The sequence below is a fragment of the Pedobacter sp. 05T44 genome, from assembly GCF_056395985.1.
In genome coordinates this window covers 115,344-173,014 of the sequence record NZ_JBFTKO010000010.1, presented here as the reverse complement: position 1 = coordinate 173,014, position 57,671 = coordinate 115,344, and the positions used below count along the sequence as shown (strand labels likewise).

Below are 57,671 nucleotides of genomic sequence, written 5' to 3'. Positions count from 1 at the left end.
GTTCATAACTGGAGGTCAGACCTATAGTTTCAAATGATTCTGCAATATCAGCCCCGCCTGTTTGTGTACCACCATTAAAAAAACCTCTTCCTGCAGCATTAATACGTGCCACATTTACTGTTCCTGGATTACCACTTTTAAATACGGCTATATTTCCATTACTATGCTGTTCAACTGTTAGCACGGGATTAATATTTCCATCATTAAAATTAACAAGTCGTGCAGCTCTTCCGTTGCTGAAATTAGGAGTCCATGCAAACAGCGCATTTCCGCTACCATCGGCAGTGGTTTCAACTCCATCACCAGAATTGGATGCATTAGCTGTAACACCATTGCCATTTCCATCGGCAATAGCAATAAGTGCTGGTCCATTACCTGCAGGATTAGATGCGTGGAATAAACCTGCAAAACCTCCTGTGCCAGAAGAAAGTCCATATATCCCTGCGGTGCCAAAGTTAGAAAATATAGAATTTACTTCGCCCTTAACAGCAGGTGAGGTACCGGTTGTACGATCTACTTTAAAATTACCTGCAATACCGTTTCCGGCAGTAGTAACTGTAATAACATCACTTGTATTGTCTTCATTAAAGATGTTGAACCTGCCTGCTCTACCAGTTGCAAATGTAGGAACCCAGGCATAAAGTGCATTACCAGTACCGTTAACACTTGTTTCTACGCCGTTGCCTAGTTTTTCTGCATTGGCAGTTATAGCATTGCCATTTCCATCGGCTAATGAAACTAAAGCCGGACCATTTCCAGCTGGGTTTGAGGCATGAAATAAGCCTGCAAAGCCGCCTGTTCCCGAGGAAATTCCAAATAGCCCTGCAGCTCCGAAGTTTCCGAAAATTGTTTTCACTTCACCTCTTACAGCTGCCGATACACTATTTGTATTATTTACCAGAAAAGATGATGCATTACCTTGTGTATTGTCAGGGATATTTCCGTTACTGTTGGTTTCAACTTCTAGGGTATTCCCTGCAGTATTTGTTTGATTAACATTTTCAAATCTTCCACCCCGACCAGTACTGTTGTTTAGTCCAACTTGTCCAAAAACACCAATGCCATTACCTGATGTATTTGTTGCTATGAAACCTCTAACACCATAGCCACCTCCATCATTCCGCCCTACCACTGCGCCAGCTATATCGCTGGTTGTGCGGCCTACCACAGCTTCGCCAGCACCGTTATTATCCCCAAATATACCTGCGGATATTTGTTCCGATGTAACGCCGTGTACAGCAAAGCCTGATCCTGTGCTACTAAAAACGCCTTTTCCAGATCCTGAACTGGATACATTAATTGCAGTTCCATTACCTAATGTTGAGACATTTAATGCGTTGTTAATATTTGCGTTGTTAAATATTGCAATATTTGCGGGAATACCATTATTACTGGTGGCAGTGAGGCCTGTTCCTGTATTGCTATTAGCATATACACCTGTTCCATTACCGGATGCATTCCCATATACACCAAGGCCGCTAGGTGTTACCCCGTATACACCCCAACCGCTACCAGCTTGCGATCCCCATACGCCGATACCCAAACCGCCAGTGCCATTATTAATACCCCGTATAGCACTTGAAAAACCTCCGGGAGAAGTATTGGAGACAATGCCTCTTATTGAGGCTATACTAGAAGTTGTAGTAGCATTTGAACCTTCTATTGAAGTTCCATCTCCGTTATTATTAATAGAAAATAGGGTGCCCGGATTATTTTCATTTGCATTAAATGGCAATACAAAGCCTCCGCCACCTATAGCACTTGGAGCCCAAGATACACCGTTGAATCTTAATACATCATTTAACACCGGTGCAATCGGATCAATAGGTTTGGTTTGCAATTTTGCTACAACCGGACCTGGATAGGTTCCCGATAAATCGCCACTAGCAGCTACACCATTTATGTCGCCTGCCACTCCCTGAGGACCTTGTGGCCCAACAGGGCCAATTGGGCCTACTGCACCGGGATTACCCATAGCGCCTGCCGGTCCTGGATCCCCTTGATCTCCCTTGTCGCCTTTTAGGCCTTGGGCCCCAGCTGGGCCTACTGCACCGGCGTCTCCTTTGTCTCCCTTCATGCCTTGAGGTCCAATTGGCCCAGCAGGGCCAACAGCACCTGCTGGTCCGGGATCTCCCTGATCTCCTTTAATGCCCTGTGGGCCCGCAATACCTGCAGCTCCTGCTGGCCCAATTGGACCTGCGGGGCCCGTATCTCCTTTGTCACCTTTTGAACCGGCTATGCCCTGAACACCCTGAGTGCCCTGAGGACCGGCCGGCCCGGCGGGGCCAGGGTTCCCTGAAGCTGCGTATAGAGCATAGGGAACACTCATTAACTGAGTACTGCCTAATGCATTGTATGAGCCACCACCAATGGCGAGTTCAACCTTAGCGAACTGGTTGGCATTTTGCCATGGTATAGCAGTAAAGGCACCTGTACCAGGTGTTCCTTTACCTATTTGTAAAGTAAATAACCCTAATTGATTCGTATTTGCAGAATGTTCTTCCATATACTGAACCGGGCCATTCGCAGAACCTCCAAGGATGGAAATTTTGACCTTTACTGCCTGATTTGACAGGACGGTACCATTGGTATTCCTGGCAACTGCCTGGTAGTTTATCCCTTTAAAACCATCCTGAGCGCTGGCCCATTGTAGTCCTGCAAAAAGAATAAATACTAGAGTGAAAAATGTACTTCTCATAGTTTATGATTTTAAATGCGTTCTATTTTATTTGTTTGTTGATCACTTTTTAAGGTTTCAAGACATTGATTAATTTGCTGATAGTTTGGAGGCCCCGGGGGTAAAGCATAATGTAAATCGCATAGAATTTCTCAGCACATAGCGATCCTCGGTAGGGAATATATAGCTGATATCTATTCTTAAGGGATTGACATTAAGACCTATTCCGGCTGCCAGATGCTGTCTGTTGCCCTTTTCAGGATCTTCATAGAAATAGCCCGTTCTTATAAAAAAACGATTGTAGTAAGAAAACTCTAATCCACCTGCAATGGTGAACTCTGATAGTTCTTCTTTAAATCCTCCGGGTGCATCAAATAATGAAGTAAACAAAGCACTTGTGACACTTCTGTTGGGGTCTTTACCTTTTTCTATTTCAGTAGTAAAATTACCATCATTATCTTTTTTGTATCTTGGTGGGGTAGGCACCATTAATTTATTTATATCAAGCAAAATGGTAAGTCTACTTTCGGGAGCTGCATAAAAATTATAACCAGCGCCCACCCTTAGGTTCATAGGTAAAAAGCTGGTCTGGCTATCAGAATATTTAAGCTTAGTACCAATATTACTTAAATTTACACCCCAGCTAAAACTTCTTGAATAACGGCCATTTTGTAGTTCCCGATTCGAGTAAATAGATACATCGGCAGCAAAAGCATCTGTTGGAGTGAGCTCTAAATTATTGTACGTTCCTTTACCAATATCACTTCTAAAATATCGGGCGGTTAACGCCATCCCAAAGGTCTCACCGAATTTGCGTGCATAGCTGGCATCTATACTAAATTCGCTAGCCTTATATTGTTCTATGAGGCCTCCTGTTTCGTCTCTAAAAGCAATTGAGCCTAAATCCAGATATTTAACAGATAACCCCAACGCTTCTCTATCGTTTAATTGCCTGAATGCGGTAAAGTATCCCAGATGAGAATCTTTGCTGAGCTGTTTCATCCATGGGGTATACGATGCGCTAAAGCTCATTTTTTCGCCGAAGGTGATCTTTGCCGGATTAATGTATAAAGAATTGGCATCCACATCTAGTCCGGTGCCTGCCTCAGCTACTCCTGAGTTTCTGGCATCTGCACTTAGTAATAAGAAAGCAGCTCCGCTTTGGACTACTCTGTTGTCTTGCTGCGCAAAACTGTTCTGGCACCAACATACCAGACAAGCCAAAAGGCCTGTAGCAAGGTAAATGTTTGTTTTCATAAGTTTATTGTATAACCAGTTTCTCGGAATAGGTTCTTCTGCTAGCTTTGAGAACTACATAATATAAGCCCGAAGGATAACCACCTAAGGGTAAAATATAGTTTGCTTTGCCCGCCAGCATTTTTAATGAGATGTTTCTTACGGTTTGGCCTGCATTATTTACCAGTTGTATGTTCACCATATCGTCCATTACCAAATCAAATTCAAGTTTGGTTTGGCTGTTTGCCGGGTTCGGGTAAACAATAAAACCTGTTATAAGAGGAGCTTGTGGTTCGGGTGTGCTGCCATTAACTTCTGGTTGCTGGAAACCTTGTGTTACTAATAGGGGAGAGTTTTCTATGGCTGTTACCAGAACCTCACCTATGGTGTATTGGAAAATGGTATTGTTGATCTCTGCCGAGCCTCCTGCGCTGGCTATAACGGATCGTTGGAGTTCTGCTTGTTGCGCATTTGCGACAGCAGTAAAACTGAATATGCCAAATATTGGCAAATATCTTTTTTTCATCGAGAGAGGGATTAATTATAGATATAGCCAAAATTACAGATAAGTAATATTGGGTGATGATAGGAGTATGCAGGGTGTAAAAACTGTTATGTGAAATGCAGTTTTTAATTAGTAAACTGCGCGCTTTAGAATAAGAATATGTGTCGAATGTGCATCCTTCTGATGCAATACAAGAAGGGGTTATTAATCGTATTTTAACGCATCAACAGGATTTGCTCTGGCAACCTTAAAAGTTTGAAGGCTCACAGTTAATACAGCAATAAATATGGATAAAACAAAAGCAGTTATAAATGGCCACATATTCAGACCGATTTTATAATCATATTTTTGAAGCCAGCTTGTTGTTATAATATATGCAGCAGGAATTGCTATCATGTTTGATAGAATAACGAGTTTGATAAAATCCTTGTTTAGTAAAATAAGTATATCCTTTAGGTTGGCCCCAATTACTTTCCGGATACTGATTTCTTTGCTCCTCTGCTCGGCAATATACAGTGCCAGACCTAACAGGCCGAGACAAGATATAAATATCGCAAAGCCACCAAATACATTTGAAAATATACTCAGTAATTTTTCACTTTTTAATTTATCAGCAATCCTTTCACTCACAAAGTCTATTTGAAATGGATAATCTGGGTTTAGTTTTAGGCTTAGTTCTTTAATTTTTTGTGTAGATGTGGTTATGCTTTGTGATGGATTTAAACGCATAATGATAGTGCCTGGACTGGTCTCGCTATAAAAGAAAAGCAACGGACTTACTTTGGTTCCAAGCGATGAATAGTTGTAATCTTTCATTACGCCAATAACTGTGAATGTTTCGTTCCAATCGTCATTTTTTATTTTTGCACCAATCGGATCTTTAAGATTCATTGTTTTTACAGCAGTTTCATTTAAAATTACTTTGGTCGTATCATTGCCAAATTCTCTGCTGAAGTCTCTTCCCTGTAATATCTTTGCGTCAATTGTTTTGGTGAAATCGTAACCTGAAAATCTAAGTTGCATGGCTACTTGTTCGTTTTTTAGCTGGCCGGGCCATTTTATCTTTTCTGTGCTTACATAGTTGTTGGTGAGCCCGTTTGTAGTCTCTGTTGCAGAAACTATAGCTCCCGATTTAATTAATTCTGATTTGAAAAGCTGAAGTTTCCCAGAGTCTCTCAAAACACCCAGACGTCCAATCTGAACCAGGTTGTCCTTGTTGAAACCAAGAGGTCGGTTGTTCATATAGCTGATTTGATTTCGTACCACTATAGCACAAATGATCATGCATATTGAAAAACCGAATTGGATTACTACCAGTATTTTACGAATAGGCAACGAAGTTTTGCCTGCTCCTTTTATGCCTTTTAATATCTTAAGGGGTATAAGCGACGATAAATATAGAGCGGGGTAGCTGCCTGCGAGCAGCCCTGTAATTAATGTTAAGCCAATAAGTATAGCCCATACTTCATATGAACCATAATCTATTGTCAAATCAATTGCTAATAGATTGTTAAAGTAGGGAAGCACAGTTTCTAATAAAATAAAAGCGATAAGCAGCGCCATGAAAGACAAGAGGAGCGACTCTAATATGAACTGCCATGCAATAGATTGCCTGCTGGATCCAAGGGTTTTTCTGATCCCGATTTCCTTTGCACGTTTTTCTGATCGTGCGGTAGACAGATTCATGTAGTTAATGCAGGCAATAAATAGCACACAAACTGCAAGCAAAAGAAATAATTTTATTTGATCTATGCGGCCGCCTGAAAGTTCACCATTTTCAAACTGATCGTATAGATGGTTTTTTTTTAATGGAAAAAGAAAGAATTCTATATAGCTGTCATTTGTGTTTTGCTTAAAGATTTTTCTAACCTGTTGGTCTGCCGAGGCAAATTGTTGTGCATCTTTAAGCATTACTATAGTGTTCAAAGCGCCATCAGTCCAGCCCATTTTTTTATACCACGGGCTTTCATTTTCTAAAAATGCCCAGGGTATTAATACATCAAAGCGATAGGTTTGGTTTTGAGCATGATTGGCAATTACGGCCGTAACCATTAAGTCACTTCGGTTATCGTATCTTATCACTTTGCCAATAGGATCTTCCTCTCCAAATAAGATTTTAGCAGTTTGTTCAGTTATAATAGCTGAATTAGGAGTTGATAAGGCGCTTGAAGAGTCTCCCTTAATAAAATTGTAGTCAAATATTTTTAAGAAGGATGGATCTGCGAAAATCAGGTTTTTGTTGAATGCGTTGTGTTTATATCTAAATGGGCTTTCATCTCTTTCGGCCATTCTGCTTACCTGTTCTACACCAGGGACGGTTTGCATAATGGTTGCAGCAAGCTGATTTGGGGTACAATAAGCACGATTAGTGATAATGCGGTCGCTCATGATATCATTATCATAAACAGAGTAGATACGACCGATATTTTTGAATTGCTTATCGTAACTCCATTCGTAATTTACGTAGAGCAGTAATACTAAGCAACAGGTTAGGCCAATAGCTAATCCTCCGATATTAATCAGAGAAAACCCCTTGTTTTTCCAAAGGTTTCGAAGCGCGATTTTTAATGCTAAAAGGTACATGCCATTAATATTATTCAGCTTTAATTGCCTCAATAGGGCTCATCTTAGCAGCTCTAAATGCCTGAAAAAAGACAGTTGCAAGAGAGATGAGAAAGGCTAAAAAACCGGAGACTATAAAAAACCAAAGTTTTAAATCAATTCGATATGCAAATGAGTCTAACCAATTTTTGCCTAGAAAATATCCGATAGGCAAGGCAATTAGAATAGAAATGAGTACAGGTTTAGTGAAATCTTTAGACAGAATATAGACTACATTGAATTCTGAAGCCCCTAAAATTTTTCTGATGCCAATTTCTTTAAATCGTTTTTCGGCAGTGAAGGTGGCTAGTCCAAACAGGCCTAAGCAGGAAATTACTATTGCCAACATTGCAAAGTATCTTGATAATACTGCTACCCGGGTTTCTGCTACATACTGAGCTTGAAAATCCTGATCCAGAAATTTATAATCAAATGTATATTCAGGGTTGTATTGGGTATTGAATTTTTGAAGTTCTTCTATTACCGGCTTTATACTTCCTGCTTTTATCTTTACCATTACCCTGTTGGTGTGTGTAGGTTTATATCTGATAAACATGGGGCCAACTTTTCGATGCAGAGATTCAAAATGGAAATCCTTTGCAACACCAATGATCTGCATATCGTTACCCCACAGCTTAAAAATTTTACCCACAGGATCTTTTAAGCGCATTACCTTAATACCAGCTTCATTAATGATGACTTTAGAAGTATCAGAACCAAATCGTTCAGAAAAACTTCTCCCTGCGGCCATTTTTATTCCAAGGGTTTCTATCAAGCCTGCGTTGACATCTGCACGTTGAAATTTAACGACTTCTTTAGGATCTCTTCCTTCCCATCCAAAGTCGCCAAGGGTATAGCTTAAATCACCAAGTAGTTCCCGATCTATACTTGATGCATTTACAACACCATCTATTTTCTTTACTTCATTTATCACAAAATTTATATTGTTTTTAAGCTTGCCGTTTGTTTCAAAATACAATACGTTATCTTTTTTAAAGCCAGGATTAGATTTCTGTACATATTCAATTTGTTTATAGATGATAAGAACGGCTACAATCAGGATCACTGAAAAAGCAAATTGAAAAACTACAAGTCCTTGCCTTGTTAGCAATGCTGCTGCTGAAAGCTGAAGCTTTCCTTTTAGAGCTGCAGAAGGCTTAAGGCCTGAAAGATACAAAGCAGGATAACTACCGGAAAGTAAACCTGTAAAGATGGTTACACCAAGTATGGATAATATGAGTGTGGTGTTGAATTGTAAAGTTAAGTGTTTGCCAGTGATCTGGTTAAACTGCGGCAACATAAGCTCTACTGCCAATAGCGAAACAAATACGGCCATAATGGTTAGCAGTATCGATTCTGAAAGGTATTGCACGATTAATGATCCTCTTGGTGCCCCCATTACCTTTTTAACCCCAACTTCTTTTGATCTTCTGGATGCTTTTGCAGTAGAAAGGTTCATGAAATTGATACAGGCAATGATTAGAATAAAGACCGCAATAAGCGAAAATAGCCTTACATAGGCTATTCTTCCGCCGGCAACTTTGCCATTTTCAAATTGATTATGCAAATAGCTTTGGGCAAATGGCCTGATGAATAGGGTATAGTTTTTTACACCTTTTGTTTTTAAATAATTCTTGATTTTGGTATTGAATAGCTTGGGATCTGCATCTTTTTTAAGAACTACAAATGTGCTTGGGCCATAGTTTGTCCACTTGCGGTAACCGGAATTTCCTTCAGGGCCTAACAACACATCGTAAGAGACTAAAAAATCAAATTGCTCTGAGGAATTTGTGCCGATATCCTTAAAGACCCCTGAGATCAATGCATGGTTTTCGGCTTGCATTTCAGTATTGCTCCAAACCATTTCTTTACCAACTACATCTGTGCTATTAAACAGTTTCATAGCCATGCTTTCTGAAATAGCAACAGTTTTTTTACCAGAGAGTATTTCGTTTTTGTTGCCAGTAATCAGTGGGTAAGAAAATACTTTAAAGAAATCCGGTCCTGCAAATTTGCCTGCTGCTTTTATAGCAGGTTGATGATTTGCCGATACTTTACTCTGACCTAGCCAAAAACCCGGCGAGGTCGCAACTGCAGTTTCAACTTCGGGTATTTCTTTTGCCATTGTTTCGGCCAGAATTCCAGGTGTGCCCTCTACCGTTTGGACTCCATCTGTGAGGTGCTCATTCTGGATCACCTGATAGAGTCTTTCATTATGAAAGCGATCGATCTGTATTTCGTCGTTTACCCATAGGTAAATTAGTAAAGTACAGGAAAGCCCTGCACTCAGACCAATCAGATTGATGAAGAAAGAGCTTTTGTATCTCTTAAAGTTTCTGTAGATCAGCAGCAGGTGGTGTTTAAACATGGCCTTGTTATTTCGTGGGTTAATTCAATTGATATGCCAATACGAGGAAACCGATTTTAAGTGGGCCAGGACTGCTTAATTACCTTTTACTGTTCGGTTATGAACAGTTTATGTTCATATTTGAACAAAATAATTTGCGTAGTAAAATACACCTGAGTTACCACCACTTAAGAGGGAAAACAATTTTATCAACCGAGCCAACAATCATATCTGGTTTAAAAGCATAACGGCCAAGCTGGTTCTGATCAGAAATTCCTGATAAAACCAGGATGGTTTTATAACCCATTTGTATACCTCCCTGTATATCAGTTTCCATAGTATCTCCTATAACCGTTGTTTCTGCAGTTTCCAGGCCAAGGAATTTTCGCGCCGAACGCATCATAACCGGACTAGGTTTGCCTATTACAAATGCCTTTATTCCGGTTGCTTCTTCAATCATGGCTGTTGTGGCTGCAATGCCCAAATTGTTCCAACCTGGTTTTTTAGGGGAAGGATCTCTGTTTGTAGTAATAAATTTTGCTCCGGCCAGAATCATGTCAACTGCCTTCTGAACCATTTCCAGGGTAAAGTTTCTTCCTTCACCTAATACAACAAATTCCGGATCTGTATCAACCAGGGTAATTCCATTTTCATGTAAACTGGTTAATAAGCCACCTTCTCCCAGAACGTAAGCAGTCCCATTAGGACTTTGATCGCCAAGGAATTTACCTGTGGCCATGGCACTGGTGTATACGTGTTTCGCATCTACAGTGATCCCTAGCCGCTTTAGCTTTCTCACAGCATCAAGGCTTGTTCGCTGGCTGTTGTTGGTCATAAAAGCAAAGGGTATATCATTGTCAAGAAGATGCTTTATGAATTTATCGGCTCCAAAAATCATTTCTTCTCCACTGTAGATGACGCCATCCATGTCAATTAAAAGTCCTTGTTTCATAGGTGTTTTTTATTTATAAGAAAAATTGAAATCGTTACTGCTTCAATTCTCTTACTCAAAATTAATAATAATTATCAGTCATAATGCTGTTCAATATTAATTTTTAGGAACTAAAAAGAACAATATATAGGTTGTCGTGTTGTTATAATATACACCAATTGAATAATAGATGACAGAAAGACACACATATCAAACGGGAATTATTGGCAATTGCGCTTACCTGGCGCATATAAATAAAAACACTAATGTTGATTGGCTTTGCTGGCCAAGATTTGACAGCTCTTTCGTTTTTGGCGGATTATTGGATGAAAATAAAGGAGGAGAGTTCTCCATTCGGCCAAATGGCGAATTTACTTCGAGTCAGTTTTATCTGGAAAACACAAATGTACTTTGTACAGAAATAACCAATGCCGAAGGCAGGTATAGAATAACTGATTTTGCACCCAGATTTTATCAGCATGAGCGTTACTACAAGCCTTTAATGCTGATTAGGAAGATAGAACCTATTGAAGGAAACCCCAGGGTTAGGGTAAAATGCAAACCGGTTTATAATTATGGTTCGATAAAACAAAAAGGGCATCGTGGAAGTAATCATATAGAGTTTAACGGAGCTGACGAAGATATGCAGCTAAGTACCAATATCTCTTTGAGTTACATTGAAGACGAGAAATTTTTTGCATTAAATGAACCTAAATACTTAATCTTAACCTATGGACACGAACTGGATGCCCCTATAGTAAGCACCGCAGAACGATTTTTAAGAGAAACCATTAAATACTGGAGAACATGGATTAAGCACTCAACAATTGCAGGATTTTATCAGCACATGGTAATCCGCTCTGCACTTGTTTTGAAGATTCACCAGTATGAGGATACTGGGGCAATAATTGCAGCCAGTACAACAAGTTTACCGGAATCGCCTGGTAGCAAAAGGAACTGGGATTATCGATATTGCTGGATGAGGGATACTTATTACGTAATTACCTCATTAAACCATATTGGCCATTTCGAGGAAATGGAGAAGTACTTTAATTATATAACAGATATATCTTTTAGAGATGATGTGAGGTATCAGCCATTGTTTGGTATCGCCGGCGAAAGGATACTTACTGAGCGGATTTTGAGAAACATTAAGGGATACAAAGGCAATAAGCCGGTAAGAGTAGGTAATCAGGCTTATGAGCACATACAGAATGATATTTACGGGCAGGTATTGGTCTCTATGCTTCCGCTGTATACAGATCATAGGTTTATTTTTAGAGAACGACAGGATTCTACCCAATGGCTGGATTATCTGTTAGCTAAAATCGAACGCACTATTGATGAAAAGGATGCGGGTTTATGGGAGTTCAGGAATATAGCGAATATGCATTGTTACACCAATCTTTTTCAATGGGCGGGCGCTAATGCGGCTTTAAAAATGGCCAAAACCATAGGCAATAAGGAATATGAAGATAGAGCAACAGTACTGATCGAGAAAGCAGCACAGCATATAGAGGATTGTTATGATCCTGTTCGTAAGGTATATACGCATGCGGTTAATAGCCCGCATTTAGACGCAAGTACGCTGCAGCTTATTTTGATGAACTACCTTGATCCTCAATCTGAAAGAGCTAAAGATCACCTGATCGCATTAGAAAAGGAACTGAAAGCCGAGCGCGGTTTGTTCTACAGATACTTGCATACCGACGATTTTGGGAAACCCAAAAGTACTTTTCTGATTTGTGCCTTTTGGTACATAGAGGCACTGGCGTGTGTGGGCAGGGTAGATGATGCAATAAAAGAATTTGAATCAATTATCAATTATGCCAACCATTTACTGCTTTTTAGTGAAGATGTTGATGAAAATGATGGAAGTCAGTGGGGTAATTTTCCCCAGGCTTACAGTCATGTTGGGTTGATGAATGCGGCCCATCGTATTGCAATAAAGCTAGACAGGCCGATATTCTTATAATGTTTTATTTAGTAAGAGAACGAAGCATTTCTCTTACTTCTTTATAATCTCTAAGATAATAGCGGGCAGCAGATATATTGCTGCCCACTTTTATAGTATAGGCTTCTGGCGGTAATGCCTTAAATATATCTTCATCTGTATGATCATCGCCCAGGGCAATTATAAAATCGGGATTTTGATTGTATAACCAGTTTTGCGCAGCTTTACCTTTGTTTACTTCTATGTTTTTGAACTCTATAACCTTATTGCCCGGCATCATTTGCAAGCCTTTATCGGCAATGAACAGACGTAAATGATTTATGATCTCGTTGGCACGCAGTTCGCCCAATCCTTTTTCTACTTTTCTGTAATGCCATACTAAAGAATAACTCTTCTCTTCTATAAATGAACCCGGAGTTCTGTCTGTGTAGGTATCTAAAACTGCCTTAACCTCTTGTTTCCACTTATCTGTTAATAATGGAAGTGCTTTCCACTCTTCGTTAAGCTGCTTTTGCCAGGCACCATGTTCCGCAATCATATCCAGATTTAAATGTCCGAACCATTGTTGTAGGGTTTGATACCTGCGACCACTGATGAGTACTACCCGATTTGCCGGATCAGAACTCAGTTTATTTAATATATCATATAGTTCCTGATCTGGGGAAGCTTTGTCTATATCGCCATGAAAACCAACCAGAGTGCCATCGTAATCTAAAAATATGTATCGATCTTTTGATTTTTTATAATCTAATGCTATTTGATCTTTTACTGATTGTACTGCGTGTTTTGTTAATAGAGATTCTTGCAATTGTTTTACTTCTTTTAGTTTATCCATAAAATTTTTAACCCACAGGTGGATGTTGAATTTTTTAACGATATGTCTCATACTAGACATACGCGCATTTTGTTCTTCAATAGGCATATCTATTGCCCGTACAATTGCCCGCATAATGTCGCCAATGTTATTAGGGTTAACTATTAAAGCATCATTTAATTCTTTAGATGCTCCAGCCATTTCGCTTAAAACTAAAACACCATCGTTATTTGTACGGGAGGCCACATATTCTTTACTCACCAGATTCATTCCATCGCGCATGGGCGTTACCAGGCAGATGTCGGCCGTGCTATATAGAGCTGAAAGAAATTCAACAGAAAATGATCTGTAGAAATAATGAATGGGTACCCAGTCTATTGTCCTGAACCTTGCATTAATGTTACCGACCAGTTGATCAATATGATCCCTAAGCTCTTTATATTTAGGAACGGTATCTCTTGATGGCACTACAATCATATACAGTGCTATCTTTTCTTTGTATTCCGGATGGAGCTGAAGTAATAGTTCTAAAGCTTGTAAACGTTGAATGATACCTTTGCTGTAATCTAACCTGTCGATAGTTAGAATTATTTTAAGACCCTCCTGACTTGCTTTAAATGAAGCTGAGTGCTTAGCTACTTTTGCATGCATAGTTAGTTCTTCAAATTTATCAGCGTCAATTCCCATTGGAAAGGCTTCTACCACAACTTGCCGGTCTTTGTGAATGATCACATTATCTGATAACTTGCTAGTTGATAGCCTTGATGCAGCACTTAGAAAATGCCTTACATCGTCAAAGGTATGGAAGCCCAGAAGATCCGCTCCAAGCATACCTGAAATAAGTTCTTCTCTCCACGGGATCAATCTGAAAATTTCGTAAGATGGAAAAGGTATGTGCTGAAAGAAACCGATGGTAACCAAAGGTTTTTCTCTTCTGATTAGGCAAGGTAAAAGAAGTAGCTGATAATCGTGTATCCAAATGGTATCGCCATCATTAACTGCTTCTATTGCTGCATCTTTAAACTTTTCATTTACAGATTTGTATGAATCCCAATAGTCTTGCTCAAAGTTTGCATATGTGGTAAGGTAGTGAAAAACAGGCCAGAGTATCTCGTTCGAAAACCCTTCATAGTATAAATTAATCTCGTCTGTGGTTAAAAAGACAGGAATAAGATTAAGCGTGGCAAGTAGTTTTTTAACCTCTCCTTGCCGCTCTTTTGGAACATCTATGCCGGGCCAGCCGATCCAGACATTATTTCCTTGTTTATAAACGGAACCCAGGCCTGTTGCCAGTCCGCCTTCACTAGATCGAAGTATGTATTCACCGTTTTGTTCTGTAATCTTAACTGGTAAACGGTTTGATAGGATGATTGTTTTGTTATTAGTTAGCATATTATACTAAAACAACCAAGATAAAGCCTGTTTGTTTTAATAAATTAACTAAAGATCCTTAAGAAATGGTTTTCAAGGTGATTTCTCATCCCGTTTCTAAATAGTTCAGGTGAGCCATTTTCGAGGATGTCGATCAGTCCTTTATGAGATACGAATTTTTGAATTTGAGCAGGTTTTTTCAATAAACCACTATTGTGTACATAATCAAAAATTGGCAGCAGCATTTTTTGAAACCGTTTTAGTGTTTCATTACCTGCTATTTCATAGAGCTTTCCATGAAATATAATCTCATGATCAATATGGAATATGTGGTCTTTTGCGGTATCAGGCTCAGTTTTTACAATCTCTTTTAACTCTTCTATATCTTTTGGGGTAATGCGTTGAAAAAGCAGATCTGCCATTCCTATTTCCAGCACAAGTCTTAATTCAAATATCTCTCTAAGGGTATCCTGATCAAGGATATGAGGATTCATGCTCTTGCTCATGATACCGAAAATGTCGGGACTGGTAATCACAGAGCCCTTTTTTTTCTTCGTATCTATAAGTCCCATCATCCGTAATCTTAAAAGCGCTTCGCGGACAACGGTACGACTTACTCCCAGACTTCTGGATAGGTCTAATTCTGTAGGTATAATATCACCAACTCTTAATTTCCTTTCTACAAGGAGCTTAACAAGATTGGCTTCAACTTTATCAACCAGCGAACTGGTATCTAATTGAATGAGGGATTCAGTAGGGTTAGGCGTCATATTATGTTATACATATGTTTTTGTTGGTAGAAAGGGCTTAAAATAATGATTTAGCTCCTATTCCTATACAATGTTAATAAAAATAATATTAATATTTCTTGCAATATAGAAATATAAGTCACACCTTAGTCTTATTATGTTATACATAATGCTAAAACCTAACCAAAAGAACAATGAAAAGACTTTACCAAAAGTACGTTAGTCAAGTCCTGCTAACGTTAATTTTAAGCATAGCCATGCTTACTGTATCAGGCCAAAACTCTAAAATATCTGGACGGGTAGTAGATGCCAAAGGGCAGGGCATACCTATGGCTAGTGTTTTGATTAAAGGAACCAAAATTGGAACCGCCACAAATGAAACTGGTAATTATGCCATTGCTGCAAAAAGCGGAGATGTGCTGGTAATTAGCTATACCGGATTCATTACCCAACAAATTACCGTTGGAAATCAAAGTACAATAAACATTACGCTTGCAGAAGATACACAGGGACTGGATGAAGTAGTGGTTGTTGGATATGGTACCCAGAACCGAAGGAATGTAACTAATTCTATAGCGAAGCTTGATAAAGAAGTACTTGCAAGTACCCCACGTTCTAATATTGGTAGTGCACTGCAAGGTACTGTTTCTGGTTTGCAGGTAGTTAATAGTACAGGTCAGCCAGGTGCGTCTCCTTTAATTCTTCTCCGTGGCGGTGCTTCAATTAATAGTCCGGGCGCGCCATTGGTTATTGTTGATGGAGTTATAAGAGCATATAATGATATTGCATCAGAAAATATTGAATCTGTTGAATTACTTAAGGATGCATCTGCCACTGCAATTTATGGTGCGCGTGCTAACAATGGGGTGATTCTAATTACCACTAAAACTGGAAAAACAGGATCTGCTCGGATCTCTTATAAATTTACTGGTGGGTATAACCAAAACAGAGAGGGTTATAAATATATGGATGCTAAGGATTACATCTATTATACCCGCTTAGGTTATTTAAATGCGGGAAGAAGTCTCGACCAGGTAAATGCCTCCAGAGGTCTGGGACTCTCTACAAATCCTGCAGATCTTGCAACGTTTGATATTAAGAAATATGTAGCAGGCACAACAACTTTACCTGCTGGATGGGGTGTTCTCGACGACCCTTATGGAGGTCAGATTATGTATAAAGATCATGCTGGCGAGGTTGAGGACGTGTTATTTAGAAATACTTATACTAAAGATCACTACCTAAATGTTACAGGTGGAAATGATAAAGGGAAATACTTTGCTGCTTTTGATGCTTACAATGAAAATGGAGTAATTGTTGGTTCAAATTATAAGAGATACACCGGTGATGTGAACGGTTCTTATAAAGTTAAACCTAATATCGAGGTAAGTAGTGGTGTAAGTTTGTCTACTTCTTCTCAAATTGGTGCTATTGGAGGTGATGTTAATACACTATATCGTAATATGGCAATTTGGCCTACATTTAATCCATGGCTGGATGAAGCTAAAACCAATCCAAATCCAGGAAATGGAGTTACGGATGGTAACCCACTATATTGGTTAAATCGTCTAGATCGCTCAAATGAGGTAAACAGGGTAGTGGTTAATGGAGCTGTTAAATGGGATATTATTCCTGGCTTATACTTTAAGGCTACCGGAAATGCTTACCTATATGAAAAACTAGACCAATCTTTTCAAAAATCTACACAAACCTATGCCAATGTTTTTTCAGGAACTATAGGGAATAGTACAAGAAACTCTATATATACTTTTGCCAGAGATTTTCAGACTCAATACAATGGTATTTTGAATTACACCAAAACCTTAGGAGGCAAGCATAATTTTAATGTAATGGCAGGTGGTGAGTATTATAATGTGAATTCATATGCAATGCAGGTTTTCGGACAGAATGCACCTACAGATGATATTCCTACTGCTAATGCTTCTACAACCTTTGCTGCTGGAAGTGCAAACAACTATTCTACTAAATCTCAATATAAAATACTTTCAGCTTTAGGAAGATTTGCTTATGATTTTGATAATAAATATTTGTTTACAGCTGTATTCAGATTGGATGGTGTTTCTAGTTTAGCTGAAGATAACAGAAATGGTTTTTTTCCTGGTATGTCTGCTGGATGGAATGTGCATAAAGAGGATTTTTTTATTAATTCAGGGATAAGCAATTATATTTCTTCTTTAAAACCACGCATCAGTTATGGAGAAAATGGTAACGTTGCCGGATTGGGACGTTATGAGGTTCAGGGTGTTTATGCATTGCAAACTAATTATAATGGGTCTGCAGGTTTCTTAAATACAGGTGTAATTAATGGCAACTTGCGATGGGAAAAAAGTAAAACAACAGATGTCGGTTTAGATTTAGGTTTATTTAAGGACAGAGTTAGTTTAACTTTTGATTACTACGATAGAAGAACAAGTGATTTATTAACAAATCTTGATTTACCAAGCTATGTCGGTTTTGGTTCGTTAAGAACAAATCTTGGTACCTATCAGAATAAAGGATATGAATTTGCTATCAATGCAAACATCTTTGATAAAGGCGATTGGAAAATTAATGCCGGTGTAAATGCTTCATTTGTTAAGAATAAGATTTTACAATTACCATTTAACGGTAATGACAAAAATAGACAGGGTGGACTACAGATTTTTGATCCAAAATCCGGACAGGTTGTTTGGGTAGGTGGGTTACAGGAAGGACAGGCATTGGGAGATATTTATGGCTATAAACAGGTATCTGTTTTTAAGGATGATGCTGAAGTTGCTGCAATTGCCGGTAATCGTACTGATGCAATTGCGGGTATTACAGGGCCAAATCTTGCCGCAGGTAAAAACGGACGCATTACTGCAGGTGATGTTAATTGGCAAGATGTAAATGGAGATAACATTATAGATTCCAGAGATCAGGTTTATTTAGGTAATATTTTCCCTATATGGACTGGCGGTTTTAATACAAGCATTTCTTATAAAGGCTTATCCATGTATAACAGATGGGATTTTGCAGTTGGTCATACCATTTACAATGATTTGGTCGCCAGAACATTGGGTAACTACCAAGGAACCTTTAACTACATTGAATTGCAAAAACAAGCATGGTCGCCAACAAATACAGTTACAGATGTGCCAAAAGTTTATTATGCTGACCAGGTTGGAGGATCAAAACAGAATTATACAAGAGCAAATAATGGCAATGGAGTATTGAATAGTAACAACTCACGATTTTATGAGAAGGGTGATTATCTGGCTTTAAGAGAGGTGACACTTGCTTATACACTACCTAATAATTTGGTAAAGAAATCTAAGGTTCTTTCAAATATGAAAGTTTATATAACCGGTAGTAACTTGTTTTATATTACCAAGTTTTCTGGTCCCTCTCCCGAACCTCCGGTTAATACTGATGGTGTGGTTACTGGTATTTACACAGGTACTTATCCAACGGCAAGGTCATTCATTATGGGTGTACAAGTTGGTTTCTAATATTTAAGAATTAGCGATATGAAAAAGAACATAAAAAATATTCTAATCTGTTTAGGGATTAGTGCAATAGCCCTTAGCTCTTGTAAAAAAGATTTAAATTTAAGTCCGGTGAGCAACTTAAGTGATGCGAGCTATTGGAAAACTCCGGATCAGGTGGATGCTTTTGTGAGTGGAATTCACACCCGTTTTCGCGATCATAATACCAGTTTTGAATTTCTGGGAGAGGTACGTGCGGACATATATGGAACAGATCCAGGTACTACTGCCACATTTACGGGTGAAGCAACTCAAGGCATGGAGCGCATGTGGCTGCATACTTTAGATGCCGATAATTCAGGAGTTAGTAATTTCGGAGGATTTTACAATAACATTAATCAGATTAATCTTTTGATTAATAAATTGAATACTACCAATATAGTGTCAGAAACATCAAAAAAGAATTATTTAGGTATTGCCTATGGTATGCGCGCATTTTACTATTTTCAGCTATACAGGAGTTGGGGTAAAGCTGTAATTGCAACAGATCCTACCGTTGATATTGATATTTCAAATTTAGCGAAACCTGCGTCGACTGAAGCAGAGGTAATGAGCTTAATTAAATCGGACATTGATCTTTCCAATGAAAATTTTGGTACCGATTATTCTTTCTCTGCTAAGAATAAAAAAGGATTCTGGTCAAAATCTGCCACTCAAATGTTAAATGCAGAAGTGCATTTGTGGACAAGTTACAGAGGGGGAGGCACTGCTGATGCTACAATAGCAAAAACTGCGTTGACCAGTATTCAGTCTGGCGCTCCTGCATTATCATTATTAAATAATTTTGCAGATGTGTTTTCATCAACCGGGAAAGACAATAACGAGGTGATTTTTGTTTCAAGAAATAAACTGAATGAAGCTACCCTACCTTTTATTGGAAACTTTGTTCCGCAAACTAGCTTAATCATTAATTTCTATGATTCTTTAGCTGTAAGAAAATTTGATGTGGTTACAGATAACTATGGTGGGTTATTAAGAATCCCTACTAAAATAGCTACCTACAGAAAATTTAATGAGAATGACTTACGCAAAAACTTAACAATACAGGCAGCTTATTCTCAACCAGCAGCGGGTACATTTAAAATAGCCGGAGCATTCCTGAAAAAGTACCAAGGAGAACAAAATGCGGGAAGCAGGGCTTTTACCAATGACTTCCCAATTTATCGTTATGCAGATCTGTTATTACTTTTAGCGGAGGCTAAGGTTGCATTAGGTGAAAGCCCTGCTACAGAGATAAATCTTGTTAGAGCAAGAGCCTTTGGCAGCAACTACAATGAGGCTACTCTGGGTTATCCTCATCAAGCTATAGATGCTGACCCTAAGGAAGCGATACTTCAGGAACGTTTGTTAGAGTTTATTGGAGAAGGAAAAAGATGGTATGATCTCAGACGTATGGGCAATAACTATGTATTTGCTAAAACTGGTTTGGCCTCTTCAGAAACCTACAAGTTGTTGTGGCCAATAGACAGAACCTCTTTGACAAACAATAGGGCGTTAACACAAACAGACGGATATCCTTTATTTTAATTCACAACATTCGCGGGTAGAGTAAATTACTGCTGCCCGCGAATGATTTAAAAACACACTCAACACTTATATGATTTTCGAGAAATTACAAGGCTTAATTGCCGCTCCTTTTACTCCAATGGACAATAACGGAGCCATCAACTTAACTATTATTCCTGATTACTATAGATTTTTAAAACACAATAAAATTACAGGCGCTTTCATCTGTGGATCAACCGGAGAGGGTGTTTCTATGTCTACGGACGAGAAAAAACAAATAGCAAAAGTCTGGGCCGATTGCACCAATGACGATCCTGACTTTAAAGTGATGTTATTTTTAGGTGGTACAAGCATTACAGATTGTAAAGAACTTGCTTTGTATGCTAAACAGATTGGGCTTTACGCTATTTCATTTACTGCTCCTTTCTATTTTAAACCTGCTAATGTTGATATGCTGGCTAAAGCTTGTGCAGAAATTGCTGCTGTAGTACCAGATATGCCTTTCTATTACTACCACATACCCGTGCTAACAGGAGTAGGCCTTGCCATGTATGATTTATTGCAGGCCGTTGATGGTAAAATTGAAAACTTTGCCGGAGTAAAATATACACACGAAGACTTTATGGATTTCTTATCTTGTATGAACTTTAAAGATGGAAAGTACGACATGCTCTGGGGTCGCGATGAGAATATGCTTTCGGCATTAGTGCTGGGCACAAAAGGTGCAGTAGGCAGTACATTTAACTATGCAGCTCCTTTATACTATGATATGATCGATGCTTTTGAGAACAACAACTTGAAAAAAGCTAATTCACTGCAGCAGCAATCCATAGATATGATCAGATTGTTAGGCAAATACGGTGGTATAGCTACAGGAAAAGCTTATATGAAAGTGGTTGGAATAGATTGTGGTGAGTTTAGGTTGCCCGTTAAAAACATGGATAGCAATCAGTTTGAACATTTTAAATCTGATGTAGCAGCACTTGATTTTAATACTTTTAAATCAAACGCGCCTCATTAGTTTTTATTAATAGGCTTATGAACAAATATTTATTTTCTTTATCAATCCCTTTTATGCTAATGATTACTGATGTTTCTGCCCAGGAAACTGTAATAGAGCGAGTACAATGGTATACAGCTGCAAAACTGCAAAATGCAGATGGCAGTACTTCATTGGGCTTTGCGGGTGCTGTGAATGCTGTTTTTAATGATGTCCTTCTGATTGCTGGAGGCGCTAATTTTCCCGATAAAATGCCTTGGGAAGGAGGGAAAAAATATTATTCAGATAAGATTCAGATGCTGCTTAAGCAAAACGGACACTTTGTATGGAGTACAAAAACATCAAAGCTACCGGAACCTGTAGCTTATTGCGGGAATACTTCAACTGATTTGGGAGTGGTTTACGCCGGGGGCGAAGGTCAAAACGGTTTATCTGACAAAGCATTTATCATTACCTGGGACACTCCGGAATTAAATATCATTGTAAAAAAATTACCCGATTTGCCAATTGCAGTTACTAATACCGGGCTTACCCATATTGGTAATGTGGTTTATCTGGTGGGCGGTGATAAAGAAAAAAGTTCATCTGATGCCTTTTATAAGCTTGATCTAAATGTTAAAGATCCAATATGGCAAAAATTACTAAGCCTACCGGTGCCACTGGCAAACGCCTTGATTGTAGCGCAGGCAGACAAGATCTTTGTAATAGGCGGCCGTACTAAAACACCTTCAGGAATTAGTGATTTACATCATACAACTTACGCTTATGATTCTGCTGTGGGTATATGGCAAAAGTTGGCTGATATTTCTGATGGCAAACAAACAATTAATTTTTCTGCCGGAGCAGGGATTGCCGTAGCGAATGATCTCATTTTAGTTACATGCGGAGATAATGGAGAGGTTTTTCATAAAATAGAAAACTACATATCTCAAATTGCTACATCCCAGTCCCAGAAAGAGAAAGATAAACTCACTTTAGAAAAGAATAAGTTAAGCATTCATCATAAGGGTTTTTATAAAACACAGCTGGTATATAATACCACTAAAAATACCTGGGTTAAGTTGGGTCAGCTGCCTTTTCCGGCACATGTTACCACAACTGCCACCAAATGGGGCGATGATATTGTTTTATCTAACGGAGAAATAAAACCCGGTGTCAGAACACCATCAGTAATGATAGGTAAAATAGAAACAGATCAGGGTTCAAAAAAACAATAATATGCTAAAGAAAAACACAAATAATTATGCCTGGGTGCTTGTTGGATTACTGTGGGTAGTGGCATTATTAAATTATATGGACAGACAAATGCTATCGACCATGAAGCCAGCAATGCAAATTGATATTGAAGAGCTCCAATCGGCTACCAACTTTGGTTATCTGATGGCAATCTTTCTGTGGATATACGGTTTTATGAGCCCTGTTTCAGGAATTATAGCTGATAAATTCAATAGAAAATGGCTAATTGTAGGTAGTCTATTTGTTTGGTCGGGAGTTACATTTTTAATGGGCTATGCCGAAACTTTTAATCAGATCTACTGGTTAAGGGCGATAATGGGCGTTAGTGAGGCACTTTACATTCCTGCAGGGCTATCTTTAATCGCCGATTTCCATTCACCTAAAACACGATCTTTGGCTATAGGTATTCACATGACAGGACTGTACATGGGCCAGGCCTTAGGTGGTTTTGGAGCAACCATTGCCGACAAGTTCTCATGGCAATCTACCTTTCATTGGTTCGGAATAGCGGGTATTGTTTACTCGTTTATCTTAATCCTCTTTTTAAGAGAGAAAAAGGTAAATGATGATGAAATGGTATCCGATAAAATTATAATTAGCACTAAACCCTCGCTTTTTAAAGGATTGTGGTTGCTGTTTACAAATATTTCCTTTTGGATTATTCTGTTTTATTTTGCAGTTCCAAGTTTACCCGGTTGGGCGGCAAAGAATTGGTTGCCTACATTATTTGCGCAGAATTTAAATATTCCAATGGCCACTGCCGGGCCACTGTCAACCATTACAATAGCGGCTTCTTCCTTTCTAGGGGTAATATTTGGGGGTATTTTGTCTGATAAATGGGTGCAGAAAAACATTAAAGGGCGTATTTATACCAGTGCAATTGGTTTGGCATTAACCATTCCATCCTTATTATTACTGGGCTTTGGCCACTCACTCTTTCATGTTGTGGGAGCGGCTATTTGCTTTGGTTTAGGCTTTGGAATGTTTGATGCCAACAATATGCCCATTCTTTGTCAATTTGTTTCGGCCCGATATAGGGCAACAGCATACGGATTGATGAATATGACGGGCGTATTCTTCGGCGCTTTTATTACCGATTTGTTAGGCAAATCTTCTGATGCCGGCAGCCTTGGTAAAGATTTCGCAATGCTTGCAGGGATTGTGGTCATTGCATTGGTTGTTCAGCTTTATTTTTTGCGTCCACAACATAATGATTTTGTTGATGCGTAGTAGTTTGATAGTTAAATAGATTGATATAAGATAATGACACAGAGAAATATAATGAAAGCTATTCTGGTAATGATTATTGTATTAGGCATTACCTCATGTAGCAAAAAAATATATACAGAAACAGGTGCAAACGCTATAAAAATTAGCACTGTTTCTACAGAGAACCCAATATTTAAAAGAATAGAGGCAAATGCTTACCTGCGTATTGAGGTAAACATACCGGCAGGAAATCATGAAATTGCCTATAACGCCATTTCCGGATCTGTCAATAAAGAAGTAATAAAAGATATAGCTAAGCTAGAAATATATCAGAGTAATGAAAAACCTGACTTTAACAGCGCTAAATCAATTGGAAGCACTGTTCCTTCAGGCAATAAATTTACAATTCCTTTTGATGTGAAATTAAAACCAGGTATTCATTATTTCTGGCTTAGTGTTGGCTTAAAGAACGACGCCAATATAGATCACAAATTAGACCTGAATGCAGGCTTCTTTACAGATTTATCTGGCTTAGCTTATAAGATTAATCAAAATAAACATACACCTAACCCTTTTGGTATTGCATTGCGTAAGCCTAAAGATGAAAATGTGCATACCTATCGTATCCCGGGAATTGTAACTACCAACAAAGGTACCCTGATTTCGGTTTACGATATCCGCTATGATCACAGTGGTGATCTTCCGGCAAACATAGATGTAGGTATGAGCCGAAGTACTGACGGCGGTAAAACATGGGATGCTATGAAAACCATTATGAACATGGGTCGTGCAGATGAAAACAGCGGTGTAGGCGATCCTTCTGTTTTGTTTGATCCGGTTACCAAAACCATATGGGTTTCGGCTTTATGGAGTAAAGGAAATCGTTCTATTGCAGGTTCTGGTCCAGGCCTTACACCCGAAGAAACAGGACAATTTGTGGTAACCAGCAGTACTGATGATGGACTTACCTGGAGCAAACCTTATAGCATAACTTCACAGGTAAAGAATCCGGAATGGAGATTATTTTTCCCTGGACCAGGAAATGGTATTGCTATGTCAGATGGCAAGATTGTTTTTCCTGCACAATATTGGGATGCTCAAAAAATGCCGCATTCTACATTAATATATAGTGATGATCATGGTAAATCATGGAACAGCGGTATCGGTGCAAAATCCAATACCACCGAAAGCCAATTGGTAGAAACTACTCCAGGAACCATTATGCTAAATATGAGAGATAACAGAGGAAGCTTTAGAAGCGTCGCTACTACTACCGATATGGGTAAAAGCTGGACAGCACACTCAACCTCTTATAATACACTTGCAGACCCTGTTTGCATGGGAAGTTTTATTAAAGCAAAAGTTAAGGTTAAAGGGGTATTGAAAGACGTGTTGTTCTTTAGTAATCCAAATGTTTCCAAAGCACCAAGAAGGAATATCACCATTAAAGCTAGCTTGGACATGGGCGAAACATGGATGCCTGCCAATCAATTATTAATAGATGAACGCGATTCTTTTGGCTATTCTGCGCTTACTAAAATCGACGACAATACCATTGGTATTTTGTACGAAGGCATCAGCAGTTTACTATTTGTAAGGGTTCCGGTAAGTGATATCATTAAGTAATTATGTTCAGGAAAAGGTCAATGTCGCTATTTGTACTGCTATGGTCACTTGGATTAACCTCGTACAGTCAGGAGGTACGGGTAGCCTGTATTGGTAATTCAGTAACTTTTGGCGCCGGTCTCAAAAATCCTGCAAAAGAATCTTACCCTTCGGTATTACAGGATTTACTTGGGCAAAAATATGGGGTTAAAAACTTTGGCCTAAGCGGAGCTACACTTTTAAAAAAGGGACACAGGCCTTATTATAAAACAAAACAGTTTCAGGATGCTGTCTTGTTTAAGCCTGATATTGCAATTGTACACCTTGGTTTAAACGATACTGATCCCAGAGATTGGCCTGAATTTAAAGGCGATTTCAAATCAGACTATTCATGGCTATTGGATACACTTAAAAAACAAAATCCCAATGTAAAGCTATTTATATGCAAACTTACACCCATATTTAACGGCCATCCAAGGTTTAAATCTGGTACACGCGATTGGTATTGGCAAATTCAGGAACAAATTATTGAAATAGCTAAGGCTAACAATACTGGCTTAATTGACCTAACATCGGCTTTATATAACAGACCCGATTTGTTTGCCGATAATCTGCATCCCGATAAGGAAGGAGCAGCCATCATCGCAAAAACTGTTTACGGAAACCTTACCGGCAATTATGGCGGACTTGAACTTCCGGAGATCTTTACGAATCATATGGTGCTTCAGCGCAATAAACCAATAAGTATATATGGTACAGCAAATAGCAGTGAACAGATAAAAGTTTTGTTTAATCATAAACAGCTTACCGCAGTTGCTGATAATTATGGCAAATGGAGGGTTCAGTTTACCGAAATGTCACATGGCGGACCATATGAGTTAAGTGTGCAATCAGGCAATAAAACCATTTCTTTAACAGACATTCTTATTGGCGATGTTTGGCTATGTTCAGGGCAGTCGAATATGTCATTTACCTTAAGCGCGGCTAAAACAGGGAAAGTAGAACTAGCTCAAATTAAAGCAAATAAGGTAAGGTTATTTAAGTTCAATCAGTACGTGGAAACAAATGATGCCCCATGGAATGCCAAAACGCTGAAGCAAGTTAATGCACTTAAATACTTTTCAGGAAGCTGGACGCCAACCACTTCAGAAACAGCTGCAGACTTTTCTGCAGTAGGATACTATTTCGGTAAAAAAGTAGCAGAAGAATCAGGCGTGCCCATTGGTTTAATACAACTTGCCGTTGGTGGTTCAACTATAGAATCCTGGATCGACAGGTACACTATGGAACACGATGAGCAACTTGTTGATGTGCTTACAGACTGGCGAAAATCTGATTTTATACAGGAGTGGGCCAGAGGTCGTGCCGATGTTAATCTTAAAGAAGCATCAAATCCTAAACAGCGTCATCCATACGAACCTGTATATAACTACGAAGCAGGTATAGCCAAGTTAACTCAATTCCCTATAAAGGGTGTAATATGGTATCAGGGAGAAAGCAATGCCCAAAATGTAGATTTATATAAACATACATTTCCTGTATTAGTGCATAGCTGGCGCAAAAAGTGGGGCTACGATTTTCCCTTTTATTACGTGCAACTTTCAAGTATAGATCGCCCGTCATGGCCTTATTTCAGAGATGCTCAGCGTAAGTTATTAAAGGACATACCTAATAGTGGTATGGCTGTAAGTTCCGATGTTGGCGATTCTTTAGATGTTCATCCAAATATGAAAATGGAAGTTGGGCAACGACTAGCACTTTTAGCCCTTAAAAACACTTATCACAAGCCTATAACTGCTAATGGCCCTGGCATATCAAACCATAAACAAGAAAAGAACAATATCATACTTTCATTTACAGAAGCTAAAAAACTCTCTACGCGAAACGGAGAACCCTTAATCGGTTTTCAATTCACAAACCTAAAAGGATATCGCATTACTGCAAAAGCCACTATAATTAATAATAAGGTGATTTTAAAGATTCCACACGGTGAAACCATAAAAGAAGTGCTATATGCATGGGAGCCCTTCACCCGGGCCAACCTGGTTAATGAGGCAGGTTTGCCGGCTTCAACTTTTTCAATTCCATTAAATTAAAATATTTCAAAATGAGTTATACTGTACAAGATTTACAGAACCTTAAAACATTCTATCATAATCAGTTATTAAACGATACGGTTCCCTTCTGGTTTCCCAGATCTATAGATACCGAATACGGTGGTTATCTGTTAATGCGCGATCAGGATGGTAGCTTGATTGATGATGATAAAGCCGTTTGGATACAGGGTAGGGCAGCCTGGTTACTTTCAACCTTATACAATACAGTAGAACAAAAACAGGAATGGTTAGATGGGGCTAAATCAGGGATAGATTTTTTAAATAATCATTGTTTTGATACCGATGGGCAAATGTTTTTTCATGTAACGCGCGATGGGCAGCCTATTCGTAAACGCCGTTATTATTTTTCCGAAACCTTTGCGGTAATTGCCAATGCAGCCTATGCTAAAGCTAGCGGCGATGAAGCTGCTGCGGCCAAAGCCAGGTATTTATTTGGTAAATGCATTGAGTATTCAACTACACCAGGTTTATTGCCTGCAAAGTTTGCCGGCACAAGACCAACAAAAGGAATTGGTGTTCCAATGATTATGATGAACACTGCGCAGCAATTACGCGAAACTATTGGAGATCCGCGCTGTAATGAGTGGATCGATATATGGATCAAAGAAATTGAAACCTTTTTTGTTAAAGATGATATTCAGTGCGTTATGGAACAGGTAGCGCCTGACGGTAGCATAGTTGATCATATTGATGGAAGAACCTTAAATCCAGGTCACGCAATTGAAGGCGCATGGTTCATACTACACGAGGCTAAATACAGAAATAACGATCCGCATTTAATAAAGCTAGGTTGTAAAATGCTCGATTATATGTGGGAACGTGGATGGGATAAGGAGCACGGGGGCATTTTATATTTCAGGGATGTATACAACAAACCTGTTCAGGAATACTGGCAGGACATGAAATTTTGGTGGCCTCATAATGAAGTGATCATTGCTACATTGCTGGCATATACCATAACCGGCGATGAGAAATATGCAAAATGGCATAAAATGGTTAACGATTATGCCTATCAGCATTTCCATGATCCTAAAAATGGCGAATGGTTTGGGTATTTACACCGCGATGGTAGCTTAGCCCAAACAGCTAAAGGAAACTTATTTAAAGGCCCATTTCATTTACCCAGACAGGAATGGTATTGTCTATCTTTATTAAACGAACACTTAAAATCATAAACCAATATGATTAAAACATTGCTAATATTTTTGCTGGCTTTAAACATCAATGCAGTTGCACAAACAGCTGAAAAACCTTTAAATGAGAAGCCAGCATTAATTCCAATGCCTCAGCAAATTGAATGGAAAAAGGAGTGGATTGCACTTAAAAATTATAAAGGAATAGTTGTTGAAAGTGCTTCTTTACAAAAAGAAGCAGAGCTATTACAGCGGCAACTGAAGGAACTTGGCCTGATAATTCCAATTAAAAAAAGTGCTGCCCCAAATAAACCCAGTATTGTTTTGGAATTGGGAAAGGTTAGCACACTAGATTCTAGCTCAGAAGAAGCATATAAACTCAACATCACTGCCAGTGCAATAACAATCACCGGCGCAGGTAAGGCAGGTTTATTTTATGGCCTGCAAACATTAAAGCAGCTAATTGATAGTGGCAAAAATGTAAAGGCATGCAACATTACAGACTGGCCTTCTTTTTCGTGGCGGGGCTATATGATTGATGCAGGCAGGAATTATCAACCTATGGATTTGCTTAAGCAGCAAATTGATGTTATTGCAGCATATAAGCTCAATATATTTCATTTTCATTTTACAGAAGATATTGCATGGAGGTTAGAAAGCAAGCTATATCCACAGCTAACTGCTCCCGAAACCATGCTTCGCAATAAAGGCAAGTTCTATACTCAAAAAGACCTTAAGGAATTGATTAGTTACTGCAAAGCGCGTCATATTACAGTAGTTCCCGAAATAGATATGCCGGGGCACAGCGCGGCATTTAAAAGAGCCATGAAAACAGATATGCAAAGCGATAGCGGGCTGGTTATTGTAAAGAACATCTTAAAGGAATTTTGCGATACTTTTGATGTTCCCTACCTGCACATCGGAGCAGATGAAGTAAAGATCACCAATAAAAATTTTCTGCCAGAAGTGATTTCCTTAGTTGAAAAACAGGGAAAAAAGGTAATAGGCTGGGAGCCGGGGGGTGAGTTTACAGAAAGCACCATCAGGCAGTTATGGATAGAAGACGCTACAAAGGTTAGCGCCAATCCTAAGGTAAAATATATAGACTCGCGCCATTTATACATTAATCACATGGATCCTCTGGAAAGTGTGGTGTCTATATTTAAGGGGAAAATTGCCAATCTGGACAAAGGGAATGATGCAGCTTTGGGTGGCACCCTTTGCGTATGGCCAGACCGACGGGTAAACAAACCCGAAGATGTATTTATGCAAACATCCGTATATCCTGCGGTGCTGGCTTTTGCCGAAAGGAGTTGGCGTGGGGGCGGACAGCCAGATTGGTTAACCTATGTAGGTTTAGATGGTTCCAAAGAAGTTAATGTATTCAAAGAATTTGAGCATCGTTTAATAAAGCATAAAAATCGCTACTTCTCAAAAATGCCGTTTCCATATCAACCACAGGCACATTTGAAATGGAAATTCTACGGGCCTTTCAGTAATCAGGGTGATCTTACCAAACAATTCTATCCTGAAGAGACAAATGATATTGATACCAGCAAAGCAGCATTAACTGCTTTTGGTGGTACTTTTATTCTAAGGCACTGGTGGGGTCCTCTAGTGAAAGGACTTCTAGAGAAGCCCGAAGAAAACACTACCTGGTATGCTACCACTAAAATTTGGAGTGATAAAGATCAATTACAGAACTTCTGGATTGGTTTTAACAACATCTCCAGGTCTTACGCGTCAGACTCACCCAATGAGGGAACCTGGGACAACAGAAAAAGCCAGGTATTGGTAAATGGTAAACTCATTCCACCACCACAATGGAAGCAGGCAGGAGCAAAAGGCAATCTGGAATTGCCTCTTATCGATGAAGGATATGAATACCGCGAACCAACAAAAGTTCATTTAAAAAAAGGCTGGAATACCATCCTAGTTAAATTACCTGTAGGCTCTTTTAAAGGGAAAGATTGGCAAAATCCGGAAAAATGGATGTTTACAGTTGTACCTTGGCTTTAAATTTGATAGTCTCAGCAGTATTACATAAAAGGTGATTCTCTGTATGATTAAAAACTACAAACTTCTATTATATCTATCCCTGATTTTTTTTAGTTCTTGTTCTTCTGTTTATATGCCAAATGTGCCCAATACACCAATGTTAAGCCAAAAAGGAGAGTTTAGCGGTGGCGGTCACATCTCTTTTCGAGGCAATGCAAGTTTAAATGGTGCGTATGCAGTTTCAGATCATTTTGGTGTACTATTTAGCGGGGCATATATGAACAGTGAAAAGCACAGCAAAGATTTTAAACACAAATTAGTAGAAGTTGGTGGTGGATATTTTAACACCTTTGGCCCCGAAAATAACAGGATTCTAGAAATATATGCCGGTTATGGTGGTGGAAAAACAAACAGAGCTTTCAGAACATTTGATGATAATGACATATTAACAAATACTGATCTCGAAGAAATCACCTACAACAAAACATTTATACAGGTAAATTACAGTTCTAAGAAAAGCAATAATCTGCGCTTATTCGGTACCGATTTTCCTATAAATTACGGAACAGCATTACGTATCAGCAGTGTACAAATGAAAACATTTATGCGCAATTCAATAGGCCAGGTCAGAGAAGGCAATACTTTTTTAGAGCCAATTTTCTTTACCAGAATGCGTTTGAGTGATGCCGTACAATTGCAGTATACATCAAGCGGTAACTTTGGACTCAACAGCCGTAAGTTTATGAGCGCCGGTAATTCGATATTTACCATTGGCGCTGTTATAAATGTTGGCGGTAAAAAGTCCAAAGAATAGCTATTGCTCTTTTTTCTTTAACGTCGAAAGATATTCAAGCAAATCAGAGAATTCTTGTTTTGTCATGCTTTCATGCAGTCCATCGGGCATCATTGAACCTGGAACCTCTTTTATGGAACTCACATTAGCTGATTTTAATTTCTGACTAGCTCCACCAGGGTACTTCAATTGAATATCAGATTCGGTTCTGCTAGATACAATACCAACAAGACTAGAACCATCTTTCATGTCCAGTTGAGAAGTTTCATAACCAAAACTCACACCTGCAGATGGCCTTACAATAGCATCAAAAAGACCCTCTTTTGGTAGCTTAGCGCCAATTTCAGACAAGTTTGGCCCAAAATCTAATCCTTGTCCATTCGCTTTGTGACATATGAAACACGCTTTGTTAAAAACAGCTTTTCCCTTTAATGCATTTCCTTTAAAAGCAATGATCTCATTAAAACTAACCATTGTTCCTTTTTTTGCTTCATCAGCATTAGAACCCGGTAAATAGGTTTTTGCTTCGTCATACAATCCTTTAACACCAGATCCACTTACACCTTTTACCGCAAACGGAATTAAATCTGCAGGCAATGCCTTTGTTTTTAGCATTTCCAAGACTTTAGTTTCTCCAATCCGGCTTTTGCCCAACATTTCAACAGCTTTTTGGCGCATCGATTTATCATTAGATGTGCTTGCTACCGCACCAGAAAGTATAGCTATAGATTCTTTATTCCCAACAGCACCAAGTGCTTCAAAAATAGGTGTGATTTTATTAACGTCTTTATTTCTAATTACATCTTTAATACGCTCAGTATCTTTAAATTCAATTAAAAGTCTTGCCGCATCAACACCAACAGAATTATTTCCATTGGCAATTACCATCTCTAATAATTTAGCACCTTCCGTTTTAATTTGATATCTCGCTATCAAATTAACATATTCTGAGGTTCCCGATTTTGAATCGAGTAATTTCTTTAAGGCATTTAATGATGAAGGGGAATTTGCTACCTCTTTAGCATCCATTAAGCTAAGTATAATGGAAGACGTTGGCAGATTGGTGTTTTTATCAAGCATCGACAGTAAAGTCTTAGTTTTTTCAGGTGCAGCAATAAAGTCAAACGCACGGAAATACCTGAGTCTTTTATCTAAAGGGGTACTTTGATCGGAAGCTAATTTTTCAAGAAAGGGTAGGGCTAATGCCGTTCTCGATCGCCAGATGATATCTTTTCCTCCTGCGCTCGATAATGGATCTTTTGTTTCTTTTAAATATGCTGCTAAATAAGTATCCCATTGCTTATCTGCACCAATACCTAAGGCTTCCAGATACCACCTATCCGTTCCGTTGTGTTTCGTTGCCAGCTTAGCCCATAGTTCAGCTGCTTCGGCTGCCTTGTTATGTCTAAGGGTTATCGCACACTCCCTTAAAACCTCCGCATTGGTTTCATTGACCAATTGCCTTACATAATCAATTGGATTTAATTTCGTTTGTCTAACGGCTCTTAAAGCAGTAATACGGATGTCTGGGTTTTTATCATTAATGGCCTCGTCTAAATATTTCTTTGAATCAGATGATTTAGATAAAATCCATAATGCCCTGGCCCTCATCCGCTGATTGGCTGTTGAGTGCCATAATTTATTTAGTGCCGGGATGGCTTTTCTATCCATTGCAACCAAGGCCAGATAAGCATGTCTGCGGACTGCTAAATTCGGATTCTGTAACGCCTCAATGGCGCCTTTAGGCGTGTCGAAATTAAATTTAGGAACAACATACTTTGATGCCAGGGCCGAAGGAGCAACCCTATAAATGCGTCCGCGTTCAAGGTCACCAACTCTGTGGCCGCCAACTCCAGGATCATACCAGTCGGCAACTATTAATGAGCCATCAGGAGCGATACAAACATCTGCGGGCCTAAACCACTGATCTTTGTCATTACTTAATATATTAATGATCTCTGCTGAATAACCAGCTCCGTTTTTCTTTACGGGATATGATCTTACAACATTATGTCCGGGTTCCGAATGAATCATTTGGTTATGAAACTGAGTTGGTAATAATGAACCTTCGTAAATTAGTATTCCAGTAGGAGATCCTGAGCCTGTTTGCAAAAGGTTTGGAACCACACCTGGGTCATTTAAGTGCCAGTGACGTAGCGGAATAGAGTCTTCCATATTAATACGTTCTGAAGGCCAATATGCGCCCGTCATTTCATCCTTAAAACCAAAATTACCATGCTCCATTACATAGTTTATCCGAACACCTTTATTGCCATCATCGTCATTATCACTTTGCCACACCGTGCCGTAACTATCAACTGCAACCTCAAAAGGATTTCTAAAATTGTGTCCAATAACCTCCACGTTAGATCCATCCGGGTCGCATCTAAATACCATGCCTTCTTTATATTTTTTAGGACCAATTTCGTCACCATCCTGGTCAAGCACTGTCTTGTTGTTTTTATCCTTTAGCGTTTGCCCCATATTTCCAAAATTGAAATATAGCTTTCCATCCGGACCAAAAGTAAAAGTATGGATGCCATGATCATGCTGCTCGCCGCCAATTCCCTGAAACAGGATTTCTTTGCGATCTGCCTTATCATCACCATCATCATCATAAAAAACCCACACATAAGGGCTTTGCGAAACAATAACCCTGTTCCCCAGTACACATATACCTAATGGTGCATTAATTTCAGCACCCTGATAAAAAGTTTTGCTTGTTTCCAGATGCCCGTCGCCATCCTTATCCTCTAATATTAAGATCCTGTCGCCTTCTGGTTTGGGCTTATTATTGTTGATCTCAAACCTGTAATTATAGGCTTCAGTAACCCAAACCCGACCTTTTTCATCTACATCAATATTAGTTGGGTTTATTAATGTAGGCTCAGTTGCCATGGTTTGAACATGCAAGCCTGGAAATGTACGCAGTCCGGCCAGACTATTGCCGGGCAGGTGTTTTGCTGATTCTGTTAAAGGAGAATCAATTTGCACCTTTAATCCTGATCTCTGCTCACTAACAGCAGGAGTACATGTTTTTAAAAGCAATACAGGTTGAAATAGAACAAAAATAATCTTGGTAGCGAACAGTGAGGTTCTGGTAAAATTAATGGCCATTCTTTTACGGTTTAAAGCGATTTATTTTTCAAATATGAATTAACTTATTTAGATAGATCGCAGCATATTTGGTAAGCGAATTTATAAAAAAGATCTAATAAAGCAATCGATTGCTTTAATTTTATTTAGATAGCAGAATAGTGAAGATTTTAATAATAGAGGTAGGTAAGAAATGAATACTAAAGAAAAAAAGGCTGTATCATATTATGATACAGCCTTTTTTTCTTTGCAACGTCATCTCGATGCTAGGAGAGATCTCTTGGTTATTCCAATTTGCTTTGCAGCTATTTGATCAAGAGATCTCTCTCTTCGTTCGAGATGAAGATCGCTTTAAAAATTATCGCTTTAAATAGGCTTCACGGTTATCGATTTTAAAAGAGGTCTGTCTTTTACATCTTCACGAGCAGCCTTAACCACTATATAAACATCATGGAATTTACCATCTGTTACAGGGCTTATAGATACACCTGTCGAAGCAGAGCCTTGTTTTCCAATTACTTCACCATCTTTACCGCCCAATCTGATCTCAACACTGTAATCAGCATCTGCGTTAGCCAATCCAAAATTAAACGCGGCAACATTAGTCAAGTCGATACCTTTTAACTTAACCCAGCCAGTTTTTTCAGGGAATATCAACGATTGAACTCCATCAGCATCTTTGCGTCCGAAATCTGATATATCCTTAATATCATTAGCATATATAACATTGCTTCTTAAATTAATCACTTTAGTATTCGCTAAAGGTTTCAAACCGGCAGCACCTAAATCAGAGTAAGTCGCTTTAAGATTTAAAACAGATTTATCTTTATTGGTTTCTGTCGGAGGAACGATCTTACCTGTTGCAGGTAAAGAAGGACCAGTTGTCGACTTAGCGCTTAAAGTCAAAATCCATTCTGCAATTTCCTTAACATCAGAAGCCTTCATGGTAGGGTGGGCAGGCATTGGAACTTCGCCCCAAACACCTTTACTACCATTAATTACTTTAGAAGTAAGGTAATCTGCCGCTTTGGTTTTTGTCTGATATTTAGAAGACACCGCAGTAAATGCCGGGCCAATTGATTTTGTAGAGATTTTATGGCAGGTACTGCAATCTGCTTTTAGCATTATTGCCTTACCAAGAAGCGACTGTGCAGCCTGCTGATGGCCTAATTTAGCTCCAGCCATATCCAATCCTTCAGTATAAGTATTTGATACATAGATTCTGCTTTTATTTACAGCCGCGCCTTTGTCCGAAACCGATACCTGATAATTGATTGGTTTACCCGGGAAATAAAAGCTCTTGTTTCCGGTTAAAGTGATATCAACTTTAGGTTCTTCGTTCCCTGCATATACTATTACAGTGTTACTTTTTGAAGACGCTTTATCTTTATCAATTACCTGAACGCTAATTGCATATTCACCTGCTTTTGCAAATGTATATTGTAGTTCTGGAGAGGTAGTAGTTTTTTTAATACCCTTTCCTAAGTTCCAAACATAAGTTAGCGCATCACCATCAGGATCCGTTGCATCTACCTTTGCTACAAGCTTATATGGTAATAAACCGCTCGTTTTCTCAATTTCAAGATTCTTTACAATAGGAGGTCTGTTACCTGCCATATAATCAATTCTTACAATACCAGCGTCAGGATTTTTTGTAAACCATCCTTTACCATATTCAAGAATATATAATTTATTATCAGGGCCAAGTTCCATATCAATAGGAGCAGCTAAAGAAATTTCACCTAACATTGGCTCCATGCTTAAATAATCTCCTTCTGGCGACATAGTAACAGCTTTTACCCATCCACGGATCCATTCATAGATAATCAATTTACCATCATAATAAGAAGGATATGGCGAGGCACCTGGTCTTGAATAATAAACCGGACCAGCCATTGCTGTACGGCCACCGGCACCAACCTGAGGGAACTCTTTAGATTCTCCGTAAGGATACCATATAAAAGCCGGTTGAGCAGGAGGAAGGGTAGATAAACCAGTATTATTTGGTGAATTATTTAAACCAGCTTTAGGGTCAAATGCTTCTCCGTTTTTACCGTCTGTATAATCATAAGCTTTATAAGGATAGTTATTACCTATAAATAAAGGCCATCCAAAGAACCCTGCTTTACGAGCCTGGTTTACCTCATCATAGCCTCTAGGCCCTCTTAAAGCGTCATCATTAGAGGCATCAGGTCCAACCTCGCCCCAATATAAAAAGCCTGTTTTCTGATCTACCGATATTCTATAAGGATTTCTGTTTCCCATTACGAAGATCTCAGGTTTGGTTTTTTCCTGACCTTTAGGGAACAAGTTACCATCAGGGATATCGTAAGTACCATCCTCTTTAATTTTAATTCTAAGTACTTTACCTCTTAAATCATTGGTGTTACCTGCAGATCTTCTGGCATCATACTGCTGAAAACCCTGACGGTTGTCTAGCGGCGCATAACCGTTGTTTACGTATTTAGATTTTGGCGCATCAAAAGGAGTGGAGTTATCACCTGTTGATACATATAGTAAGCCACCAGGTCCAAAAGCAATGGATCCGCCAGTATGGCAGCAGATTTCGCGTTGCGAGTAAAACTCAAGGATAATCTTTTCAGAAGCGGTGCTTATTTTATCGTTTACCAGTTTAAAGCGCGATAACCTGTTCACCGAAGGCTTTACCGGACTATAAAAAGCATACACGTATTGGTTCTTTGCAAAGTTAGGGTCAAGTGCTATACCTAATAATCCTTCTTCAGCATTAACATCAGGTGTATTTAATGTTTTAGAATATACCTCAAGTTTACCGGCTTCTTTAAGTGTTTTTGTGCTGTTCTTAAATAGCATGATTTCACCACGGCGCTGCGACACTAAAATATCATAGTTAGGCAATACTGCCAATTCAGTAGGCTCAGTAAGTTGCCCCTTAAGCAGGCTTACTTTAACAAACCTGTTCTGGTCGGGGGTATCAATTCTAAATTTTGATTTGAACTTACTCTGCTTAAGGTCATTTAGCAGCAAAGTATCTGGTTTTTTTGTTCTGGTTAATGGCGGCAGTAAACTGATCGCAATACCAGAAATTAACAATGCAAAAGAAGTTTTCATTAAAAGTTATAATTATCGTGTGTTGTTTCGAGGACTAAATATAAATGAATATTTCATAAAACAAATATATTTTACGCAATCGATTTCCAAACTTTTTTGAAAACACATTTTACAGGCTTGTTCAGCCCAAATCTATTCAGAATGTGACAACTCCTTGTTCACACGTTAGTGTTAGAATTACACATGGTTGTTAGTGTTACTAATACACCTATTAAAGAACTCCATTATTTTTCTGACAAAACACGGAAGAAAATTGTTTTGCTGATCTCCCATAAAAAATGACGTTTTTCTAAAAACTGTACTTTTTTTACAACTTCTAATAAATGTTGATAAATAGTTTTAGCAAAACTTTAAGGGCTTATTTATTGATTTTAAGGGGTTATTGTTTATTGTAACAAAATCATTATTTTGCAATCCTTTTAAACAAACACGAAATTATATACATTTAATTTTTTTTTAACCAAAAAACACAACATGAAGCTTAATTATTTAAGGTTTGGAACAACCGCTTTTCTCTGGTTGTTAGGAACTGCACTTGTGTCTGGTCAGCAACTAGCGGATCAGTCAGAAATTGATCTGAAAGATCTTTCTTCATTTAAGACTCCGGGAAAGACCTGGACGCTTGCTGGTGGTGTTACCGCCAATTTAAATGAAGTAAACGTATTAAACGTTGCAAAAGGTACTGGGATTCTGGTAAACATACCTACCAAGAAAGACCACGGATCAGACCTTTTAACTATTGGTGAACATGGCGACATTGTTCTTGAACTGGATTATTTGCTTGCAAAAGGAGCAAATTCAGGGATTTATCTTCAGGGAGTTTATGAAATTCAATTAGAAGATTCATGGGGTATCCTAAAACCAACATCATCTAACAACGGTGGAATTTACCAACGTTGGGACGATTCGAAACCAGAAGGTCAGCAAGGATATCAGGGATATGCACCACGCCAAAATGTAAGTAAAGCACCTGGCTTGTGGCAACATATTAAAATTGCATTCCAGGCTCCTCGTTTTGATGCATCTGGAAACAAAACAGCTAATGCAAGAATTTTAAGAATTGAGTTGAATGGAGTACTTATACACGATAATATAGAATTATTTGGTGCAACAAGAGGCGCAAATGATAAAGAAAAAGCTTTAGGCGCTTTGCGTTTGCAAGGAGATCATGGTGCTGTAGCTTTTAAAAACATCAAAACTTCAAAATTGCCTACAGAAACGCAAAATGGGAGACAAAGAGGTGACGATACAGACCCTATCTATATAGATGTGGCTACTACACCAAATATTCGCAGTTTTGTTGATGTTCCTAATGGTGGTCCTAAAGTAGTTCATGCTATTTCTGTAGGTAGCCCGACTCAGGTTCACTTTAGCTACGACTTAGACAACGGTGCGTTGTTTCAGGCTTGGCACGGTGAGTTTGTTGATGCAACACCTATGTGGCATGACAGAGGTAACGGTACATCAAGACCTCGTGGAAGTGTAACTGCCTTCACTAAAAAACCGGTTCCTACTTTAGCTAAACTTACCGATGCTCAGGGAGCATGGTTGGCCGATACTACGGGTACAGGATTTAAAACCAAAGGTTATACATTAGATGCTCAGGAACGTCCTACATTTAACTATAACATCTATGGTACTAAAGTTACTGACGCCATCAAAGCAATTGAAAAAGGCCAGGGATTAAGCAGAGAGATCGTTCTTGAAACACCGGTTGATAACATTTATGCATTAATAGCAGATGCATCAAGTGTTGAGGAAGTTTCTAAAGGACTTTACCTTGTAGACGGACAGTCTTTTTATTTAAAATTTGACGATACCAAAGACAAACCTGTTATCAGGGATGTAGACGGCAGAAAACAACTTGTTGTTCTGGTTCGTGGTAAGTTAAATTATTCTATTTTATTCTAAAAAGGGGTTATATAATGAAATACACTTTTAAGACGCTGGCAATGCTGGCTTTAAGCTTTAGTTTTGCAACGGTGTTTGCCCAGGAAACACCAAAAGAAGAAGATTTCTTCAAAATAAATAAGGTAAAAGTACCCGAAGGACCAATTTTAGAGGTTGGTGGATTGGTTACTTTGCCAAACGGAGATCTTGGTATCTCAACCAGAAGAGGAGAGGTTTACATCGTAGAAAATCCTACAAGCAAAAACCCTTACTTCCGCAGGTTTGCATCTGGTTTACACGAAATATTAGGTCTTGCTTATAAAGATGGTGCACTTTATTGCGCGCAAAGAGGTGAGTTAACCAAATTGATCGATAAAGATCAGGATGGTAAGGCTGATGTTTATGAAACTGTTTATGCATGGCCATTAAGCGGTCACTACCATGAGTACAGCTTCGGACCAAAAATTGCTAAAGACGGTACTTTCTTTGTTACCGGTAACGTAGCTTTTGGTGATGAAATGTGGTACCGTGGCGAAAGCCGTGTACCTATGCGCGGTTGGACAATGAACATTACTGAAGATGGAAAAATGCAACCATGGGCAACTGGTCAGCGTTCTCCTGCAGGTCCAAACGTAATAGACGGACAACTTTACTATACAGATAACCAAGGTGACTGGTTCGGTTCTGGTGCAATCTGGAAAGTAGAAAAAGGTGATTTCTTAGGTCACCCGGCCGGATTAAGATGGACTGGAAGAGCTGATTCTCCAGTTAAGCTTACTGAAGAATACTTCAGATCTAAAATCGACGAAAGAAGAGATAAAGATGCACAAGGAAGAGCTATCAAACCTGAAAACAGAGTGAACGAAAACTTCAAAATGTTATGGGAAATGAAAAAAGACTTCCCTGAATTAAGATTACCATCTGTATGGTTGCCTTATGGTATCCTTGGTATCTCTACTTCAGAGCCTGTTAAAATTCCTCAGGGAGCTTTTGGTCCTTTCGAAGGTCAGATTTTAGTAGGTGATCAGGGTATGAGTATCATTTCAAGAGTATTCTTCGAAACGGTAAACGGTGTAGAGCAAGGTGCTTCATTTATGTTCAGAAGTGGTTTCCGTTCAGGAGTATTAAGAATGGCATGGGGTACTGATAATTCATTATTTGTTGGAGAAACTAACCGTGGTTGGGGATCTGCAGGTGATGCAAACGAAGGTCTTGAGCGTTTAGTTTACAACGAAAAAATGCCTTTCGAAATGAAAGCTGTTAGAGCAATGCCTGATGGTTTTGAAATCGAATTTACTAAACCAGTTGATTTAAAATCTGCAGAAGATATCGCTTCTTACGATGTACAAAGCTATTTATATAAATACCATCCGGTTTATGGCTCACCTCCAATTAATAACGAAAAGTTAAAAATTAAAGGTGTTAAAGTATCTGCTGACGGTTTAAAAGCAAGACTTATTGTTGATAATCTTCGTCAGTATTATATCCATACCATTACTGTCGAAGGTGTTCGTTCACAAGAGAACTCTTATCATTTAATTCACCCGATTGCTTACTATACTTTAAATAGCATTCCAAACGGAGAGAAATTATCTATGAATGGTGTAAGTACCAGAAACTCTGCAAACGACCCTGTGGCTAATGCTGTTCCTGGAAAAGCAACTGGTAAAAAACCAGTGGCTGGTGCTAAAACAACTGCTGCACAGAAAGCAGTAGAAGGTGGTGCAAAAACTACTTCGGCTCCAACTTATGCTCAGGTTAAAGGTTTATTAACAAGCTATACTTGTACTGCTTGCCATAATCCTACAAAAAAACAAATCGGACCTGCATTTGCTGACGTTGCAAAACGTAAGTACACTGCAGAAAAGATTCTTTCATTGATCCACAATCCTCAGCCTCAAAACTGGCCGGGTTATGCAACAGAAATGCCACCAATGCCTCAGGTTACTAAAGAGGACGGTATTAAGATAGCAAACTGGATCAACTCTTTGAACAAATAAATGTCTGGAGTTCTATTGTCCAATTAATTTAATCGGCATTTCCCTTGAATATCTGTGGGGAATGCCGATTAATTTTATATTTTAGTCCCTCATTTCAAAAAACCAATATAAACAATGAATAAACTAGACTACCGCGATTATATTGTATTCTTTATATACTTTATAATCGTATCAGCTTATGGATTTTGGATCTACTATAAGAAGAAAACCAAAACCGCCGATTCAAAAGATTATTTTCTTGCAGAAGGCTCTTTAACTTGGTGGGCAATTGGTGCTTCTCTTATAGCCTCAAATATATCTGCTGAACAGATGATAGGTATGAGCGGATCAGGATTTAAGCTCGGCCTTGCAATTTCTGCTTATGAGTGGATGGCAGCAGCAACGCTAATTATTGTAGCTGTATTCTTTATGCCGGTTTATCTTAAGAACAAGATATTTACCATGCCACAGTTTTTAAGTCAGCGCTACAATGAAAAGGTAGCAATGATCATGGCAGTATTCTGGTTAATGCTTTACATTGTGGTAAACTTAATGTCTATCCTTTATCTGGGGGCTCTGGCCATTAGCGGTATATCCGATCTTCCAATTACTTTCTGTATCCTTGGGTTAGCCGTATTTGCTATTATCATCACTTTAGGTGGTATGAAAGTTATTGGTTATACAGATGTTATCCAAGTGTTTTTCTTAGTGCTTGGTGGTTTAGTTGCTTCTTATATTGCATTGAACATCATTTCTGGTCAGCAGGGTATTGTAAAAGGTTTCGCCATTTTAACTGACGGTGCATCAGAGCATTTCCACCTGATTTTTAAGAAGGACAATCCTAACTATATGGATCTTCCTGGTTTAAGTGTTTTAATAGGAGGTATGTGGATTGCTAACTTAAGTTATTGGGGATGTAACCAATACATCACTCAAAGGGCACTGGGCGCTTCTTTACCGGTTGCAAGGGCAGGTCTTTTATTCGCGGCATTCTTAAAAATGCTGATGCCTGTAATTGTAGTTATACCTGGTATCGCTGTTTATTATATTATTAAAGAAAAGATCCCGGCAATTAGTCCTGATAGTTTATTGACTTCATCGGGTGTTCAGGATCCGAATAAGGCATATCCTGCGTTGTTAGGTTTGTTGCCTGTTGGTTTAAAAGGACTTTCATTTGCTGCATTAACCGCTGCTATTGTTGCTTCTTTAGCTGGTAAAGCAAATAGTATTGCTACCATTTTTACATTAGATATTTACAAGAAAGCCTTTAATCCTGGTGCAGGTGAAGGAAGATTGGTAAACGTTGGTAAAATTACTGTAATCGTTTCTATGTTACTTGCTGTAGTATTGTCGCTAATAGTAGGAGATGCATTAATGGGCGAAGGAAAACAAGGATTCCAGTACATTCAGGAATACACAGGTTTTGTATCACCGGGTATTTTTGCCATGTTTATCTTAGGTTTCTTCTGGAAAAAAACAACTTCAAATGCAGCATTATTTGCTACTGTGGGTGGTTTTATTACCTCAGTAATCTTAAAATTCTTACCAGGATGGGTAGATTTAGCTCCTTTACATGATTACGGATGGTCTGTAGCTAACTCAGCTGGCGTATTTGAAATGCCGTTTATGGATAGAATGCTGATTGTATTTGCAGTCTGTGTAATCGGAATGTATTTCATCAGTATCTATGAAAACAAAAAAGGTGTTGTTACAAATGGATTAGAAGTTGATGCGAAAATGTTTAAGGTGTCTACATCTTTTGCAGTTGGCGCATTAATTATTGTAGCAATGTTAGTTGCATTGTATACTGCTTTCTGGTAGTAGTTAAGAACACTTACATAAAAAAGGCGCCTTGAATTATCAAGGCGCCTTTTTTATTGCTTTTGTCATTTCCGTCATCTCGACGATAGGAGAGATCTCTCCTGTCGTCGAGATGACGAGGCGTGTGCTAGTATTTAAACACTTTACCACCAACCATTACTTCCTGTGTTGCTTCATCAAACGTAGCCTTTTGGCCAGTTCTTGCTGATGCATTTGTCATAATGTTTGCAATAGAGTGATAGTAACCAGCTTCAACAGGAGCATTTGTTTCTTTTCTGCTGCGTACACATTCCATCCAATTGCGCATGTGAGCTGAAGTCAGTTTATCACCACCAGTATTAGCAGAAGCTGCTACCTTTTCGGCAATCTCAGTAAGCTTAAGTTCAGGCAGCAAATTAGCTTTCATATTCATTTCAGCAGCTGCTTTTGCAGTAAGTCCACCTCTAGGAGATACAGTATTGGTATTCAGGTTCATTTCTCCTCCATTCGAATAATAGATCTCAGCAGGGTTTTCATCGCCGTTGTGCATTCTTGAAGTAAATACCACCTGGAATCCATTATCAGGATCATTTGGCTTACCATAATCAAATACAGCAGTAGTAGTGTCCCAGTTTCTGCGACCATCTTTCCACTGATAAATACCACCATTAGCCACAACGCTTCTTGGGTGTTTCAAATCAGTAAACCAGTGCACCGTATCAATCTGGTGCGACATCCATTGACCAGGCATTCCAGACGAGAAAGGCCAGAACAAACGATACTCTAAATATTTACGTGGATCCCATTCCTCAAACGGACGGTTTAATAAGAAACGTTTCCAATCTGTATCTTCCTGTTTTAGTTTAGCTACAAGGTCAGGTCTGCGCCAGCGTCCGGGCTGGTTTACATTCCAGCTTAGCTCTACCATTGTAATATCACCAAACTTACCATCTTTTATAAACTGAGAAGCTGCTTTGTAGTTCGCGCCACTTCTGCGTTGCGAGCCAATCTGCAATATCTGTTTCGATGCTTTTACAGCTTTTAACGTTGCTCTTGCATCTTCCATAGTTTCAGCAAAAGGCTTTTCGCAATACACATCACACTTGGCGTTTACGGCTTCAATTGCATGAGACGCATGAGCAAAATCTGGTGAACTGATAATAACTGCGTCAATATCTTTTAAACTATACAACTCATCGTTATTGCGGCATGCAGTTATATTGTGCCCAAATTTTTCCTTTAAATGATCAACACCTAAACCGCGACGGTAATTCCACAAATCAGATACAGCAACCATATCAAAATTCAATTCTTTGTGGTGATTTAGGAAACTAGGCAACAGGGAACTTTTGAAGCGGTCAGAAAAGCCAACCACACCAACTCTTACTCGGTCATTTGCACCAATAATATTTCCATAACTTTTTGCACTTAAACCCATAGTACCTAAATAGGTTCCAGCAGCTGCGATGGCAGATTGCTTAATAAATTTTCTTCTTGAATCTAACATGATCTATGATTAAAGTTGTTTAATTTTTATACTTCTATACGAAACGTTATCGCCGTGGTCCTGAAGCAAAATATGCCCTTTAGGAGCCATGCCAAAGTTTTTCCAGTCTTTATACTTACTACCAGCAACTAAAGCAAGAAATTCCGGAGTTCCTCTGGTAAATTCTACAACCTTAAAGCCATTTAACCAGTATTCAATTCTGTTATCAGGGAATACTCTGATCAAACCTCTGTTCCACTCTCCAATTTTTCTTTGCGCATTAGGGATTTTTTTACTTGTAATAAGGTCATATAATGAACCGAGCGTACGGTTGCCGTTTTTACCTAGCTTAGCATCCGGATGTCTTTCATCATCAAGGATTTGATACTCCATGCCAATTGCTGAGCCCGTGTTTTTCTCAGACAGCGTTACAAAATATTTAACACCACTATTTGCACCTTCAGTAAGTTTAAAATCGAACTTCAACTGAAATGCACCATATTCTTTAACAGTAACAATATCACCACCATTAGTAGATTCTGCACCATTAGATTTTACAACGCTAAGCACACCATCTTTAATTTCCCATCCTTTTTCAGGAAATTTGGTTTTGTATGCACCAACCCAGCCGTTAGTAGTTTTTCCGTCCCATAATAAAGAAAAACCTTCTGCTTTTTCCTGCTTAGATAAATCATTAGGAACCATGTTTACTACATAAATGTCGTCTATTTTAGATGGCTTAAGGTTTTCCGTCTGTATGCGTACGTTACGCCAGCGGATCTGTTTGCCGGGAGTGTCATTTTTTCCAATTGCGTGTACCTGCAAAGCGATGAAGCCAGATGGGGTCATTGCATCTACAACATTTGCAGTGGGAACACCATTAACCCAGGTTCTTATAGAGTTACCGATACACTCGATATGGTATTTATTCCATTGATCCTTTTTAAAAGCAGCCTGACCTTTAGGATTAATATCTAAAGGATATAACCATCCGCGACGCGCTTCATCGTATAATCCACCGCTCCATTTTCTGTCAGACGGATCTACTTCCACCTGATAGCCATGCACCCTGCCATTATTATAATCAGCTTTACTTTCACTTCTGATCTGTATACCCGAATTCATAGAATTATCAACCAATAACTCTACTTCAAGTATAAAATCACCATAATTTTTTTCTGTCGTTAAAAAAGAGTTAGGAGTGTTTGAAACCGTAGTTCCAACAATCTCCCCATTTACGACTTCGTATTTTGCCTGGCCGTTTAATTGTTTCCATCCCTGTAAATCTTTTCCATTAAAAAGATTTTGCCATTTCCCTGTTTGCGCCTGTAATGTAAACGGAGTGGTTCCAAACATCAGGGCAGCAACAATCAGTAACTTTGTTTTTTTCATTAGTGTGTATTATTTGTTTTAATCTATGTTTAAGAGTTATTTTCCAAAATTGGCAGCCTGCTTGTTCAATGTATCAGCAGAAACTTCTGTACCTGAACCTACAAGGATTCTGTAACGAAAAGTAACAGATGCGCCAGGTTTTAGGGTTAGATTTAAAGATTCTTTTCCTTCGCTGAATATGGCCTGTCCAAGTGGATTAGCAGCAAACAAACCGTAATCACGTGCATGCCAGTAAGTAGGATAGCCGGGGTTTTTAGGGTGATCTATGATTGCTACAGAAAGCGATTTGCCTTCTTTAACTCCGTATAAAACACACCAGTTACCTCTGGTGCCCCAGGCATCATTACCTTTTTTACCGGCACTGGTTAAATAGGTGCCATTTGCGCCGTTACCTGATGCTGAAACTTTTGTTGTATTTCCTTGACTATCAGTAAATTCTTCTACTTTATTTGAAGGGAATTCCAGCTCTTTGGTAACACGGATACCTAGCATACCATCTTTAATATCTTTAAATTTCACAGTGTCTTTTTGAGCAGTAAGTGTGGTTATTCTGTCAATAATTCTGGCATTGTCAGTTCCCGAGAAAACAAATGTAGTTTGCTCTTTTAACAGTATATCTTTGGCCTGATTTTCCCAGTTCGCGGTATAGCTTAACTTACCACTGGCTTTGCCGTTTTCAACCTTGTCTACCTTCACATTCCTGATCCATCCATATTTTACTTTCTTTTCTGCAGGTATAGCAAAAGAGTTGTTCCAGAAGTCTAGCCCATTTACACTTTCATAGTTAAGCCACAAGCCAACGTGGTGCGGATGATCTACGCGTTCGCCCTCGCGTTTATTTAAAGGAAAGCCCCTGGTTACAATAGCACCATCGGCAGCGAGTATCGGATAGAGTATGGGCTTTTCCATATTCTCAGGATAGATAAAACTGGTAAAGGGTTTACCATCTATCAGCACATCGACTTTGCGCTCCTGATCATTTCTTACAAGAGAAACATTTTTATTTTGCGCATTAGCATTTAAGCTAAAGTAACAACAGGCAATAATCAAGTATTTTTTCATTCAGATTGTCCAGATTTTAAACATATTTGGTTAACTAATATACCGCTCTTGGAATTGAAATTCCCCAGAAAAATGCATTTTGATATTGAAATATTACGAAAACGATTGCGAAGAATGCCTCCAGATTTCAGCAATTAGCCTTATAATTGTATATAGAAAAAGCCACCCAAAATGAACCGTAAACATTTTCTTTCCTTTGTTGTCACAGCCGGAGTATCTGCTTCAACGTCAAAGGTATGGAGTAATACTGAGGCGGTAAATAAAGTGATAACCTCAGAGTTGGCTAAATCAAAAATACCACCGTACCTTAAGCCGGGCGATACCATAGCAATAACAAGTCCGGCCAGCTACATCTCTTTATTAGACATCCAGCCATCCGTACAATTGATGCAAGGCTGGGGCTTTAAGGTCGAAACCGGGAAAACGATAGGAGCAAAAGACTTTTCACTTGGAGGTACCGATCAGGAAAGAGCAGCAGATTTGCAGCGGATGTTAGATGATCCTAATATCAAAGCAATTATGTGTGCCAGAGGGGGCTACGGACTGGTACGGATAATTGATAAGCTGGATTTTACAAAGTTCAAAGCCAATCCAAAATGGATAATAGGCTTTAGCGATATCACGGTTCTTCATACACATATTCATAGCAATTATGGTATTGCAACCATACATTCTAAAATGTGCAACAGCTTTCCAAACGATTGGCTGCTGGCAAAACCCATTCAAATAGAAACAATTCTCTCGATAAGACAGGTACTAACCGGCGAGGATGTTAAATACACTGCGCCACCGGTAAGTTATAACCGGCCGGGTAAAATAGAAGGTGTTTTAGTAGGGGGCAACCTTAGCCTCATTGAAACCCTTGCGGGAAGCAATTCCGATCTTAAAACTGATGATGCCATCTTATTTGTGGAGGACACCCATGAAGAACTGTACAGTATCGACAGAATGTTTTGGAACCTAAAACGCAGCGGAAAACTAGATAAGCTTAAAGGATTAATTATAGGAGGCTTTAGCTTAAAAGAAGAAACTCCGGGCGAAGAATTTGGCAGGACAGTTTACGAGATCGTAACAGAGAAAATAAAGGAATATGATTACCCTGTATGTTTTGATTTCCCTGTGGGTCATCAAATCAATAACTTTGCACTCAAATGCGGTGCAAAGCATATCCTTAATGTAGATGAAAATGGCAGTTCCCTTGTATCCATCTAATCCTGCTTCCATAAAACTCTCTGAGCTTACCGGTCAAATCCAGCAGGCAATAGATGGGGTATTCGGACAAAGAACCTTTTGGGTAATTGCCGATGTTACCAATTATACCTACAAGCCACAAAGCAATTACCATTATTTTGAACTGGTAGAGAAAGAAAAATCATCTAACAGGATTCTCGCTAAAATTGCCGGAAGGGCCTGGGGAAACGCCTCTGTAAACATTGCCAACTTTGAACAGGCAACCGGACAGAAGTTTAAAAACGATATTAATGTTTTGGTACAGGTTACCGTTCAATATAACCCCGCTTTTGGCCTGCAGCTAAATCTGATAGATATAGATACCAACTTTACCCTCGGCCTATTTGAACAGCAACGAAAAGATACGCTAGAAAGGCTGGTCAGGGAAAATCCCGAATTCATTCAAAAAAGGGGAGAGCAGTACTTTACTAAAAACAGTGGCCTGCAATTAAATAAAGTATTACAACATATTGCCGTTATTTCCTCAGATACATCTGCGGGTTATATGGATTTTAAGCATACGCTTGAAAATAACTCATTTGGGTACAATTTTATAATTGATAACTATTTTACCCTAGTGCAGGGTGATGTAAATGCCAAACAGATTCTTAACAAGATCATAGAAGTATATCAATCTGCCAAAGCATATGACGCAGTGGTTATCATTAGAGGCGGTGGTTCGCAAACCGATTTTCTCATATTTGATAATTACGACCTGAGCAGGGCAATCGCTAAATTTCCCATTCCGGTAATTACAGGAATAGGGCACCAGAAGAATGAAACCATTGCCGATCTTATGGCACATACTTCAACCAAAACACCAACCAAAGCAGCTGAGTTAATAATTGCGCATAACAGGGCATTTGAGGAATCGGTATTGAGCATTCAGAAAATGATGCTGATTAAAACATATCAAATGATCAATCATCATAAAGACAGGCTTAATCATCTGAATCAGATTACCATAAACACCACAAGAAACCTGTTGCATGAGCATCACAGAAGTATTTTAAATTTATCAGGCCTGATACTCACCAACCCTAAAATAATCATCTCAAACAGGCGTAAGGACCTCAGTAACCTAAACAGCAACCTGCAATCATACAGCAGAATGTATTTTGCTAATAAAAGAGGTTATATAGGCCACTTTCAGTCGCTGGTAAAATTGATGAGTCCGCAAAGTATCCTCAATAAAGGCTTTGCGATTATAAAAATAGACGGGAAGATTGTAAGCAATGCAGATGGGGTAGAAGCCGGTCAGGAGTTAACAGTCAGATTGGCTACAACAGAAATAAAGACAACAGTAAAATCTAAATCCAGATACAATGGGAACGAATTTAACATATGAGGCTGCCTATAAGGAGCTAACTGAGATTGCACAGGAAATAGAGAATGAATCTGTTTCAGTAGATGTACTTGCTGATAAGGTTAAGCGTGCATCGGAACTGATTGAGTTTTGCCAAACCAAACTAAGGGCAACAGAAATAGAAGTAAACAAGATCATTAAACAAATGGAGAACCAATAAACTATAACCAGTTATTGGCTTTGTACCACTTAACTGTATCAATTAATCCCTTTTCAAGATTAAACTTAGGTGCATAGCCAAGATCCTGCTTTGCGCTGTCAATATTGCAAGCCCAGTTAATAGCAGTAAGCTCTGCCATCTTTTCTTTATTTAAGGTAGGCGTATTCTTACTGTTTAAATAAATGAAATCCATAAATGAAGCCATAGCTCCAACAACAGGTACGGGTAAATGGAACTTAAAAGTTCTTTGCTTTAGTGTCTTTTTAACCAGTTCAGCAAGCGCATAACGATCGTAAACATTGCCGTCCGAAATATTGTATTGCTTTCCATTAATCTTAACAAAAAGAGAATTTACAATAACATCAGCAAGGTCTTTTACATAAATGAAGCTCAGCTGCTGTTTAAAACTGCCTATGTGAGGTTCCAGACCTCTGCTTATACTTTTAAATAGAATAAAAATATCCTTTTCACGAGGGCCATACACCGCTGTGGGGCGAATGGTGATCAGCGGCAGACCCGGAATTTCAGATAAGTATTTTTCGGCAAGTAATTTACTTGTTCCATAATTAGTTACCGGATGGGCAGGAGTATCCTCTTTAATTTCCTTACTAAGATCAACCAACGGACCCAAAGCAGCCAGACTACTCACAAAAACAAACTTTTCTAGTCTGATACTGGCAGTAATTGCGGCAACAGCAAGGTACTCGGTAAACTCAGCATTTATCTTATTGTATTCCGCTTTTGTTTTAGCTTTGGTAATACCGGCAGCATGAATAATATAGTTGAACTGATGTTCTTCGAGCTGAGATCTTAAATTATCTACAGAGCTATAGTCCAGGTCAATATACTTAATGTCAAATACACTCAGGTGACTTTTATTACTGCTTTTGCGAACAGCAGCATAAACCTCTAAGCCAGACTGTATTGCTTTCTCAATAAGATGATAACCCACAAAACCTGTAGCACCGGTAATTAATACCCTTTTACTCATATGGCTTTCTCGTAGATCCTGTATTTTTTATAAGGATCGCCTTTGATGGCAATAATTGCATTATTAACAAGATCGTTATGCTCTAATGTCCATCCCGCCTCAGCGTATTCGAACTTTTTAGCTTTGTAAGATTTAATGATACTACCATAAATACAAGCTTCGATGCCCATTTTACGATAACCATCAACAACGCCCAGAAGTAAAATTCTTATTCCTTTAACGTTTTTCTTACCAAATAATAATTTAAATATACCTGTAGGAAGGAGCCTTCCTTTTTTAATTTTAATCTGGATCTGGTTCATGTCCGGAATGGCAGCGCCAAAACCAACAAGTTTACCATCTTGTTCTGCAACAAAACAAAAATCAGGATCAAGTACCAGTTTAAGATCTTTAGCCTGATAGTCAAACTCCTCATCATTTAATGGTACAAAGCCAGCATTTTTATCCCATGCTTTATTGTAAACCTCACGCAGGTTGGCCGCTTCCTGTTTAAAGTTCTTCATGTTGATCTTACGGATGGTGATGTTATTCCTATTCAAACGCTCCTCTAACCTGTCCATAAGTTTTACAGAGCGGTCGTCGTAATTATCACCATTAAATTTCCAGGCAATAAGATCTACCTTCTTTTTCAAATCCCAGCCCTCCATTAAAGCAGAGTAGTAGGTTGCGTTGTAAGGCATCATAACAACCGGAGGAGAATCGAATCCTTCGATCAATAAACCACAAGATTCATTGGTAGAGAAGTTAACTGGGCCAATAATAGCGCCTGTTACACCTTTATCTTTTAACCATTTGGTTGCAGTATCAAATAATAAATTAGCAGCCTCCTGATCGTTTATGCAGTCAAAAAAACCGAAGAAACCATCATTTGCACTGTTAAAAATATTATAGTTATTGTTCAGTATAGCGGCAATTCTGCCTATGATTTTGTCTCCTTCGAAAAGCAAAAAACACTGCAATGAAGAGTGTTTATGAAAAGGATGTGTTGTAAGTAAGTCTCTTTGAGCTATAAAGAGCTCTGGAACATAATTCGAATCCCCTTTATAAAGGTCGTGAGGGAAATCAATAAACTGACCTAATTGCTTTTTATTGCTAACTGCAACTATGTTTCTCATATAGTTACCTGTGATAAATTAACTTTAACTTGTTTAGCAGCCGCTGCAATTTTTTCAACAGCTTCCTCTATCTGAGCAAAAGTATGTGTAGCCATTAACGAGAATCTTAAAAGAGAAGAGTCTGATGGTACAGCAGGCGAAACCACAGGGTTTACAAATATTCCGTTCTTGCTTAAAATATTGGTGATCAAGAAAGTTTTGTCGTTATCTCTGATGTAAACCGGAATAATCGGGCTATCAGTATGACCTATATCGAAGCCGGCGTCTAAAAGTAATTTCTTAGCATAATTTGTATTGGCCCAAAGCTGATCTATACGCTCAGGCTCAGACTCAATAATATCAAGGGCAGCAATAACACTTGCAACAGCCGAAGGTGGCATACTTGCACTGAACATCAATGAGCGTGCTCTGTGTTTCACAAATTCTATAGTTTCTTCAGATCCTGCAATAAAGCCGCCTAGCGAAGCTAATGACTTACTGAAAGTACCCATAATCAAATCAACCTTATCAGTTAATCCAAAGTGAGAAGCAGTCCCGGAACCATTAAAGCCGATTACACCTAAGCTGTGTGCATCATCCATCATAATGTTTGCGCCAAACTCATCAGCAATTTTTACGATCTCCGGTAAATTAACCAGGTCACCCTCCATGCTGAAGATACCATCGGCAACAATTAGTTTTGCAGCATCTTCAGGCAATCTGCTCAATTTCTTGCGCAAATCATCCATGTCATTATGTGCATATTTTATAGAACGTGAAAACGATAATCTGCTGCCATCAATGATAGAAGCATGGTCGTATTCGTCAAGAATTAGGTAGTCATTTCTATCAAGTAAACATGATATTACACCTAAATTAACCTGAAATCCTGTGCTAAAAAGAACGGCAGCTTCTTTACCTACATATGCAGCCAGTCTTTTTTCCAGTTCAATATGTATGTCAAGTGTACCATTTAGAAATCTTGATCCGGCACAACCAGTGCCATATTTATCAACTGCAGCTTTTGCTGCTTCTTTAATTTTTGGGTGATTTGTTAACCCTAGATAGGAGTTAGAACCAAACATCAGAACTCTCTTCCCATCTATCATCACTTCCGTATCCTGTGCTGATTCTATTGCTCGGAAGTAAGGATATAAGCCTTTTTCCTTAATTGCTGAAGCATCTTTAAAAGCTGCTATCCTATCTTGTAATTTTTTGCGCATGCTAGTACTATATGTTTAGATTACAGGGTTGGTTATTGTTGATGTCGGTTTATGTTCCAAGAAATGATTCCTAAATCTATATAATCCCCTTTTGTAATTAGTTTGAAAAATCAACATCTATGCCAATTAAAAAAAACTTCTCAAATCTAAGATCATAAATACAGAAAACAAAACTTGAACTCAACCAAGTTTGAATATATTAATTTTTAAAACAAAAATTACAATTTTCTTATAATTTTAATTCGAATAGCTCCGAATTATTAAGAAAAAAATTGCTTTTTGCAGGCCAAAGATAATGATTTTTATAATCCTACACTCTGACTTCAATAGTATTTTAGTCAAATGAAACTCTTTTTTTTTGCCTACCGCTGTTTGCAGGTGAACAGCAGACTCCGTAATACCGCATTTTAGGCCGTCTGGATTGAGTTTGTTCATAACACCTCGTCATTCTGAGCTGTCGTCATCTCGACGAAATTTTATGCTAAATCTATTTTATGTTACCAACGACTTCCAGACGAGTATTGAACGGCTTTGCAACGACTCTGAAGGCCTTTTGTCAATTAAGTATCTTTTTAAAGTGATATAGGAAACGGATGAAGGGCGAGGATGCATTAAAAGGAAACAGGGATGAATCTGGCGATTATCCCTGTTATTAATAGATGGTTGGTCCACCACAGACCAACCTAAACCAAACAAACTGATCATATAACGAGCGATATTGTTAATTTGTTTTCAACGAAAAAAATAAAAACAATTTCATGACAAATCCCCCTTATTGTATAACGTTTTATCATGTAACGTAATTGATAAAAACCTAAAACGATGCTGTAGAAACGTTATATTAGTACTTATTGTTCATATTTTAATTATTTACCTATGGATCAGAAAATCATCAATTTATACGATGAATACACCCACAGCAAACTGAGTAGGAAAGAATTCATGAAAAAGCTGGCTATCATTACCGGAAGCACAGCTATAGCCTTAACAGTATTACCTTTACTTGAAAACAATTATGCATCAGCCTCCAGTTTTAATGATAACAGCATTAGTACCGAAAACATTACCTATCCTGGTGCAGATGGTGATGTAAAGGCTGTGCTGGCAAAGCCAAAGGACAAAAAGAACCTGGGTTGTGTACTTGTTATTCACGAAAACAGAGGGCTAAACCCTCATATTATAGATGTAACCAAAAGAGTAGCTGCCGAAGGTTTTATTGCTTTAGGAGTGGATGCCTTATCGCTATTCGGCGGAACACCCTCGGATGAGGATAAAGGCCGGGAGCTGATCGGAAAGCTGGATCCGGCAAAAAACTTGCAGAACTATCTGAAAGGACTTGAATATTTGAGAAGCAGGAAAGATGGAAACGGAAAAACCGGATGTGTTGGTTTTTGCTGGGGCGGGGGCATGGCAAACAAACTTGCAGTAAGCGATCCTAAGTTGCTTGCAGCAGTTGCATACTATGGAGCACAGGCAGCCGCAGAAGATGTTCCTAAGATAAAAGCCAGTGTAATGCTTCATTATGGTGGACTCGATGAGCGTATAAATGCGGGAATTCCGGCTTATGAAGCAGCTTTGAAAGAAAATCATATAGATTATAAAGTCTATATTTATGAAGGCGTAAATCACGCTTTTAATAACGATACTTCGCCGACCAGATACAATGAAGCGGCTGCTAAACTGGCCTGGCAAAGAACAATATCTCTGTTTAAAGCTAAATTAAGCTAGGTTCGATTTGTCGGTTATAATTATTTAAGAAAAAAGTAATGTTTTTTTACAATTAATAAAACAAAATTTTCTCTTGGGTGTTATGAAAAATATTATATAATTATACTTATAACTGACACTAGCATTGGAATTTAAGCGAAAAATGCTTAACTTTGTGCAAATTTTTAGAAATTAATGAAGATATTTATTACAGGCCTTCCTTTAGAAGTGGGGGAAGATGAATTAACAGCCGTATTTGGTGATTTCGGTCAAGTAAAATCACTAAGGATTATCAAAGATCGCGAAACTGGTCAGAGTCGTGGGTTTGGTTTTGTGGAAATGCCGGTAGAAGAAGAGGCAAAAGAAGCAATCAAACGCATGAATGGCGGCGATTACAATGGTAACCGTATCAAAGTTGCTGAAGCACAAGAAAAACCAAATACTGGTGGTGCTGGTGGTGGTGGCTTTAAACGCAATAACCGTACAGAAAAAAGCTATTAATTAGCTTTTTTATTAAAATTAGTTACTGATTCTATTTTAATATACTAGAGCAGCAGTGGTGACATGCGTCATTTATTGCTGCTTTTTTATTTTAAAAAAATTACCTGCTAATTCATTAGATTAGTAGAATGAACGTGGACTATATTGCTTTATCGGTTCCTATATTCTTTATTCTGATAGGAGTAGAGCTAGCTTATTCTTTCTATAAGAAGTTAAACTATTACCGCTTAAACGATTCCATTTCCAATTTAAGCCAAGGCATTGGTCAGCAGGTAACAGGCGTTTTCATGAAAACAGCGCTCTTCTTTGGCTACATGTATATTTTTGAACATTGGCGGTTATTTGATCTTCCGCAAACCATATGGGTCTGGATCATACTTTTCATTGGGGTTGATTTTTTCTACTATTGGTTTCACAGAATGAGCCATCAGGTAAACGCACTCTGGGCAGCTCACATTGTACACCACCAATCTGAAGAATATAACCTTACCGTAGCTTTAAGGCAATCCTGGTTTCAGGGATGGTTTTCATGGGTGTTTTATTTACCTCTGGCTTTTATTGGGTTTGATCCGATCATGTTCCTCACCTTAAGTGCTTTTAATACTTTATACCAGTTTTGGATTCATACCAGAGCTATAAAAAGTATGGGACCATTAGAATGGATTTTAAATACACCTTCTCATCACCGAGTGCATCATGGTTCCAACCCAAAATACATTGATAAGAACCATGCAGGTACTTTAATTATCTGGGATAAAATTTTTGGTACCTTTCAAAAAGAAGAAGAAGAGGTGTACTATGGCATAACCACTCCATTGGCCAGCTGGAATCCTATCTGGGCAAACGTACATTACTGGAGTGAACTTTGGAATACCGCAAAACAAAGCCCTAAATGGAGCGATAAAATAAATGTATTTCTTAAGCCACCCGGATGGTTCCCAGCGCATTTGGGTGGCTTTAAACCGGCAAAGGATATTGATCCTGCCAGTTATGCAAAATACAATCCTGAGTTTCATCAGAAATTCTCCGGATATGTGCTTTTGCAATTTTTGATAGGCTTAGCCACAGGATCAGCCATTTTGTTTTTAAATGCAACCTTGCCTGCAACACCCTTAATAAGTGGTTCTGTGTTTTCAATACTTACACTATTAACCTGCGGTGCATTGCTCGAAGAAAAGAAATGGCTCATTTATTTTGAATACTGCCGACTCCTATCAGGTATTTTAATAATTTTGCTGCTTAATTTCCCTATTGGGTACCAGGTGATATTTGCGGGCTTACAAATCGTTTCATTAGTCTGGTTCTATAATCTTAACAAACTGAATACCCATGCTCAAGAAGTACCTGAAGTTTAACCTCATATTTGCCCTGATTTTTATACTGCAGCTTGTGGCAGAGTATTACGAGCTTTCGGCTTTAAAATACATTACAAAACCACTCATCGTTATCTCTTTACTTATCATGTTTGCAATAAGTACCAAACTAAAAGGTCGCTTTCATAAACGTTTGTTTACAGGCTTGGTTTTTGGCCTTATAGGCGATGTATTGCTTATGCTGGTATGGAAAAACGAAGCTTTTTTTACCTACGGACTAATTGCTTTTTTACTTTGCCATATCTTTTATATCCGCGCATTTTATCTTGATTTCTCGTCTGCACCCCAATTAGATAAAAAAGGAGCAAGGATCGCCATTGCGCTTTGTGCTGTGTTCAGTATCAGTTTTTATGTTTACATCAGGCATGGGCTTGGCGCAATGAAACTACCGGTTATGGTTTATACTTTTGTGATCAGTTTAATGATGATGATGGCAGCGTTCAGAAACATGAGGGTAAATAAAATCAGCTTTAACCTGATTCTTTTTGGCGCAATATTTTTCCTGATCTCTGACTCAACACTTGCTTATAATAAGTTTGTTAAGGGCTTTGATCTTGCAGGATTGTTGATTATGGCAACTTACATGATCGCGCAATATTTGATTACCATAGGAGGCATCGAGCGTCAGCTTGTAAAAAGAGAAGATTAGTTCTTTTCCTTTTCTTTTTCCAACACAGTGAAATGCTGTACCAGCCTTTCGCCATTCTCATCAACGAGTGTTAAAATATGTTTGCCAGGCGCCGGACTAACAGCCAGCTGATGATAATTCTTGGTTGTGGCAACATACTCATTATCAATATGCCAGTAAATCTTAGCGCTAGCGTTTCTGTGGGTAGCATTTAACACAATTTTCCCTCTGGTGCCATCAAACTCAACAGGAATATAAACCGTGGCGTAGTTTCTTGGATAGATCATTTCCATT

The 57,671-nt window shown here is 38.7% G+C and carries 38 protein-coding genes (2 of these 38 cut by a window edge); 21 read left to right on the top strand and 17 right to left on the bottom strand.

The features are described 5' to 3' along the window. The 6 genes from AC1DDK_RS16505 to AC1DDK_RS16480 form a co-directional block, all read right to left on the bottom strand. A protein-coding gene (locus tag AC1DDK_RS16505; RefSeq protein WP_337716284.1) for a collagen-like protein crosses the window boundary here: on the bottom strand, nucleotides 1-2,698 show its 5' portion. Its footprint begins 365 nt before the window's first position; 2,698 of the gene's 3,063 nt are visible here — the first part of the coding sequence; its start codon is at nucleotides 2,696-2,698; its stop codon lies off the left edge, out of view. 69 nt (nucleotides 2,699-2,767) lie between these two features. Next, nucleotides 2,768-3,934 carry a type IX secretion system outer membrane channel protein PorV gene (gene porV / locus AC1DDK_RS16500; RefSeq protein ID WP_172663025.1) on the bottom strand — a complete coding sequence of 389 codons (1,167 nt, stop codon included), beginning with the start codon at nucleotides 3,932-3,934 and terminating at the stop codon, nucleotides 2,768-2,770. Nucleotides 3,935-3,938: 4 nt separating this feature from the next. Further along, the gene (locus AC1DDK_RS16495; RefSeq protein WP_172663024.1) at nucleotides 3,939-4,439 is read right to left on the bottom strand and encodes a T9SS type A sorting domain-containing protein; all 501 of its coding nucleotides are present in this window, start codon (nucleotides 4,437-4,439) and stop codon (nucleotides 3,939-3,941) included. 183 nt (nucleotides 4,440-4,622) lie between these two features. Beyond that, on the bottom strand, nucleotides 4,623-7,001 hold the full coding sequence (locus AC1DDK_RS16490) for an ABC transporter permease (RefSeq protein ID WP_337716281.1): 2,379 nt from the start codon (nucleotides 6,999-7,001) through the stop codon (nucleotides 4,623-4,625). A gap of 10 nt (nucleotides 7,002-7,011) precedes the next feature. Beyond that, nucleotides 7,012-9,387, bottom strand: coding sequence for an ABC transporter permease (locus tag AC1DDK_RS16485; protein WP_288879382.1), 2,376 nt, complete (start codon nucleotides 9,385-9,387; stop codon nucleotides 7,012-7,014). A 157-nt stretch (nucleotides 9,388-9,544) separates the two neighbouring features. Next, nucleotides 9,545-10,318, bottom strand: a complete 774-nt coding sequence (locus AC1DDK_RS16480; protein ID WP_172663021.1) for an HAD-IIA family hydrolase — start codon at nucleotides 10,316-10,318, stop codon at nucleotides 9,545-9,547. A 169-nt stretch (nucleotides 10,319-10,487) separates the two neighbouring features. Between AC1DDK_RS16480 and AC1DDK_RS16475 the strand changes: the two genes are divergently transcribed. After that, nucleotides 10,488-12,272 carry a glycoside hydrolase family 15 protein gene (locus tag AC1DDK_RS16475; RefSeq protein WP_172663020.1) on the top strand — a complete coding sequence of 595 codons (1,785 nt, stop codon included), beginning with the start codon at nucleotides 10,488-10,490 and terminating at the stop codon, nucleotides 12,270-12,272. A 4-nt stretch (nucleotides 12,273-12,276) separates the two neighbouring features. Here AC1DDK_RS16475 and AC1DDK_RS16470 read toward each other — a convergent pair whose 3' ends face one another. Together AC1DDK_RS16470 and AC1DDK_RS16465 are read right to left on the bottom strand one after the other, a co-directional pair. Beyond that, nucleotides 12,277-14,457 (bottom strand): bifunctional alpha,alpha-trehalose-phosphate synthase (UDP-forming)/trehalose-phosphatase, encoded by a 2,181-nt coding sequence (locus tag AC1DDK_RS16470; RefSeq protein WP_172663019.1) that lies wholly within the window; start codon nucleotides 14,455-14,457, stop codon nucleotides 12,277-12,279. A 44-nt stretch (nucleotides 14,458-14,501) separates the two neighbouring features. Beyond that, entirely contained in the window at nucleotides 14,502-15,206 is a 705-nt protein-coding gene (locus tag AC1DDK_RS16465) for a FadR/GntR family transcriptional regulator (RefSeq protein ID WP_172663018.1), read from the bottom strand. Nucleotides 15,207-15,379: 173 nt separating this feature from the next. Here AC1DDK_RS16465 and AC1DDK_RS16460 point away from each other — a divergent pair, with 173 nt between their 5' ends. From AC1DDK_RS16460 to AC1DDK_RS16415, 10 genes are all read left to right on the top strand, one after another. Then, the gene (locus tag AC1DDK_RS16460) at nucleotides 15,380-18,676 is read left to right on the top strand and encodes a SusC/RagA family TonB-linked outer membrane protein (protein ID WP_337716279.1); all 3,297 of its coding nucleotides are present in this window, start codon (nucleotides 15,380-15,382) and stop codon (nucleotides 18,674-18,676) included. An 18-nt stretch (nucleotides 18,677-18,694) separates the two neighbouring features. After that, nucleotides 18,695-20,239: a SusD family outer membrane lipoprotein NanU gene (gene nanU / locus AC1DDK_RS16455; protein WP_337716278.1), complete on the top strand. Its 1,545-nt coding sequence runs from the start codon at nucleotides 18,695-18,697 to the stop codon at nucleotides 20,237-20,239. A gap of 70 nt (nucleotides 20,240-20,309) precedes the next feature. Then, nucleotides 20,310-21,239, top strand: a complete 930-nt coding sequence (locus tag AC1DDK_RS16450; RefSeq protein ID WP_172663015.1) for a dihydrodipicolinate synthase family protein — start codon at nucleotides 20,310-20,312, stop codon at nucleotides 21,237-21,239. Between the two features lie 17 nt (nucleotides 21,240-21,256). Further along, nucleotides 21,257-22,435, top strand: a complete 1,179-nt coding sequence (locus AC1DDK_RS16445) for a galactose oxidase (protein WP_288879379.1) — start codon at nucleotides 21,257-21,259, stop codon at nucleotides 22,433-22,435. A 1-nt stretch (nucleotide 22,436) separates the two neighbouring features. Then, the gene (locus AC1DDK_RS16440) at nucleotides 22,437-23,684 is read left to right on the top strand and encodes an MFS transporter (protein ID WP_288879378.1); all 1,248 of its coding nucleotides are present in this window, start codon (nucleotides 22,437-22,439) and stop codon (nucleotides 23,682-23,684) included. 33 nt (nucleotides 23,685-23,717) lie between these two features. Continuing rightward, on the top strand, nucleotides 23,718-25,289 hold the full coding sequence (locus tag AC1DDK_RS16435) for an exo-alpha-sialidase (protein ID WP_337716276.1): 1,572 nt from the start codon (nucleotides 23,718-23,720) through the stop codon (nucleotides 25,287-25,289). A 20-nt stretch (nucleotides 25,290-25,309) separates the two neighbouring features. Next, complete coding sequence (locus AC1DDK_RS16430) at nucleotides 25,310-27,364, top strand: GDSL-type esterase/lipase family protein (protein WP_337716274.1); 2,055 nt, start codon at nucleotides 25,310-25,312, stop codon at nucleotides 27,362-27,364. An 11-nt stretch (nucleotides 27,365-27,375) separates the two neighbouring features. Then, nucleotides 27,376-28,560 carry an AGE family epimerase/isomerase gene (locus AC1DDK_RS16425; RefSeq protein ID WP_172663011.1) on the top strand — a complete coding sequence of 395 codons (1,185 nt, stop codon included), beginning with the start codon at nucleotides 27,376-27,378 and terminating at the stop codon, nucleotides 28,558-28,560. A gap of 6 nt (nucleotides 28,561-28,566) precedes the next feature. Then, the gene (locus AC1DDK_RS16420) at nucleotides 28,567-30,537 is read left to right on the top strand and encodes a beta-N-acetylhexosaminidase (protein ID WP_288879375.1); all 1,971 of its coding nucleotides are present in this window, start codon (nucleotides 28,567-28,569) and stop codon (nucleotides 30,535-30,537) included. Nucleotides 30,538-30,673: 136 nt separating this feature from the next. Beyond that, nucleotides 30,674-31,330, top strand: a complete 657-nt coding sequence (locus AC1DDK_RS16415) for a hypothetical protein (RefSeq protein ID WP_246269708.1) — start codon at nucleotides 30,674-30,676, stop codon at nucleotides 31,328-31,330. On the opposite strand, the gene AC1DDK_RS16410 is transcribed toward AC1DDK_RS16415, so the two are convergent. Both AC1DDK_RS16410 and AC1DDK_RS16405 read right to left on the bottom strand, forming a co-directional pair. Then, entirely contained in the window at nucleotides 31,331-34,426 is a 3,096-nt protein-coding gene (locus tag AC1DDK_RS16410; RefSeq protein WP_288879374.1) for a PVC-type heme-binding CxxCH protein, read from the bottom strand. It lies immediately after the preceding gene. A 345-nt stretch (nucleotides 34,427-34,771) separates the two neighbouring features. After that, nucleotides 34,772-37,495, bottom strand: a complete 2,724-nt coding sequence (locus AC1DDK_RS16405) for a PQQ-dependent sugar dehydrogenase (RefSeq protein ID WP_288879373.1) — start codon at nucleotides 37,493-37,495, stop codon at nucleotides 34,772-34,774. Between the two features lie 474 nt (nucleotides 37,496-37,969). On the opposite strand from AC1DDK_RS16405, the gene AC1DDK_RS16400 reads away from it, so the two are divergent. The 3 genes from AC1DDK_RS16400 (at nucleotide 37,970) to AC1DDK_RS16390 (ending at nucleotide 43,185) form a co-directional block, all read left to right on the top strand. Next, the gene (locus AC1DDK_RS16400; protein WP_288879372.1) at nucleotides 37,970-39,406 is read left to right on the top strand and encodes a 3-keto-disaccharide hydrolase; all 1,437 of its coding nucleotides are present in this window, start codon (nucleotides 37,970-37,972) and stop codon (nucleotides 39,404-39,406) included. 14 nt (nucleotides 39,407-39,420) lie between these two features. Beyond that, nucleotides 39,421-41,385 (top strand): c-type cytochrome, encoded by a 1,965-nt coding sequence (locus tag AC1DDK_RS16395; RefSeq protein WP_172663005.1) that lies wholly within the window; start codon nucleotides 39,421-39,423, stop codon nucleotides 41,383-41,385. A gap of 114 nt (nucleotides 41,386-41,499) precedes the next feature. After that, entirely contained in the window at nucleotides 41,500-43,185 is a 1,686-nt protein-coding gene (locus AC1DDK_RS16390; RefSeq protein WP_172663004.1) for a sodium/sugar symporter, read from the top strand. Between the two features lie 127 nt (nucleotides 43,186-43,312). Here the strand turns inward: AC1DDK_RS16390 and AC1DDK_RS16385 are convergent, their stop codons facing one another. Genes AC1DDK_RS16385 through AC1DDK_RS16375 form a run of 3 tightly spaced genes read right to left on the bottom strand, consistent with a single transcriptional unit; the run spans nucleotide 43,313 to nucleotide 47,104 of the window. Continuing rightward, nucleotides 43,313-44,671 (bottom strand): Gfo/Idh/MocA family protein, encoded by a 1,359-nt coding sequence (locus tag AC1DDK_RS16385; RefSeq protein ID WP_172663003.1) that lies wholly within the window; start codon nucleotides 44,669-44,671, stop codon nucleotides 43,313-43,315. A 9-nt stretch (nucleotides 44,672-44,680) separates the two neighbouring features. After that, on the bottom strand, nucleotides 44,681-46,042 hold the full coding sequence (locus AC1DDK_RS16380) for a 3-keto-disaccharide hydrolase (RefSeq protein ID WP_288879371.1): 1,362 nt from the start codon (nucleotides 46,040-46,042) through the stop codon (nucleotides 44,681-44,683). 36 nt (nucleotides 46,043-46,078) lie between these two features. Then, entirely contained in the window at nucleotides 46,079-47,104 is a 1,026-nt protein-coding gene (locus AC1DDK_RS16375; RefSeq protein ID WP_448103947.1) for a DUF6807 domain-containing protein, read from the bottom strand. Nucleotides 47,105-47,275: 171 nt separating this feature from the next. Here AC1DDK_RS16375 and AC1DDK_RS16370 point away from each other — a divergent pair, with 171 nt between their 5' ends. Genes AC1DDK_RS16370 through xseB form a run of 3 tightly spaced genes read left to right on the top strand, consistent with a single transcriptional unit; the run spans nucleotide 47,276 to nucleotide 49,860 of the window. Further along, on the top strand, nucleotides 47,276-48,316 hold the full coding sequence (locus tag AC1DDK_RS16370; RefSeq protein ID WP_288879369.1) for a S66 peptidase family protein: 1,041 nt from the start codon (nucleotides 47,276-47,278) through the stop codon (nucleotides 48,314-48,316). After that, a complete protein-coding gene (gene xseA, locus AC1DDK_RS16365; RefSeq protein WP_288879368.1) occupies nucleotides 48,291-49,682 on the top strand; it encodes an exodeoxyribonuclease VII large subunit in 1,392 nt (463 codons plus the stop codon). Before AC1DDK_RS16370 ends, xseA begins: the two co-directional genes overlap by 26 nt. After that, entirely contained in the window at nucleotides 49,660-49,860 is a 201-nt protein-coding gene (gene xseB / locus AC1DDK_RS16360) for an exodeoxyribonuclease VII small subunit (protein ID WP_288879367.1), read from the top strand. The genes xseA and xseB overlap by 23 nt, the downstream gene beginning before the upstream one ends. Before the next feature lies 1 nt (nucleotide 49,861). Here the strand turns inward: xseB and AC1DDK_RS16355 are convergent, their stop codons facing one another. Genes AC1DDK_RS16355 through spt form a run of 3 tightly spaced genes read right to left on the bottom strand, consistent with a single transcriptional unit; the run spans nucleotide 49,862 to nucleotide 53,168 of the window. Next, nucleotides 49,862-50,851, bottom strand: a complete 990-nt coding sequence (locus AC1DDK_RS16355) for an NAD-dependent epimerase/dehydratase family protein (RefSeq protein WP_172662998.1) — start codon at nucleotides 50,849-50,851, stop codon at nucleotides 49,862-49,864. Next, complete coding sequence (locus AC1DDK_RS16350; protein ID WP_288879366.1) at nucleotides 50,848-51,966, bottom strand: hypothetical protein; 1,119 nt, start codon at nucleotides 51,964-51,966, stop codon at nucleotides 50,848-50,850. Before AC1DDK_RS16350 ends, AC1DDK_RS16355 begins: the two co-directional genes overlap by 4 nt. Next, on the bottom strand, nucleotides 51,963-53,168 hold the full coding sequence (gene spt, locus AC1DDK_RS16345; RefSeq protein ID WP_048905335.1) for a serine palmitoyltransferase: 1,206 nt from the start codon (nucleotides 53,166-53,168) through the stop codon (nucleotides 51,963-51,965). The genes AC1DDK_RS16350 and spt overlap by 4 nt, the downstream gene beginning before the upstream one ends. A gap of 876 nt (nucleotides 53,169-54,044) precedes the next feature. Between spt and AC1DDK_RS16340 the strand changes: the two genes are divergently transcribed. From AC1DDK_RS16340 to AC1DDK_RS16325, 4 genes are all read left to right on the top strand, one after another. Further along, nucleotides 54,045-54,896, top strand: coding sequence for a dienelactone hydrolase family protein (locus AC1DDK_RS16340; RefSeq protein ID WP_288879365.1), 852 nt, complete (start codon nucleotides 54,045-54,047; stop codon nucleotides 54,894-54,896). A gap of 174 nt (nucleotides 54,897-55,070) precedes the next feature. Continuing rightward, a complete protein-coding gene (locus AC1DDK_RS16335; protein WP_048905338.1) occupies nucleotides 55,071-55,376 on the top strand; it encodes an RNA recognition motif domain-containing protein in 306 nt (101 codons plus the stop codon). Nucleotides 55,377-55,504: 128 nt separating this feature from the next. Beyond that, nucleotides 55,505-56,731, top strand: a complete 1,227-nt coding sequence (locus AC1DDK_RS16330) for a sterol desaturase family protein (protein WP_172662994.1) — start codon at nucleotides 55,505-55,507, stop codon at nucleotides 56,729-56,731. Next, nucleotides 56,706-57,398 (top strand): lysoplasmalogenase, encoded by a 693-nt coding sequence (locus AC1DDK_RS16325; protein WP_099438337.1) that lies wholly within the window; start codon nucleotides 56,706-56,708, stop codon nucleotides 57,396-57,398. The genes AC1DDK_RS16330 and AC1DDK_RS16325 overlap by 26 nt, the downstream gene beginning before the upstream one ends. On the opposite strand, the gene pbpC is transcribed toward AC1DDK_RS16325, so the two are convergent. Further along, a protein-coding gene (gene pbpC, locus AC1DDK_RS16320) for a penicillin-binding protein 1C (RefSeq protein ID WP_317171727.1) crosses the window boundary here: on the bottom strand, nucleotides 57,395-57,671 show its end. Its footprint extends 2,198 nt past the window's final position; 277 of the gene's 2,475 nt are visible here — the last part of the coding sequence; its start codon lies off the right edge, out of view — the gene reads right to left on this strand; the stop codon is at nucleotides 57,395-57,397. The two genes, AC1DDK_RS16325 and pbpC, sit on opposite strands and share 4 nt — an antisense overlap.

Excerpts from the sequence above, each read along its gene's own strand:
- AC1DDK_RS16395 (WP_172663005.1), top strand. The coding sequence starts at position 39,421 with ATGAAATACACTTTTAAGACGCTGGCAATGCTGGCTTTAAGCTTTAGT.
- AC1DDK_RS16340 (WP_288879365.1), top strand. The coding sequence starts at position 54,045 with ATGGATCAGAAAATCATCAATTTATACGATGAATACACCCACAGCAAA.
- AC1DDK_RS16425 (WP_172663011.1), top strand. The coding sequence starts at position 27,376 with ATGAGTTATACTGTACAAGATTTACAGAACCTTAAAACATTCTATCAT.
- AC1DDK_RS16370 (WP_288879369.1), top strand. The coding sequence starts at position 47,276 with ATGAACCGTAAACATTTTCTTTCCTTTGTTGTCACAGCCGGAGTATCT.
- AC1DDK_RS16325 (WP_099438337.1), top strand. The coding sequence starts at position 56,706 with ATGCTCAAGAAGTACCTGAAGTTTAACCTCATATTTGCCCTGATTTTT.
- AC1DDK_RS16350 (WP_288879366.1), bottom strand. The coding sequence starts at position 51,966 with ATGAGAAACATAGTTGCAGTTAGCAATAAAAAGCAATTAGGTCAGTTT.
- xseB (WP_288879367.1), top strand. The coding sequence starts at position 49,660 with ATGGGAACGAATTTAACATATGAGGCTGCCTATAAGGAGCTAACTGAG.
- AC1DDK_RS16475 (WP_172663020.1), top strand. The coding sequence starts at position 10,488 with ATGACAGAAAGACACACATATCAAACGGGAATTATTGGCAATTGCGCT.
- AC1DDK_RS16495 (WP_172663024.1), bottom strand. The coding sequence starts at position 4,439 with ATGAAAAAAAGATATTTGCCAATATTTGGCATATTCAGTTTTACTGCT.
- AC1DDK_RS16445 (WP_288879379.1), top strand. The coding sequence starts at position 21,257 with ATGAACAAATATTTATTTTCTTTATCAATCCCTTTTATGCTAATGATT.
- AC1DDK_RS16480 (WP_172663021.1), bottom strand. The coding sequence starts at position 10,318 with ATGAAACAAGGACTTTTAATTGACATGGATGGCGTCATCTACAGTGGA.
- AC1DDK_RS16440 (WP_288879378.1), top strand. The coding sequence starts at position 22,437 with ATGCTAAAGAAAAACACAAATAATTATGCCTGGGTGCTTGTTGGATTA.
- AC1DDK_RS16380 (WP_288879371.1), bottom strand. The coding sequence starts at position 46,042 with ATGAAAAAAACAAAGTTACTGATTGTTGCTGCCCTGATGTTTGGAACC.
- porV (WP_172663025.1), bottom strand. The coding sequence starts at position 3,934 with ATGAAAACAAACATTTACCTTGCTACAGGCCTTTTGGCTTGTCTGGTA.
- AC1DDK_RS16355 (WP_172662998.1), bottom strand. The coding sequence starts at position 50,851 with ATGAGTAAAAGGGTATTAATTACCGGTGCTACAGGTTTTGTGGGTTAT.
- AC1DDK_RS16400 (WP_288879372.1), top strand. The coding sequence starts at position 37,970 with ATGAAGCTTAATTATTTAAGGTTTGGAACAACCGCTTTTCTCTGGTTG.
- AC1DDK_RS16435 (WP_337716276.1), top strand. The coding sequence starts at position 23,718 with ATGACACAGAGAAATATAATGAAAGCTATTCTGGTAATGATTATTGTA.
- AC1DDK_RS16375 (WP_448103947.1), bottom strand. The coding sequence starts at position 47,104 with ATGAAAAAATACTTGATTATTGCCTGTTGTTACTTTAGCTTAAATGCT.
- nanU (WP_337716278.1), top strand. The coding sequence starts at position 18,695 with ATGAAAAAGAACATAAAAAATATTCTAATCTGTTTAGGGATTAGTGCA.
- AC1DDK_RS16335 (WP_048905338.1), top strand. The coding sequence starts at position 55,071 with ATGAAGATATTTATTACAGGCCTTCCTTTAGAAGTGGGGGAAGATGAA.
- AC1DDK_RS16430 (WP_337716274.1), top strand. The coding sequence starts at position 25,310 with ATGTCGCTATTTGTACTGCTATGGTCACTTGGATTAACCTCGTACAGT.
- AC1DDK_RS16465 (WP_172663018.1), bottom strand. The coding sequence starts at position 15,206 with ATGACGCCTAACCCTACTGAATCCCTCATTCAATTAGATACCAGTTCG.
- AC1DDK_RS16405 (WP_288879373.1), bottom strand. The coding sequence starts at position 37,495 with ATGAAAACTTCTTTTGCATTGTTAATTTCTGGTATTGCGATCAGTTTA.
- AC1DDK_RS16470 (WP_172663019.1), bottom strand. The coding sequence starts at position 14,457 with ATGCTAACTAATAACAAAACAATCATCCTATCAAACCGTTTACCAGTT.
- AC1DDK_RS16460 (WP_337716279.1), top strand. The coding sequence starts at position 15,380 with ATGAAAAGACTTTACCAAAAGTACGTTAGTCAAGTCCTGCTAACGTTA.
- AC1DDK_RS16390 (WP_172663004.1), top strand. The coding sequence starts at position 41,500 with ATGAATAAACTAGACTACCGCGATTATATTGTATTCTTTATATACTTT.
- AC1DDK_RS16415 (WP_246269708.1), top strand. The coding sequence starts at position 30,674 with ATGTTAAGCCAAAAAGGAGAGTTTAGCGGTGGCGGTCACATCTCTTTT.
- AC1DDK_RS16330 (WP_172662994.1), top strand. The coding sequence starts at position 55,505 with ATGAACGTGGACTATATTGCTTTATCGGTTCCTATATTCTTTATTCTG.
- AC1DDK_RS16450 (WP_172663015.1), top strand. The coding sequence starts at position 20,310 with ATGATTTTCGAGAAATTACAAGGCTTAATTGCCGCTCCTTTTACTCCA.
- AC1DDK_RS16385 (WP_172663003.1), bottom strand. The coding sequence starts at position 44,671 with ATGTTAGATTCAAGAAGAAAATTTATTAAGCAATCTGCCATCGCAGCT.
- AC1DDK_RS16490 (WP_337716281.1), bottom strand. The coding sequence starts at position 7,001 with ATGTACCTTTTAGCATTAAAAATCGCGCTTCGAAACCTTTGGAAAAAC.
- AC1DDK_RS16420 (WP_288879375.1), top strand. The coding sequence starts at position 28,567 with ATGATTAAAACATTGCTAATATTTTTGCTGGCTTTAAACATCAATGCA.
- AC1DDK_RS16410 (WP_288879374.1), bottom strand. The coding sequence starts at position 34,426 with ATGGCCATTAATTTTACCAGAACCTCACTGTTCGCTACCAAGATTATT.
- spt (WP_048905335.1), bottom strand. The coding sequence starts at position 53,168 with ATGCGCAAAAAATTACAAGATAGGATAGCAGCTTTTAAAGATGCTTCA.
- AC1DDK_RS16485 (WP_288879382.1), bottom strand. The coding sequence starts at position 9,387 with ATGTTTAAACACCACCTGCTGCTGATCTACAGAAACTTTAAGAGATAC.
- xseA (WP_288879368.1), top strand. The coding sequence starts at position 48,291 with ATGGCAGTTCCCTTGTATCCATCTAATCCTGCTTCCATAAAACTCTCT.